Annotated in this window: 52 protein-coding genes (1 of these 52 only partly in view); 33 read left to right on the top strand and 19 right to left on the bottom strand. The window is 67.6% G+C overall.

Annotated elements, in window-relative coordinates; genetic code table 11:
- The 3 genes from ceoB to HWX07_RS26135 all read left to right on the top strand — a co-directional run.
- A protein-coding gene (ceoB, locus tag HWX07_RS26145) for a multidrug efflux RND transporter permease subunit CeoB (RefSeq protein ID WP_011546851.1) crosses the window boundary here: on the top strand, positions 1–2,702 show its 3' portion. Its footprint begins 484 nt before the window's first position; 2,702 of the gene's 3,186 nt are visible here — the last part of the coding sequence; the start codon falls outside the window, past its left edge; its stop codon occupies positions 2,700–2,702.
- Between the two features lie 10 nt (positions 2,703–2,712).
- Positions 2,713–4,254, top strand: coding sequence for a multidrug efflux transporter outer membrane subunit OpcM (gene opcM, locus HWX07_RS26140; RefSeq protein ID WP_175878206.1), 1,542 nt, complete (start codon positions 2,713–2,715; stop codon positions 4,252–4,254).
- A 384-nt stretch (positions 4,255–4,638) separates the two neighbouring features.
- A complete protein-coding gene (locus HWX07_RS26135; protein ID WP_175878205.1) occupies positions 4,639–5,052 on the top strand; it encodes a hypothetical protein in 414 nt (137 codons plus the stop codon).
- A 192-nt stretch (positions 5,053–5,244) separates the two neighbouring features.
- Here the strand turns inward: HWX07_RS26135 and HWX07_RS26130 are convergent, their stop codons facing one another.
- Positions 5,245–6,135 (bottom strand): LysR family transcriptional regulator, encoded by an 891-nt coding sequence (locus HWX07_RS26130; RefSeq protein WP_175878204.1) that lies wholly within the window; start codon positions 6,133–6,135, stop codon positions 5,245–5,247.
- 101 nt (positions 6,136–6,236) lie between these two features.
- Between HWX07_RS26130 and HWX07_RS26125 the strand changes: the two genes are divergently transcribed.
- Positions 6,237–6,677: a PACE efflux transporter gene (locus HWX07_RS26125; protein ID WP_175878203.1), complete on the top strand. Its 441-nt coding sequence runs from the start codon at positions 6,237–6,239 to the stop codon at positions 6,675–6,677.
- A gap of 93 nt (positions 6,678–6,770) precedes the next feature.
- On the opposite strand, the gene HWX07_RS26120 is transcribed toward HWX07_RS26125, so the two are convergent.
- The 5 genes from HWX07_RS26120 to HWX07_RS26100 form a co-directional block, all read right to left on the bottom strand.
- Positions 6,771–7,622 carry an alpha/beta hydrolase gene (locus tag HWX07_RS26120; protein ID WP_175878202.1) on the bottom strand — a complete coding sequence of 284 codons (852 nt, stop codon included), beginning with the start codon at positions 7,620–7,622 and terminating at the stop codon, positions 6,771–6,773.
- 237 nt (positions 7,623–7,859) lie between these two features.
- Complete coding sequence (locus HWX07_RS26115; protein WP_175878201.1) at positions 7,860–8,189, bottom strand: DUF3579 domain-containing protein; 330 nt, start codon at positions 8,187–8,189, stop codon at positions 7,860–7,862.
- Positions 8,190–8,214: 25 nt separating this feature from the next.
- Complete coding sequence (locus HWX07_RS26110; RefSeq protein WP_175878200.1) at positions 8,215–9,576, bottom strand: sigma-54 dependent transcriptional regulator; 1,362 nt, start codon at positions 9,574–9,576, stop codon at positions 8,215–8,217.
- Positions 9,566–11,452 (bottom strand): ATP-binding protein, encoded by a 1,887-nt coding sequence (locus HWX07_RS26105; protein WP_175878199.1) that lies wholly within the window; start codon positions 11,450–11,452, stop codon positions 9,566–9,568. Before HWX07_RS26105 ends, HWX07_RS26110 begins: the two co-directional genes overlap by 11 nt.
- A 206-nt stretch (positions 11,453–11,658) precedes the next feature.
- Positions 11,659–13,023 carry a 2-hydroxycarboxylate transporter family protein gene (locus HWX07_RS26100; RefSeq protein WP_175878198.1) on the bottom strand — a complete coding sequence of 455 codons (1,365 nt, stop codon included), beginning with the start codon at positions 13,021–13,023 and terminating at the stop codon, positions 11,659–11,661.
- 434 nt (positions 13,024–13,457) lie between these two features.
- Here HWX07_RS26100 and HWX07_RS26095 point away from each other — a divergent pair, with 434 nt between their 5' ends.
- The 7 genes from HWX07_RS26095 (at position 13,458) to zigA (ending at position 21,038) form a co-directional block, all read left to right on the top strand.
- Complete coding sequence (locus HWX07_RS26095; RefSeq protein ID WP_074805377.1) at positions 13,458–14,297, top strand: MetQ/NlpA family ABC transporter substrate-binding protein; 840 nt, start codon at positions 13,458–13,460, stop codon at positions 14,295–14,297.
- A 10-nt stretch (positions 14,298–14,307) separates the two neighbouring features.
- Positions 14,308–15,720, top strand: coding sequence for an LLM class flavin-dependent oxidoreductase (locus HWX07_RS26090; protein WP_175878197.1), 1,413 nt, complete (start codon positions 14,308–14,310; stop codon positions 15,718–15,720).
- Between the two features lie 18 nt (positions 15,721–15,738).
- Entirely contained in the window at positions 15,739–16,920 is a 1,182-nt protein-coding gene (locus HWX07_RS26085) for an ATP-binding cassette domain-containing protein (protein ID WP_175878196.1), read from the top strand.
- Complete coding sequence (locus HWX07_RS26080; protein WP_027781522.1) at positions 16,913–17,569, top strand: methionine ABC transporter permease; 657 nt, start codon at positions 16,913–16,915, stop codon at positions 17,567–17,569. Before HWX07_RS26085 ends, HWX07_RS26080 begins: the two co-directional genes overlap by 8 nt.
- A 51-nt stretch (positions 17,570–17,620) precedes the next feature.
- Positions 17,621–18,463 (top strand): hypothetical protein, encoded by an 843-nt coding sequence (locus HWX07_RS26075; protein ID WP_175878195.1) that lies wholly within the window; start codon positions 17,621–17,623, stop codon positions 18,461–18,463.
- Positions 18,460–19,671, top strand: coding sequence for an acyl-CoA dehydrogenase family protein (locus tag HWX07_RS26070; protein WP_175878194.1), 1,212 nt, complete (start codon positions 18,460–18,462; stop codon positions 19,669–19,671). The genes HWX07_RS26075 and HWX07_RS26070 overlap by 4 nt, the downstream gene beginning before the upstream one ends.
- 158 nt (positions 19,672–19,829) lie before the next feature.
- Complete coding sequence (gene zigA / locus HWX07_RS26065) at positions 19,830–21,038, top strand: zinc metallochaperone GTPase ZigA (RefSeq protein ID WP_175878193.1); 1,209 nt, start codon at positions 19,830–19,832, stop codon at positions 21,036–21,038.
- Between the two features lie 45 nt (positions 21,039–21,083).
- Here zigA and HWX07_RS26060 read toward each other — a convergent pair whose 3' ends face one another.
- The gene (locus tag HWX07_RS26060; RefSeq protein WP_006494255.1) at positions 21,084–21,548 is read right to left on the bottom strand and encodes an Lrp/AsnC family transcriptional regulator; all 465 of its coding nucleotides are present in this window, start codon (positions 21,546–21,548) and stop codon (positions 21,084–21,086) included.
- Positions 21,549–21,716: 168 nt separating this feature from the next.
- Between HWX07_RS26060 and HWX07_RS26055 the strand changes: the two genes are divergently transcribed.
- Positions 21,717–22,343 (top strand): LysE family translocator, encoded by a 627-nt coding sequence (locus HWX07_RS26055; protein WP_175878192.1) that lies wholly within the window; start codon positions 21,717–21,719, stop codon positions 22,341–22,343.
- A gap of 32 nt (positions 22,344–22,375) precedes the next feature.
- On the opposite strand, the gene HWX07_RS26050 is transcribed toward HWX07_RS26055, so the two are convergent.
- Positions 22,376–23,224, bottom strand: coding sequence for a helix-turn-helix transcriptional regulator (locus HWX07_RS26050; RefSeq protein WP_175878191.1), 849 nt, complete (start codon positions 23,222–23,224; stop codon positions 22,376–22,378).
- A gap of 195 nt (positions 23,225–23,419) precedes the next feature.
- On the opposite strand from HWX07_RS26050, the gene HWX07_RS26045 reads away from it, so the two are divergent.
- Positions 23,420–24,382: a DUF2167 domain-containing protein gene (locus HWX07_RS26045; RefSeq protein ID WP_175878190.1), complete on the top strand. Its 963-nt coding sequence runs from the start codon at positions 23,420–23,422 to the stop codon at positions 24,380–24,382.
- Complete coding sequence (locus HWX07_RS26040) at positions 24,379–25,104, top strand: site-2 protease family protein (RefSeq protein WP_175878189.1); 726 nt, start codon at positions 24,379–24,381, stop codon at positions 25,102–25,104. The genes HWX07_RS26045 and HWX07_RS26040 overlap by 4 nt, the downstream gene beginning before the upstream one ends.
- Positions 25,105–25,169: 65 nt before the next feature.
- Here HWX07_RS26040 and HWX07_RS26035 read toward each other — a convergent pair whose 3' ends face one another.
- The gene (locus HWX07_RS26035; protein ID WP_175878188.1) at positions 25,170–26,570 is read right to left on the bottom strand and encodes an MFS transporter; all 1,401 of its coding nucleotides are present in this window, start codon (positions 26,568–26,570) and stop codon (positions 25,170–25,172) included.
- Between the two features lie 248 nt (positions 26,571–26,818).
- On the opposite strand from HWX07_RS26035, the gene HWX07_RS26030 reads away from it, so the two are divergent.
- Positions 26,819–28,396 carry an aldehyde dehydrogenase (NADP(+)) gene (locus HWX07_RS26030; protein WP_175878187.1) on the top strand — a complete coding sequence of 526 codons (1,578 nt, stop codon included), beginning with the start codon at positions 26,819–26,821 and terminating at the stop codon, positions 28,394–28,396.
- A gap of 128 nt (positions 28,397–28,524) precedes the next feature.
- Here the strand turns inward: HWX07_RS26030 and HWX07_RS26025 are convergent, their stop codons facing one another.
- Entirely contained in the window at positions 28,525–28,896 is a 372-nt protein-coding gene (locus tag HWX07_RS26025; protein WP_175878186.1) for a PIN domain-containing protein, read from the bottom strand.
- On the bottom strand, positions 28,893–29,090 hold the full coding sequence (locus tag HWX07_RS26020) for a type II toxin-antitoxin system VapB family antitoxin (protein WP_006752328.1): 198 nt from the start codon (positions 29,088–29,090) through the stop codon (positions 28,893–28,895). Before HWX07_RS26020 ends, HWX07_RS26025 begins: the two co-directional genes overlap by 4 nt.
- A 184-nt stretch (positions 29,091–29,274) precedes the next feature.
- Between HWX07_RS26020 and HWX07_RS26015 the strand changes: the two genes are divergently transcribed.
- On the top strand, positions 29,275–29,829 hold the full coding sequence (locus tag HWX07_RS26015) for a hypothetical protein (RefSeq protein WP_175878185.1): 555 nt from the start codon (positions 29,275–29,277) through the stop codon (positions 29,827–29,829).
- A 113-nt stretch (positions 29,830–29,942) separates the two neighbouring features.
- Here HWX07_RS26015 and kdgD read toward each other — a convergent pair whose 3' ends face one another.
- Positions 29,943–30,857 carry a 5-dehydro-4-deoxyglucarate dehydratase gene (gene kdgD, locus HWX07_RS26010; RefSeq protein WP_011546881.1) on the bottom strand — a complete coding sequence of 305 codons (915 nt, stop codon included), beginning with the start codon at positions 30,855–30,857 and terminating at the stop codon, positions 29,943–29,945.
- Between the two features lie 229 nt (positions 30,858–31,086).
- Between kdgD and garD the strand changes: the two genes are divergently transcribed.
- Complete coding sequence (gene garD, locus HWX07_RS26005; protein ID WP_175878184.1) at positions 31,087–32,640, top strand: galactarate dehydratase; 1,554 nt, start codon at positions 31,087–31,089, stop codon at positions 32,638–32,640.
- Between the two features lie 85 nt (positions 32,641–32,725).
- Here the strand turns inward: garD and HWX07_RS26000 are convergent, their stop codons facing one another.
- Positions 32,726–33,208 (bottom strand): Lrp/AsnC family transcriptional regulator, encoded by a 483-nt coding sequence (locus HWX07_RS26000; RefSeq protein WP_011546883.1) that lies wholly within the window; start codon positions 33,206–33,208, stop codon positions 32,726–32,728.
- 9 nt (positions 33,209–33,217) lie between these two features.
- On the opposite strand from HWX07_RS26000, the gene HWX07_RS25995 reads away from it, so the two are divergent.
- The 5 genes from HWX07_RS25995 (at position 33,218) to HWX07_RS25975 (ending at position 37,637) form a co-directional block, all read left to right on the top strand.
- Positions 33,218–34,465 (top strand): branched-chain amino acid ABC transporter substrate-binding protein, encoded by a 1,248-nt coding sequence (locus HWX07_RS25995; RefSeq protein ID WP_244130035.1) that lies wholly within the window; start codon positions 33,218–33,220, stop codon positions 34,463–34,465.
- A complete protein-coding gene (locus tag HWX07_RS25990; protein ID WP_175878183.1) occupies positions 34,462–35,952 on the top strand; it encodes an aminotransferase class IV in 1,491 nt (496 codons plus the stop codon). The genes HWX07_RS25995 and HWX07_RS25990 overlap by 4 nt, the downstream gene beginning before the upstream one ends.
- A gap of 131 nt (positions 35,953–36,083) precedes the next feature.
- A complete protein-coding gene (locus HWX07_RS25985; RefSeq protein WP_175878182.1) occupies positions 36,084–36,476 on the top strand; it encodes a nuclear transport factor 2 family protein in 393 nt (130 codons plus the stop codon).
- Positions 36,477–36,555: 79 nt separating this feature from the next.
- The gene (locus HWX07_RS25980) at positions 36,556–37,011 is read left to right on the top strand and encodes an RbsD/FucU family protein (RefSeq protein ID WP_089470660.1); all 456 of its coding nucleotides are present in this window, start codon (positions 36,556–36,558) and stop codon (positions 37,009–37,011) included.
- Positions 37,012–37,199: 188 nt separating this feature from the next.
- Positions 37,200–37,637 (top strand): DoxX family protein, encoded by a 438-nt coding sequence (locus HWX07_RS25975; protein ID WP_011546888.1) that lies wholly within the window; start codon positions 37,200–37,202, stop codon positions 37,635–37,637.
- Positions 37,638–37,742: 105 nt separating this feature from the next.
- Here the strand turns inward: HWX07_RS25975 and HWX07_RS25970 are convergent, their stop codons facing one another.
- The gene (locus HWX07_RS25970) at positions 37,743–39,053 is read right to left on the bottom strand and encodes an MFS transporter (RefSeq protein WP_175878181.1); all 1,311 of its coding nucleotides are present in this window, start codon (positions 39,051–39,053) and stop codon (positions 37,743–37,745) included.
- A gap of 313 nt (positions 39,054–39,366) precedes the next feature.
- On the bottom strand, positions 39,367–40,503 hold the full coding sequence (locus tag HWX07_RS25965; protein WP_089502229.1) for a branched-chain amino acid ABC transporter substrate-binding protein: 1,137 nt from the start codon (positions 40,501–40,503) through the stop codon (positions 39,367–39,369).
- Between the two features lie 628 nt (positions 40,504–41,131).
- On the opposite strand from HWX07_RS25965, the gene HWX07_RS25960 reads away from it, so the two are divergent.
- Positions 41,132–41,926 (top strand): AraC family transcriptional regulator, encoded by a 795-nt coding sequence (locus HWX07_RS25960; RefSeq protein ID WP_175878180.1) that lies wholly within the window; start codon positions 41,132–41,134, stop codon positions 41,924–41,926.
- 88 nt (positions 41,927–42,014) lie between these two features.
- On the opposite strand, the gene HWX07_RS25955 is transcribed toward HWX07_RS25960, so the two are convergent.
- Together HWX07_RS25955 and HWX07_RS25950 are read right to left on the bottom strand one after the other, a co-directional pair.
- Positions 42,015–42,278, bottom strand: coding sequence for a hypothetical protein (locus HWX07_RS25955; RefSeq protein ID WP_089470656.1), 264 nt, complete (start codon positions 42,276–42,278; stop codon positions 42,015–42,017).
- Between the two features lie 278 nt (positions 42,279–42,556).
- Positions 42,557–44,449, bottom strand: a complete 1,893-nt coding sequence (locus tag HWX07_RS25950; protein ID WP_175878179.1) for a sugar phosphate isomerase/epimerase and 4-hydroxyphenylpyruvate domain-containing protein — start codon at positions 44,447–44,449, stop codon at positions 42,557–42,559.
- 256 nt (positions 44,450–44,705) lie between these two features.
- Between HWX07_RS25950 and aroQ the strand changes: the two genes are divergently transcribed.
- The 3 genes from aroQ to HWX07_RS25935 are packed head-to-tail and all read left to right on the top strand — an operon-like array spanning position 44,706 to position 47,393.
- Complete coding sequence (gene aroQ, locus HWX07_RS25945; protein ID WP_175878178.1) at positions 44,706–45,161, top strand: type II 3-dehydroquinate dehydratase; 456 nt, start codon at positions 44,706–44,708, stop codon at positions 45,159–45,161.
- Complete coding sequence (locus HWX07_RS25940) at positions 45,158–46,012, top strand: shikimate dehydrogenase (protein ID WP_175878177.1); 855 nt, start codon at positions 45,158–45,160, stop codon at positions 46,010–46,012. The genes aroQ and HWX07_RS25940 overlap by 4 nt, the downstream gene beginning before the upstream one ends.
- Positions 46,013–46,049: 37 nt before the next feature.
- Positions 46,050–47,393 carry an MFS transporter gene (locus HWX07_RS25935; protein ID WP_175878176.1) on the top strand — a complete coding sequence of 448 codons (1,344 nt, stop codon included), beginning with the start codon at positions 46,050–46,052 and terminating at the stop codon, positions 47,391–47,393.
- A 102-nt stretch (positions 47,394–47,495) separates the two neighbouring features.
- Here HWX07_RS25935 and HWX07_RS25930 read toward each other — a convergent pair whose 3' ends face one another.
- Positions 47,496–48,605: a 2-aminoethylphosphonate--pyruvate transaminase gene (locus tag HWX07_RS25930; protein ID WP_175878175.1), complete on the bottom strand. Its 1,110-nt coding sequence runs from the start codon at positions 48,603–48,605 to the stop codon at positions 47,496–47,498.
- 260 nt (positions 48,606–48,865) lie between these two features.
- Here HWX07_RS25930 and phnS point away from each other — a divergent pair, with 260 nt between their 5' ends.
- From phnS to HWX07_RS25895, 7 genes are read left to right on the top strand one after another with little or no spacing between them, the layout of a single operon-like run.
- Positions 48,866–49,957: a 2-aminoethylphosphonate ABC transporter substrate-binding protein gene (gene phnS / locus HWX07_RS25925; protein ID WP_175878174.1), complete on the top strand. Its 1,092-nt coding sequence runs from the start codon at positions 48,866–48,868 to the stop codon at positions 49,955–49,957.
- A 34-nt stretch (positions 49,958–49,991) separates the two neighbouring features.
- Positions 49,992–51,095: a 2-aminoethylphosphonate ABC transport system ATP-binding subunit PhnT gene (phnT, locus tag HWX07_RS25920; protein WP_175878173.1), complete on the top strand. Its 1,104-nt coding sequence runs from the start codon at positions 49,992–49,994 to the stop codon at positions 51,093–51,095.
- Positions 51,073–51,993 carry a 2-aminoethylphosphonate ABC transporter permease subunit gene (gene phnU, locus HWX07_RS25915; RefSeq protein WP_175878172.1) on the top strand — a complete coding sequence of 307 codons (921 nt, stop codon included), beginning with the start codon at positions 51,073–51,075 and terminating at the stop codon, positions 51,991–51,993. Before phnT ends, phnU begins: the two co-directional genes overlap by 23 nt.
- Complete coding sequence (gene phnV, locus HWX07_RS25910; RefSeq protein WP_175878171.1) at positions 51,983–52,843, top strand: 2-aminoethylphosphonate ABC transport system, membrane component PhnV; 861 nt, start codon at positions 51,983–51,985, stop codon at positions 52,841–52,843. The genes phnU and phnV overlap by 11 nt, the downstream gene beginning before the upstream one ends.
- Positions 52,840–54,150 (top strand): phosphonoacetate hydrolase, encoded by a 1,311-nt coding sequence (gene phnA, locus HWX07_RS25905; protein ID WP_175878170.1) that lies wholly within the window; start codon positions 52,840–52,842, stop codon positions 54,148–54,150. The genes phnV and phnA overlap by 4 nt, the downstream gene beginning before the upstream one ends.
- The gene (gene phnY / locus HWX07_RS25900) at positions 54,147–55,601 is read left to right on the top strand and encodes a phosphonoacetaldehyde dehydrogenase (protein WP_175878169.1); all 1,455 of its coding nucleotides are present in this window, start codon (positions 54,147–54,149) and stop codon (positions 55,599–55,601) included. Before phnA ends, phnY begins: the two co-directional genes overlap by 4 nt.
- Positions 55,602–55,605: 4 nt before the next feature.
- Positions 55,606–56,160 (top strand): phosphonate degradation HD-domain oxygenase, encoded by a 555-nt coding sequence (locus HWX07_RS25895; RefSeq protein WP_175878168.1) that lies wholly within the window; start codon positions 55,606–55,608, stop codon positions 56,158–56,160.
- Between the two features lie 99 nt (positions 56,161–56,259).
- Here the strand turns inward: HWX07_RS25895 and HWX07_RS25890 are convergent, their stop codons facing one another.
- Entirely contained in the window at positions 56,260–56,466 is a 207-nt protein-coding gene (locus HWX07_RS25890) for a hypothetical protein (RefSeq protein WP_175878167.1), read from the bottom strand.
- Between the last annotated feature and the right edge of the window lie 60 nt (positions 56,467–56,526).

Raw genomic sequence — 56,526 nt, 5'->3', positions numbered from 1 at the left:
TCAACGTGAAGGATCGCCTGTCGCGGATCCAGGGCGTCGGTCAGGTGCAGCTGTGGGGTTCGGGCGACTACGCGATGCGCGTGTGGCTCGATCCGCAAAAGGTCGCGCAGCGCGGGCTGTCGGCCGAGGACGTCGTGCAGTCGATCCGCGAGCAGAACGTGCAGGTCGCGGCCGGCGTGATCGGCGCATCGCCGTCGCTGCCCGGCACGCCGCTGCAGTTGTCGGTGAACGCACGCGGCCGTCTGCAGACGGAAGACGAATTCGGCGACATCGTCGTGAAGACGACGCCGGACGGCGGCGTCACGCACCTGCGCGACATCGCGCGGATCGAGCTCGACGCATCCGAATATGGCCTGCGCTCGCTGCTCGACAACAAGCCGGCCGTCGCGATGGCGATCAACCAGTCGCCGGGAGCGAACTCGCTGCAGATCTCGGACGAAGTGCGCAAGACGATGGCCGAGCTGAAGCAGGACATGCCGGCGGGCGTGGACTACAAGATCGTCTATGACCCGACGCAGTTCGTGCGCTCGTCGATCAAGGCCGTCGTGCACACGCTGCTCGAAGCGATCGCGCTGGTCGTGATCGTCGTGATCGTGTTCCTGCAGACCTGGCGCGCGTCGCTGATTCCGCTGATCGCGGTGCCGGTGTCGATCATCGGCACGTTCTCGCTGCTGCTGGCGTTCGGGTATTCGATCAACGCGCTGTCGCTGTTCGGGATGGTGCTCGCGATCGGGATCGTGGTCGACGATGCGATCGTCGTCGTCGAGAACGTCGAACGCAACATCGAGGGCGGGATGAACGCGCGGCAGGCGACCTACAAGGCGATGCAGGAAGTGAGCGGGCCGATCATCGCGATCGCGCTGACGCTCGTCGCCGTGTTCGTGCCGCTCGCGTTCATGTCGGGCCTGACCGGCCAGTTCTACAAGCAGTTCGCGATGACCATCGCGATCTCGACCGTGATCTCGGCGTTCAACTCGCTGACGCTGTCGCCGGCGCTGTCCGCCATCCTGCTGAAGGGGCACGGCGACAAGGAAGACTGGCTCACGCGCGTGATGAACCGCGTGCTCGGCGGCTTCTTCCGCGGCTTCAACAAGGTGTTCCATCGCGGCGCGGAGAACTACGGCCGCGGCGTGCGCGGCGTGCTGTCGCGCAAGACGCTGATGCTCGGCGTGTACCTCGTGCTGGTGGGCGCGACGGTGCTCGTGTCGAAGGTCGTGCCGGGCGGCTTCGTGCCCGCGCAGGACAAGGAATACCTGATCGCGTTCGCGCAACTGCCGAACGGCGCCTCGCTCGACCGCACCGAGAAGGTGATCCGCGACATGGGCTCGATCGCGCTGAAGCAGCCGGGCGTCGAGAGCGCGGTCGCGTTCCCGGGGCTGTCGGTGAACGGCTTCACCAACAGCTCGAGCGCGGGCATCGTGTTCGTCACGCTCAAGCCGTTCTCGGAACGGCACGGCAAGGCGCTGTCGGCCGGCGCGATCGCGGGTGCGCTGAACCAGAAGTACAGCGCGATGAAGGATTCGTTCGTCGCGGTGTTCCCGCCGCCGCCGGTGCTCGGCCTCGGTACACTCGGCGGGTTCAAGATGCAGATCGAGGATCGCGGCGCGGTCGGCTACGCGAAGCTGTCGGATGCGACCAACGACTTCATCAAGCGCGCGCAGCAGGCGCCTGAACTCGGTCCGCTGTTCACGAGCTACCAGATCAACGTGCCGCAGCTCAACGTCGATCTCGACCGCGTGAAGGCGAAGCAGCTCGGCGTGCCGGTGACCGACGTGTTCAACACGATGCAGGTGTATCTCGGTTCGCTGTACGTGAACGACTTCAACCGCTTCGGGCGCGTGTACCAGGTGCGCGTGCAGGCCGATGCGCCGTTCCGTCAGCGCGCGGACGACATCCTGCAGTTGAAGACCCGCAACGACAAGGGCGAGATGGTGCCGCTGTCGTCGCTGGTGACGGTGACGCCGACGTTCGGCCCGGAAATGGTCGTGCGCTACAACGGTTACACGGCGGCCGACATCAACGGCGGCCCGGCGCCCGGCTTCTCGTCGGGGCAGGCGCAGGCCGCGGTCGAGCGCATCGCGCACGAAACGTTGCCGCGCGGCGTGCGCTTCGAATGGACCGACCTCACGTACCAGCAGATCCTCGCGGGCGATTCGGCGATGTATGTGTTCCCGATCAGCGTGCTGCTCGTGTTCCTCGTGCTCGCCGCGCTGTATGAAAGCCTGACGCTGCCGCTCGCGGTGATCCTGATCGTGCCGATGAGCATTCTGTCGGCGCTGACGGGTGTGTGGCTCACGCAGGGCGACAACAACATCTTCACGCAGATCGGCCTGATGGTGCTGGTGGGGCTGTCGGCGAAGAACGCGATCCTGATCGTCGAATTCGCGCGCGAGCTCGAACACGACGGCAGGACGCCGCTCGAGGCCGCGATCGAGGCGAGCCGGCTGCGGCTGCGCCCGATCCTGATGACGTCGATCGCCTTCATCATGGGCGTGGTGCCGCTCGTCACGTCGACCGGCGCCGGTTCGGAAATGCGCCATGCGATGGGGGTCGCGGTGTTCTTCGGGATGCTTGGCGTGACGCTGTTCGGGCTGATGCTGACGCCGGTGTTCTATGTCGTGCTGCGGACGCTCGCGGGCGGCAAGATCCACGTCGCCGGCAAGGATTCGACGGGGTACGGTGTGCCGGCGCCCGATGCTTGAGGACCAGAAAATGAATAACTTGCACAACACGAACGGCCTGATGCGCTTCGCGAAGGTGGCGGCCGCGAGCACCCTGCTCGCGACGCTGCTCGCCGCGTGCGCGGTCGGCCCCGACTACAAGCGCCCCGATGCGGCGGCGCCCGCCGCGTTCAAGGAAGCGCCGACCCTCGCCGCCGGCGAGCAGGCCGGCACGTGGAAGACGGCCGAGCCGGCGGACGGCGAACATCGCGGCGAATGGTGGAAGGTGTTCGGCGACCCGGTGCTCGATTCGCTCGAGACGCAGGCGCTCGCCGCGAACCAGAACCTGAAGGCCGCGGCCGCGCGGGTCGAGGAAGCGCGTGCCGCGACCCGTTCGGCGCGCTCGCAATGGTTCCCGCAGGTCGGCGCCGGTTTCGGGCCGACGCGCGAGGGGCTGTCGTCGGCGTCGCAGTTCCAGCCGCAGGGCACCGGCCCGACCAACGCGACGCTGTGGCGTGCGCAGGGCACGGTATCGTACGAAGCCGACCTGTTCGGCCGCGTCGGCCGCAACGTCGAGGCGTCGCGCGCCGACCAGGCGCAGAGCGAAGCGCTGTTCCGCTCGGTGCAGCTCGCACTGCAGGCCGACGTCGCGCAGAACTACTTCGAACTGCGTCAGCTCGATTCGGATCAGGACCTGTACCGCCGCACGGTGGAGTTGCGCGAGCAGGCGCTGAAGCTCGTGCAGCGCCGCTTCAACGAAGGCGACATCAGCGAGCTCGACGTGTCGCGCGCGAAGAACGAACTGGCGAGCGCACAGGCGGATGCGGTCGGCGTCGCGCGCCGGCGCGCGGCGTCCGAGCATGCGCTGGCCATTCTGCTCGGCAAGGCGCCCGCGGATTTCGCGTTCAAGGAAACGCCGATCGTGCCGGTCGCGGTGAAGATTCCGCCGGGCCTGCCGTCCGCGCTGCTCGAACGCCGCCCGGACGTGTCGGCGGCCGAACGTGCTATGGCGGCCGCGAATGCACGGATCGGGCTCGCGAAGTCGGCGTACTTCCCGAAGCTCGATATCACCGGGTCGTTCGGGTATGAAGCGTCGACGCTCGGCAACCTGTTCCTGTGGTCGAGCCGCACGTTCCTGCTCGGGCCGTTCGCCGGCACCGCGCTGACGCTGCCGCTGTTCGACGGCGGGCGGCGGGCGGCCGGCGTGCAGCAGGCGCGCGCCCAGTACGACGAGCAGGTCGCGAACTACCGGCAGCAGGTGCTCGTCGCGTTCCGCGAGGTCGAGGACAATCTCGCCGATCTGCGCCTGCTCGACGACCAGATCCGTGCGCAGGATGCGGCCGTCAACGCGTCGCGCCGCGCGGCGACGCTGTCGCGCACGCAATATCAGGAAGGCGAGGTCGCGTATCTCGACGTGATCGACAGCGAACGCTCGGTGCTGCAGTCGCAATTGCAGGCGAACCAGTTGACGGGTGCGCAGGCGGTGTCGACCGTCAACCTGATCCGCGCGTTGGGTGGCGGGTGGGGGAATGCGCCGGCGCCGACGGCGGTGGGTGATGCGGCCTCCGTCAAGGCTGACGTAGCTGCGCGGTAAGCTCGAACGGCGGGCGATTCGTCGCTTGCCGACCGTGAAGCGAAGAACCCCGGCATGCAGGCTCAGGTCTGCATGCCGGGGTTTTTTATGGTTCATCGCGCTTCAGGGCGCCCGTCGTCGACTTCGCGTGCAAGGGCATCGTTCGATGCGCGTCGCGGACGGGGTCGCGCCGATAGAAGCAAGTGTCGAATTCCGGTCTCGGTCGACACAGCGGCCGTTTGATCGTGGAGTAGTATTTCCCCATGTCCAGGCGATTGCCGGGTCTCTTCGGCGGACAGCCGACCATCCCGTGACGACGGCGGCAGGCTCGTCAGCGTTGGGAAACTGCTTCAACAATACGTGTGGCGGCGCCGGCCGTGGCGACGGCATTGATGGGAACGCATCATGTCAACCGAGTGGAAGCACCGAGTCAGGCTGTTCGTCCAGCGTTTCTGGCAGCCAACCACTGCGTGCATGACCTGCATGCCGGGGAGCTGGGGAAACATCACGAGTTTCCCCCACTGGACCATCGCATTTCATACGGGTCTGCTGACCGGACTCCTTGCTGTACTCCTGACTTTCACGCCGGTGGGGAAACTCTACGCGCATCGATACGGCAATGCGCTGGTCGTTGGCGTCCTGACGACACTGGGCGATGCTTACTCGCACACGAGTCATTACCGTATTCCCTATGTCGAGCACATCGTGACCGGGGCAATTTCAGGTCTCTTGGCGCTTGCGGCTTCCTATCTCCTCGAAGACCGCGCGCGACGCCTTCGGACGGCGTGGGCGCGGGTTTCCGGACAGCTTATCCGCTGACTTGCCGGGCAACGAGTCGATAAGCAACCACTCCGGAACGGAAGGCGACGTCCACGGAAATCGATGAAGCACCTTCTTCATTGTTCCGTGTTTTGCAACTAACGGTCGGTTCCGCCCGGCGCCTTCCGACGGTGCGGCGGCGTCCCGCCGCGCGCACCGCTAGTTGACGCGTGCTGTCGTCAGTGGCTGCGCTCAGGCATCGGCGCGTTCAGCCCGCAGCGCCCGCACCAGCTCGCTCGCCGCCTTGCCGAGCCCCGTATGTTTCGGCCGCCGCAAATAGACGGGCAGCGGCAATCCGTTGCGAATGTTCGCGAACACGAGCGGCGCGAGTTCGCCGCAGTCGACATACCGGCCGATGACCGATTCCGGCAAATTCGCCCAGCCATGACCGGCCTTCACGAGCGCGATCGCGGTCGCCATGTCGGTGACCTTCCACGTGCGATTGCCGATCAGCGGCCGCACGTCGGTCAACGGCCGCTCCGGATCGGCGATCACGATCTGCCGAAACCCCGACAATCGCTCGATCACCTCCGGATGCGCGGCTTCGGCAATCGCCGGATGGCCGGGCGCGGCGACCGCGATCAACGTCTCGGTCCACAGCGCGTGAATCTGTTCCTGCGGATGAAGATCGAGCCCGCCGTACGCGACACAAAGATCGACGGCGCCGCGATGCAGCGCGTCGACGATCGCATCCTGCGGCGCCGTGACGAGACTGATCGCGAGCGCCGGATATTTCGTGGCGACGGCGGTCAGCGCGCGCGCAATCGGTGCGCCGTCGATTTCGGCCGCGAGCCCGAGCCGCAGCGTGTCCTCGACACCTTCCGACAAATGCTGCGCATGCGCACGCAGCGCATGCAGCCGTTCGGCGATCGCGCGGGCGTCGGGCAGCAGCGCGGCCATCGCGGCGGTCGGCGTCGGCTCGCGCGTGGCGCGATCGAACAGCACGAGGTCGAGCTCGGCCTCGAGGTTCGCGATCGCCATGCTGACCGCCGACGGCGTGCGGCCGAGCGCACGCGCGGCCGCCGAGAACGAGCCTTTGTCGATGACGGTCAGCAGCATGTCGATGTGATCGCTGGTCAGCATGGTCCGCCGCCTCCTGTCAGAAAAATTGAAAGGACCTGACTTTGGCGGACGCAGTGCCCGCTGTAGTCTCGCCACCTTGTTCGAAACGAAGGTGGTCGGTCATGCAAGGATGGAAGAGACGCATAGTCTACGTCGTGATGTTCGAGGTGCTCGGCATCCTCGTCGCATCGTCGGTGCTCGGGATGCTGAGCGGCGCGAGCGCGGCGACGAGCGGGCTGCTCGGCGTGATGATCTCGACGACGGGCGTCATCGTCAATTTTCTGTACAACCTCGGGTTCGAGGCGTGGGAGCGGCGGCGGGCGGAAACGACGCGCACCGTCGGGCGGCGCGTCGTGCATGCGATCGGGTTCCAGGTCGCGCTCGTGACGTTCCTGATTCCGCTGATCGCGTGGTGGCTCGACGTGTCGCTGCTGCAGGCGTTCCTGTACGACGCGGTGCTGATCGTGTTCTTCCCGATCTTCACGTTCACGTACAACTGGGCGTTCGACAGCGTGTTCGGGTTGCCGGATGCGGTGACGCGCAAGGCGGCGCCGGTGGTGTGACGCAGAGGGATGCGAAACGATGCGGACAGCTTCGCGCCGTTTCGCTTCTGCAAGAGAGAGGGGGCCGGAGCGGCGCGCCTGCCGCCCGCGACGTCAAGCGGCGACGAACTCGTGCACGTAACGATTGAATACCGCCGGGCTCGCCGCATTCATCCCGTGCGATGCGCCGGCGACGGTTTGCCGTTGCGCATCGCCGATCCACTGCGACAGCGTGTCGACGTTGTGGCGGAACATCTTCGGGCTGCGCTGGCCGTCGATCAGCAGCGTGCGGCATGCGATATCGCCGGCCGTGTGCTGCGAATACGCGGGCAGCGGGTCGCGCAGCTGCTTCGGCAGCGTGCTCGCGTTGTCGATCGCCATCGTGCGAAAGCGCGACGTGCTCTTCTTCCATGCGCCGGGCAGGCTCACGGAATCGACGAACATCTCGAGGCCGGCTTCGACGTCGCCTTGCTCGATCAGGTTCACGGCCTTCGTGCGCAGCGCGAGGGCGGCGGCCGACAGCGCGGCTTCGCGCACGCCCGGCTGCTGGAGCGGGCCGCCCGGATCGGCGAGCGTCAGCGATTCGACGAGGTGCGGATGCTGGCGCGCGACGTTGAACGCGACGCTGCCGCCGCGCGAATGGCCGATCAGGTGCACGGGGCCGAGATCGAGCGCGTCGATGAATTCGGCGAGCTCGTCGACGTGGTTCTGCCAGCTGAATTCGTCCTGGATGCCCGCTTCGACGGCCGGCCAGTAGTGGCTGAGGCTCGGCGCGATGCAGCGGTAGTGCGCCGACAGCGCCGCGAGTTGCGGATCCCAGTAGCGGTAGTCGCACAGCGAGCCGTGCACGAACACCATCGGCGCACCGCTGCCCCGCTCGACATACGGCAGGCTGATGCCTGACGAAAGCGTCGCAAATTGCAGGTCGGGGTTCGCGAGCACGGACGGCTCGATTCGCATGTTCATGACTGAAAGACTCAAAGGTGCGTCAACACGACGCAACTATGCATCACGGCGACCTGCAAGGAAAACGCATAATTTTCATCGTCACGATCAATTTTATTGATGGCTGCGCCGGAAACCCTTGTCGGAGCGTGGTCATGCGCCGAAGCCTTAAATCTTCTGACGATTCATTTCGCCGATGAAAGGGCGTGCGACAGCCTGCGCCACGCGCCTTTGCCTTGGGAAGGGAAGGGTTACACGTCACTGCACCGTCAATGCGGGCGCGGTCTGAAGCTCGACGGGCAGATCATTGTCGGTGGCGAACTGCATCGCGAAATCGAACGCGTCCGCGCACACGGCGCGCAATTCGTCGGACACGAACAGGCATTTGACGCCGCCGTCGACGACCGGCATCGCGAGCCGCGACAGCGCGCACGGATAGCCGGGCCGCCGTTCGCCGACGAACAGCGTGATGACGCCCGCGAGCCGCTCGGGCCAGTCGCTCGGGCGGAAGGTTTTCTGCGCGCGCGTGACGCCGCGGATCAGATGGCCGGTGATGCGGCCGTGGTGGGTGATGTCGATGCGATCCATGCTGGGGTTCGTGTCCTCGTGCGCGTCATTCGCCGCCGTCGGCCGCCGCGTCGCCGCGCGCGGGAATCCGCAGGTTGCGCAGCTTGTGATAGAGCGTTTTCTTCGGCATGCCGAGCGCCTCGCTCGCGTCCGCGACGTTGCCGTTGTGACGCCGCAGCATGTCCTCGATCAGCATCCGCTCGAAATACGCGAGCTGTTCCGCGAGCGTGCTGCCGGCCGTCGGCGTGCCGCCCGACGACAGCAGGCTGTCGCCGGTCAGCCCGAGCACGAAGCGGTCGGCCACGTTCTGCAGCTCGCGCACGTTGCCGGGCCACGCGTGCGTCATCAGTTCGGACACCTGCGCGGCGGTGACGACCGGCGCCGGCTGGCCGAAGCGTCGCGCGGCGGCGAGCACGAAATGCTCGAACAGCAGCGGCACGTCCTCGCGCCGTTCGCGCAGCGGCGGCAATTCGATCTGCGCGACGTTGAGGCGATACAGCAAGTCCGCACGAAAGCGCCCGTCGGCCGCGAGTTCGGCGAGATCGGCCTTCGACGCGGCCACCACGCGGCAGTCGACCGGAATCAGGTCGTTCGCGCCGAGCCGTTCGACCACGCGCTCCTGGAGCACGCGCAGCATCTTGATCTGCAGCGCGATCGGCATCGTCTCGATCTCGTCGAGGAACAGCGTGCCGCCGTCCGCCCATTCGATCTTGCCGATGCGCTTCTTGATCGCGCCGGTGAACGCGCCGGCCTCATGGCCGAACAACTCGCTCTCGAACACCTGCTCGGGCAGGCCGCCGCAGTTCAGCGCGACGAAATGCGCGTCGCGCCGGCCGCCGAAGTCGTGCAGGCTGCGCGCGATGAGCTCCTTGCCGGTGCCCGTCTCGCCGGTGATCAGCACCGACACCGACGTATCGGCGAGGCGCAGGATCTTCTTGCGCACGTCGGCCATCGCGGGCGACTTGCCGAGCACGAACGCCTCGATGCCCTGCCAGTTGTTCAGCGCCGCGCGCAAGCCCTGCACCTCGAGCGTCAGGCGGCGCTTCTCGACCGCACGCGCGACGCGGCCGGCGATCAGGTCCGACGAGAACGGCTTCTCGATGAAATCGTACGCGCCGACCTGCATCGCGCCGACGGCCGTCGAGATGTCCGCGTGGCCGCTGATCAGCACGACCGGGATCTGCGCATCGATGGCCATCACGCGGTCGAGCAACTGCAGCCCGTCGATGCCCGGCATCCGCACGTCCGACACGATCACCACCGGCGCGCCGGGCGCGACGTGCGCGAGCGCGTCGGCGGCAGACGCGAACGCGTCGACCGGGAACCCGGCGAGCGCGACGGCTTGCTCGACGCCGATCCGGACGTTCTCATCGTCCTCGACGACCAGCACCCGAATCTCATCTTCCATGCTCTGTCCTTTGTTGCGGCGTCGCCGCCGCGAATTCGATGGTGAACTGCGCGCCGCCTTCGTCGCGGTTCGTCGCGGTGATCCTCGCGCCGAACGCCTCGACGATGCGCGACGTGATCGCGAGCCCGAGCCCGAGGCCCTGGCCGCGCGGCTTGGTCGTCACGAACGGCTCGAACAGGTGCGGCAGCACGTCGGGCGCGATGCCGGCGCCGCTGTCGGCCACCGTGAAGCGCACGCGGCCGTCGTCGTCCGGGCCGGCCGCCTCGATGACGATGCGGCGCACCGGCGCGTCGTGCACCGCGTCGAGCGCGTTGCCGAGCAGGTTCACGATCACCTGCTGCAACTGGCTCGATTCGGCCGAGACCGTCGTGCCGGGCGCGATCTTGACGTCGAGCCGCACGCCTTCGTCGCGAATCCGCGCATCGTAGATCAGCCGCGCATGCGCGACGGCCTCGTTCAGCGACACCGCGACGCGCTCGACGTCGGGCTTGCGCGCGAAGGTCTTCAGTTCGCCGGTGAGCACGGCCATCCCGTCGACCAGCTTGCCGACCCGTTCGAGGTTCGCGAGCGCCGGCGCCGGCTGGCCGCGCTCGAAGAACGTGCGCGCGTTGTCGCACAGCGTGCGGATCGCGACGAGCGGCTGGTTCAGCTCGTGCGTGAGGCCGGCGGCCATCTGACCGAGCACCGCGAGCTTGCCCGCATGCACGACTTCCTGCTGCGACGCGCGCAGCCGCTGCTCGGTGCGTTCGCGCTCGTCGATCTCGCGCTGCATCCGCTCGTTCGCGGCCGTCAGCGCGGCCGTGCGCTGCGCGACGGTCAGTTCGAGCCGGTCGTTCGCACGGCGCAGCGCGTCCTGCGCGCCCAGCCGCGCGAGGATCGCCCGGCGGCGCTGGATCGCATAGCCGGCCAGCAGCGCGGCGATCAGGAACGCGCCGGTGACGAACACGAACGCCGTCTGCTGCTGGCGCCGGGCGCCCGCGATGTCGAGCAGCACCATCAGCGAATCGCCGGCCTGCGGCGCGGGGCGCGACATCACGAGATAGCGGGTGGTGCGGCCGGCGTGGCGCGGATCGGGGAAGGTGCCGAACCACGCGGCCGAGCTGCGGTCGCCGATGCGGCGATAGGGCAGCGCGTCGACGGTGCGGCCCGCGTACTGGCGCGACGCCTGGATGTCGCGCTGTTGCTGCGCGGTGATCGGGCGCAGCGACGTGAATTTCCACGCGGGTTCGGTCGAGATCACGACCACGCCGTTGCCGTCGACGACCAGCGCGGCGACGCCCGGCGCGCGCCATGCCGATTCGAGCGGGTCGACGCTGATCTTCACGGCGGCCACGCCGATCGGCACGCCGTCGCTGCGCACCGCGCTCGCGAAGTAGACGCCGGGCACGCCGGTGTTGGTACCGATGCCGAAGAAGCGGCCGCTGCCGCGCGCGAGCGCGTCCTTGAAGTACGGCCGGTACGACACGTTGGTGCCGACGAAGCTGATCGTCTCGTTCCAGTTGCTCGCGGCGATCACGTCGCCTTGCAGGTCGATCACGTCGACCGCGCCGCTGCCCGCGTCGCGGTTCACGGCTTCGAGGTAGGTGTTCACCGCATGCACGAGCTCGGGCGCATCGTTCGGCGCGGCTTTCAGCATCGCGCGCACGCCGTCCTGCCGCGCGACCAGGCCGGGCAGGATCTCGAAGCGGCCGAGCTCGCTTTTCAGGCTCGACGCATACAGGTCGAGCCGGTGCGCGCCGGCCTCCTCGAGCGCGTCGATCGCGCGTTCCCATGCGAAATCGACGGCCGCGCCGGCCACGCCGACATACAGCACCGCGGCCGAGGCCCAGCCCCACCACGGGATTCCCTTGAAGCTCTTCTGCACGTTCGCCCTCATCGAAGCCCGCAACGTCGGTCGTTCGCCCGCCGCCGGTCGCCGCCGGCCGGCTCCCGAAGCCGGTCGCCTGCCGCCGGTCGCCCGCAGCCGGTCGCCCGCAGCCGGTCGCCCGCAGCCGGTCGCCCGCAACGACGCGCGCCGCGCGCCGGCAGGGCCGGCGGCGGCGCGTCTGAAGCAGCCGGCGCGACGGTGCGCGCGGCCGCGCGTTATCCGAAGTGCGCGACCAGGATCAGCGTCACCGTGACGACGATCGCGCCGCCGATGCGGGTGGCGATCTGCGCGAACGGCATCAGCTGCATCCGGTTCGCGGCGGTCAGGATCGCGACGTCGCCGGTGCCGCCTTGCCCGCTGTGGCAGGCGTTCACGATTGCGGTGTCGATAGGGTACATCTTCAGCAGGCGGCCGACCACGAAACCGGTGCCCATCAGCGTCGCGACGGTCGACACGATCGTGACCACGTTGACGATCGTGAACGCGGCGGTCAGCTTGTCCCACGGCGTCATCGCGACGCCGATCGCGAACAGCAGCGGATACGTGACGGCGGTCGAGAAGAACTTGTAGACGACGAACGCGCCTTCCTGCAGCGGCGGCGACACCGCGCGCGCGAGCTTCACCAGCACCGCGAGGAACAGCATCGCGACCGGCGCGGGCAGGCCGAACAGCTTGTGCGCCATCAGGCCGACGAGGTACAGCGTGATCGCGGTGATGCCGGCGCCCGCGATGTGCGTGACGTCGACGTGGCCGCGGATCTCTTCGTTCTCCGGCGTCATGTCGCCGCTTTCGCCGACCTGCAGGCGGCCGTTGCCGGTCAGGTGCGGCAGGCGCTTGCCGAGCATGTCGAGCGCGCCCGACAGGATGATCGCGGTCAGGCTGCCGAGCATCACCGGCGGCAGCACCATCGCGAACATCTCGCCCTGCGGCAGGTGCATCAGTTCCGAATAGCCGATCGACAGCGGAATCGCGCCTTCGCCGACGCCGCCCGCCATGATCGGCACGACGATGTACAGCAGCGTGTGGCGCGCGCCGAGGCCGAGCGCGGTGCCGACCGCCGTGCCGACGATCGCCGCGGCGATCGAGCCGGCCGCGAGCGGGATGAAGATCTTCACGAAGCCCTGGATCAGCACGCGGCGATCCATGCTCAGGATGCTGCCGACGATGATCGACGCGATGAACAGGTACAGGAAGTTGGTCGATTTCGTGAATTCGACCGTCAGGTTCAGCACCGGCTTCGGCAGCACGTGGTAGTACGTGAGCGCCGACGGCACGAAGGTCGCGAAGATCGCCGCCGCGCCGATGTTGCGCAAGAGCGGCAGGCGCTTGCCGAGTTCCGCGCAGGTGAAGCCGAAGAACGCGAGCACGGCGATCGCCATCGAGATCTCGCCGGGCACCTTGCCCGTCACCGCGAAGCCGACGATCAGCCCGAACAGGATCACGTAGACCGGCAGCGGGATGATGCCGATGCGGATTTCCATCAGCTTCCACCAGCCTTCCGGCCAGAAGCGTTCGCGCGTGGCGGGGCCGGCTTCGGCAATCGGCTCGGGATGGGACGGGGTGTGGATAGAGGTCTGCAAGACGTGTCTCCTGATGTTTGGAATGCCTGCTTTGCTTCGCGGCATCGTGTGACGTCTATTACGCAACCCCCGTGCCAGAATCCCGGTCTGCCGGAATATTTTTAATCCATTGATTCATAAGGGATTTGTTTCGTCTGCGGAAAGGGTTTTTCACATGAAGTGGCCGAGATTTCGGAATCGGCGCGGCGGGCAGGCCGAGATTTCGGCCTGATGGCGGCCCGGGCGCCCGGTCGTGCCCGGCACCCGCCGTCCCGCCCGCCATATCGCCGCGCGCGATTTTCTTCGCACAATCGCTTCGTAGACCGCCTTCCCGCCGCTCTCTATCATCGGCTGATCTTTTTCCGATGAAACGACGACTGTCCGGAGAGCGCCCGCGCGTTCGCCGCGGCTTCGCTCAACCATCGATACCGTCTTTGGACAGGAGAGTGGTTCCCATGCTGCATCCCGTGTTTTCCGCCCGCTTTTCCGCCGGCCGAGTGGCCCGCCTCGCCCGCCTGCTGACGGCCGCGCTGCTCGGCGTCGTGCTGCTGAACGGCGCGCGCGCCGACACCGCGCCGCTGAAGGTCGGCATCTCGACCAGCCCGCAGATCGAGGCGCTGAAGATCGCCGCGAAGGAGGCCAAGGAGCAGGGCCTCGACGTGAAGATCGTCGAATTCACCGACTGGAATACGCCGAACGCGGCGCTCGCGAACAAGGACATCGACGTCAACTACTTCCAGCACATCCCGTTTCTCGAGAACGCGAAGAAGCAGGGCGGCTACAACTTCATCTCGATCGCGCCCGGCACGATCATGAAGATCGGCCTCTATTCGAAGAAGGTGAAAAGCTTCGCCGAGCTGAAGGACGGCGCGCGCGTCGCGATCGCGAACGATCCGGTCAACGGCGGGCGCGGGCTGTTGCTGCTGCAGCGCGCGGGGCTCATCACGCTGAAGCCGGGCGCCGACTACCGCGCGACCACGCACGACATCGTCGCCAACCCGAAGCACCTGAAGATCATCCCGCTCGAAGCGTCGCAGCTCGCGCGTTCGCTCGACGACGTCGATCTCGCGCAGGGCTACCCGAGCTTCATCAAGCTCGCCGGCACGACCGACCCGAACAGCGCGCTGCTGTTCGACGGCACCGAGAACAAGAACTTCGCGATCCAGTGGGTCGTGCGCCCCGAAAGCGCGAACGATCCGCGCATCCGCAAGTTCATCTCGATCTACCAGCATTCGCCGGCGGTGCGCCGTGCGCTCGACAATGCGTTCGGCTCGCTGTATGCGATCGCGTGGTGACGGAGGCGGCATGACGACGGCGAACCGCAAGAAGATCCTGCTCAACGCGTTCAACATGAACTGCGTCGGGCACATCAACCACGGGCTGTGGACGCATCCGCGCGACCGCTCCGCCCACTACACCGATCTCGACTACTGGGCCGATCTCGCGCGGACGCTCGAGCGCGGCAAGTTCGACGGGATCTTTCTCGCGGACATCGTCGGCGTGTACGACGTGTTCGGCGGCGGCCCGGACGCCGCGCTGCGCGAATCGGTGCAGGTGCCCGTCAACGATCCGCTGCTGCTCGTGCCGGCGATGGCGCAGGTCACGCGGCATCTCGGCTTCGGCGTGACCGCGAACCTGACCTACGAGCCGCCGTACCTGTTCGCGCGCCGCATGTCGACGCTCGATCATCTGACGAAAGGGCGCGTCGGCTGGAACATCGTGACCGGCTACCTCGACAGCGCCGCGCGCGGGATGGGCCTCGCGCAGCAGATCGGCCACGACGACCGCTACGAGCGCGCCGACGACTACATGGAAGTCGTCTACAAGCTGTGGGAGCAGAGCTGGGACGACGACGCGGTGATCCGCGACGCGCAGGCACGCGTGTTCGCGCAGCCGGGCAAGGTGCGGCGCGTGAAGCACGACGGGCCGTTCTATTCGATCGATGCGATTCATCTGAGCGAACCGTCGCTGCAACGCACCCCGGTGTTGTACCAGGCCGGCTCGTCCGCGCGCGGCGTGGAGTTCGCGGGCCGTCACGCGGAATGCGTGTTCGTGAACGGGCAAAGCAAGGCCGCGGCGCGCGCGGCGGCGCTCGACATCCGCGCGGCCGCCGCGCGGCAGGGGCGCGACCCGGCGTCGATCAGGATTTTTGCCGGCGTGAGCGTCGTCACGGCCGAGACCGAGTTGCTCGCCCGCGAGAAATTCGACGAATACCGGCGCTACGCGAGCCCGGAAGCCGGCCTCGCGCATTTCGCGAGCTCGACCGGCATCGACTTCGCGAAATACGGCCTCGACGAGCCGATCTCGTACGTGAAGACCGATTCGATCCAGTCGGCCGTCGACGCGATCTCGAAGAAGAGCACGACCGGCACATGGACCGTGCGCCGCATGCTCGAACAGATGTCGCTCGGCGGCCGCTATGCGCCGATCGTCGGTTCGCCGTCGCAGGTCGCGGACGAACTGCAGTCGTGGATCGACGAGACCGGCATCGACGGCTTCAACCTGACGCGCACCGTGATGCCCGAGTCGTTCGAGGATTTCGTCGACTGGGTCGTGCCCGAGCTGCAGAACCGCGGCGTCTACAAGGAAGACTACGATCCCGCGCCGACGCTGCGCGAGAAGCTGTTCGGCGCGGGCCCGCGCCTGCCCGCCTGGCACACCGGCGCGCAGCACCGGCCGGCCGCCGCAGCCGAACCCGCGCATCCCGCGCATGCCTGAACGTGACGGAGCGAAGCGATGACGCAATTGTTCGATACGCTGGGTTTCATCGAGGCATCGGCCGTGCGCGCCGGTGCCGGCGCCGATGCAGCGGCATATGAGGAAGCCGTGACGCCGGTCGGCGGCGCGGCCGTGTCGCTGGAGCAGGTCGGCAAGGTATTCGCGACACCGCGTGGCCAGGCCGCCGCGCTGCGCGACGTGACGCTCGACGTGCGGCGCGGCGAGGTGTTCGGGATCATCGGCCGCAGCGGCGCGGGCAAGTCGACGTTGCTGCGCCTCCTGAACGGCCTCGAACGGCCGAGCTCGGGCCGCGTGCGCGTGCAGGGTGTCGACGTCGGCGCGCTCGACGAGGACGGCCTCGTCGCGTTGCGGCGCCGCACCGGCATGGTGTTCCAGCATTTCAACCTGCTGTCCGCGAAGACGGTGTTCGAGAACGTCGCGCTGCCGCTGAAGATCGCCGGCGTGCCGAAGGCCGAGCGCGTGCGCAAGGTGGAGGCGCTGCTCGAGCTCGTCGGGCTCGCCGCGAAGCGCGATGCGTATCCGGCGAGCCTGTCGGGCGGGCAGAAGCAGCGCGTCGGCATCGCGCGGGCGCTCGTGCACGATCCCGAAGTGCTGCTGTGCGACGAAGCGACGTCGGCGCTCGATCCGGAAACCACGCAATCGATCCTCGCGCTGCTCGCCGACATCAACCGCCGTCTCGGGCTGACGATCGTGCTGATCACGCACGAGATGGAGGTGATCCGCGCGGTGTGCGACACGGTCGCGGTGATCGAACAGGGCGAAGTGGTCGAAACCGGCCCCGTGTGGCGCGTGTTCGGCGATCCGCGCCACGGCGCGACGCGCGCGCTGCTGAGCACGCTGCAGCACGACCTGCCGGCCGAGTTGGCCGCGCGGGTGCGGCCGCTGCCCGAGCAGGCCGCGCTGCCTGACGGCGCACAGATCGTGCTCGACGTCCGCTATACGGGCGAGAGCGGCGGCGAGCCGGACGTCGGCGCGCTCGCGGCGGCGCTCGGCGGCTCCGTGCGGTTCCTGCACGGCGGCATCGAAAGCATCCAGGGGCATGCGCAAGGGCGGCTCGTGATCGCCGCGACGCCGCGTGCGGATGATGGCCCGTCGGCGGCACGCGGCGGTGCGGTCGCCGCACTGCTCGAACGTGCGCGCCGCCATGCGAATCACGCGGAGGTGCTCGGCTATGTTTGAGCTCTGGTGGCCCGAACTGCTCGATGCGATCCGCGACACGCTGTCGATGGTCGCCGCGTCGGCCGCGATCGCCGCGCTGATCGGCATCCCGCTCGCGGTGATCCTCGTGACCACCGCGCCCGGCGGCATCTACGCGCGGCGCGGCGTGAACGCGGTGCTCGGCGCGCTCGTCAACGTGTTTCGCTCGACGCCGTTCATCATCCTGCTGGTCGCGCTGCTGCCGTTCACGCGCGTGCTGATCGGCACGACGATCGGCGTGTGGGCGGCCGTCGTGCCGCTGTCGATCGCCGCGATCCCGTTTTTCGCGCGGATCGCCGAAGTGAGCCTGCGCGAAGTCGATCGCGGGCTGATCGAGGCCGCGCTCGCGATGGGCGCGAAGCGCCGCCACATCGTGTGGCACGTGCTGCTGCCCGAAGCGCTGCCCGGCATGCTCGGCGGCTTCACGATCACTGTCGTCGCGCTGATCGGCTCGACCGCGATGGCGGGCGCCGTCGGCGCGGGCGGGCTCGGCGATCTCGCGATCCGCTACGGCTATCAACGTTTCGACACCACCGTCATGGCGACCGTGATCGTGATCCTGATCGCGCTCGTCTCGGCCGTGCAAATCACGGGCGACCGCCTGGTCCGACGCGTGACCCGGCGTACCTGAGCGACGCCACAAGCGTCCGCTCGTTTCATTCCTGATCTTGAGAGAACGACCATGACCTTGCCCATCGGCGCGCCGCGCGAATGGAACGGACAATTCGAGGAAGCGCTGTTTCTGGAGGTGGCGCGACGCCATCGTCCGGACTTCCCGGCCAAGCTGGAGACACCGCCGCGCGAGCCGCGCCACGGCGACGAGCTGGCTGCCGTCGCCGACTACTACACGAAGATGGCGTCGCACGACCTGTTCATCGTGCAGGTCGTCGCGAAGGCGATCGACACGCTGTTCCGCGACGATCCGCATTTCCAGCTGATTTTGTCGCGCCAGCTCGGCGACGACGGCGCGCACGCGGTGATCGGCCGTGAGCGCGTGACCGAACTCACGGGGCGCGATCCGCTGCCGGAAGTCGACCGGCTCGTCGCCGCGCACTGGGCGCGCATCGGCGACATCGCGGTGCGCGACGTCGCGGGCTTTCTCGCGTTCGAATGGCACTACGAGCTGCACATCCTCGCGAAGCTGTGGATTCAGCGCAAGACCGGCCGTATCGGCGACAGCGCGATGCGCGAGCACGGCGAGAACCGGATTCGCCCGGACGAGGAATGGCATCGCGTGCAGATCGTCCAGTGGTGGTTCGACATGCTGCAGGCGCTGCCGGCCGCCGAGCGCGATGCGCTGATCGATCGCGTGATCGCGGCCGACGAGGAAACCCAGGCGCGGCTCGACGGCTATCTGCACGACGAGTACGCGCATACCGCACTGGTGTTCGGCGCGGATATCGCCGAATATCGTGCGATCTACGACGACTGGCGGCGCGAGATCCTGTCGCGGCTGACCGGCCGTCAGCTGGGCGCGCTCGTACCGCTGTCGGGCGAAACCGTTGAACAGGAAGCTGTCGCATGAACGATCCCCGCGGCCCGGCGACGCTGGCGCCGGATACCGAGACACCGGCCGTCGACCGCGCCGCGCTGGCACGCGCGATCGATGCGCTGCGTGTGAGCGCCGCCGAGCGCGACCGCGCGGGCGGTCATGCCGCGCAGGAGAAGCAGTGGCTCGCCGATGCGGGTTTGCTGACGCTCGCGGTGCCGCGCGCGTTCGGCGGCCAGGAAGCGGCGTGGCCCGAGATTTACGACGCGATCCGGCAGGTCGCGCGAGTCGACAGCGCGCTCGCGCATCTGGTCGGCTTCCAGTGCCTGCAGGTGGTGAGCGTCGACGTGTGGGGCAACGCCGCGCAGCGCGAGCGCTACCTGCGCGGCACGGTCGACGGGCGCTGGTGGTGGGGCAACGCGGTCAATCCGCTCGACACGCGGCTCGTCGCCACGGCGACGCCCGACGGCGGCTACCGGCTCGACGGCGTGAAGGGCTTCTGTTCCGGCACGCGCGGCTCGCAGCGGATGACGGTATCCGCGCACGATCCGGCCATCGGCCGCACCGTGTTCGGCGTGGTGCCGACCGACCGGGCCGGGATCACCGTCAACGACGACTGGGACCCGGTCGGCCAGCGCCAGACCGACAGCGGCAGCGTGCGCTTCGACGGCGTGACGCTTGCGCCGGACGAGGTGCTGCACCGGTCGGAAGCGCCGCCGACGCCGCGCGCGACGCTGCGCACGCTGGTGTCGCAACTCGTGCTGACGAACCTGTTCGTCGGCCTGGCGGAAGGCGCGCTGGCCGAGGCGCGCGACTACGTGCGGCAGCACGGCCGCCCGTGGATTCATTCGGACGTCGAGCGGGCCGAGGACGATCCGTACACGTTGCAGCGCTTCGGCGACATGCGCGTGCGCGCGGTGGCCGCGGCGGCGCTGGCCGATCGCGCGGCCGGCGCGTTGCAGCACGCGTGGGCGCGGCAGGATGCGCTGACGGCCGACGAACGCGCCAAAGCCGCACTCGCGGTATCGGAAGCGAAGATCGTCGCGCAGCGCGCGGCGCTGGATAACGGCGAAGCGCTGTTCGATGCATGCGGCGCGCGCGCGACGGCCGCGTCGCTCGGCCTCGACCGTTTCTGGCGGAACGCGCGCACGCATACGCTGCACGATCCGCTCGACTACCGGCTGCGCGACGTGGGCCGGTATGCGCTGACGGACGAGTTGCCGCCAGCGTCGCTCTATACGTAATACGCAGCGGGGCGGTACCGGCGCGGCGCCGCGTACTGCCTTCGCTGTCGGCGGGAGCACATCGATGAGCGGGCCTGCTGGACGTTTGAAATGATATGTTATATCGTAGCGATACAATATATCATTTGATCCTCAACGCCCTTTTCCGGAATCGCCCGATGAGCCCCGCCCTTGATCCGTCCACGCGGCTTCCCGTGACCGTCCTGTCCGGCTTTCTCGGCGCCGGCAAGACGACGCTGCTCAACCACATCCTCAACAATCGCGAGGGCCGGCGCGTCGCGGTGATCGTCAACGACATGTCCGAGGTCAACATCGACGCCGCGCTCGTGCGAGACGGCGGCGCGGGGCTGTCGCGCACCGACGAGAAGCTGGTCGAAATGAGCAACGGCTGCATCTGCTGCACGCTGCGCGAGGATCTGCTGATCGAGGTCGACCGGCTCGCGCGCGAAGGACGCTTCGATCAGCTCGTGATCGAATCGACCGGCATCTCGGAGCCGCTGCCGGTGGCCGAGACGTTCACGTTCGAAGGCGAGGACGGCCGCAGCCTCGGCGAAGTCGCGCGGCTCGACACGATGGTGACGGTGGTCGACGCGTTCAATTTCCTGCGCGACTACGCGTCGCGCGACAGCCTGCAAGCCCGCGGTGAATCGATGGGCGACGAGGACGCCCGCACGGTCGTCGATCTGCTGATCGACCAGATCGAGTTCTGCGACGTGCTCGTGATCAACAAGATCGACCTGATCGACGCCAGCGCGCGCGAGCGGCTGATCGCGCTGCTGCGCGGGCTGAACCCGCGCGCGCGGATCGAGATCGCCGAATTCGGCAAGGTGCCGCTGGAACGTGTGCTCGACACGGGCCTGTTCGATTTCGATGAGGCGTCGCGCGCGCCGGGCTGGTTGCAGGAACTGCGCGGCACGCACACGCCGGAGACCGACGAATACGGAATCCGCAGCTTCGTCTATCGCGCGCGGCGGCCCTTTCATCCGCAGCGCTTCTTCGATCTGGTGGAGAGCGAATGGCCGGGCGTCGTCCGCTCGAAGGGGTTTTTCTGGCTGGCCACGCATCCGACCGTCGCCGGCTCGTGGTCGCAGGCCGGCGCGGTCGCGCGGCACGGGCCGGCCGGCCACTGGTGGGCGGCCGTGCCGCCCGAGCGCTGGCCGCGTGACGCCGAAGCCGTCGCGCAGATCCGCGCGCGCTGGGACGAGCACGTTGGCGACGCCCGGCAGGAGCTCGTGCTGATCGGCATGGACATGGACGAGCCCGCGCTGCGCGCGCGCTTCGACGCGTGTCTGCTGACCGACGCCGAGATGGCCACTGGCCCCGAACACTGGATCACGTGGGGCAACCCGTTTCGCGACTGGTCCTGACCTGAACGCGCTGCCTGCATCGATCCGGATGGCGTTTCTCGACCCCTAGATCGGCAGCCGCACCGTCTGCTTGATGCGCTTCAGCGGAATCTCGGTTTCGACGTTGCGCACGCCTTCGATCTGTGTGAGCGTTTCCATCTGAAAGCGCTGATAGTCGTCGAGATCCTTCGCGATCACGCGCAGCAGATAGTCGTAGCTGCCGGCCATCAGATGGCATTCGAGCACTTCGGGCGCTTGCTCCATTTCGCGCGCGAAGCGTTCGACCGTCGTCTTGTCCTGGCGCTCCAGCGTGACGCGCACGAATGCCGTGAAGCGCAGCTCGACGGCTGCCGGGTTCAGCAACGCGACGTACGCGTCGATCACGCCCTGTTCCTCGAGCAGGTGAACGCGGCGCAGGCACGGCGTTGGCGACAGTCCGGCCTGTTGCGCGATGTCGGCGTTCGTCTGGTTCGAATTCTGCTGCAACGCACGCAGAATGCGTCGATCAATCGCATCCAGTTTGATTGGCATTTTTGGCTATCAATGAAGTTGATGTTGGAGAATAACTCCAAATCTGACTTCAGAAATAGCTAGGTTTGCATCCAATCTCCACGGAAAGTTGCCGATAATCTGACGACTGCCCGGCCCCGAAGCGCGCGATCCCCGCTCGCCGCGGCGCCGTTTTTCAGGAGCTTCCCGATGTCGCACGTCGCCTGGTTGCCGTTCATGGCCACCTCCCTTCTGATCATTCTGACGCCCGGCCAGGACATGGTCCTCGTGATGTCGCGCACGCTGTCCGGCGGCACGCGCGCGGGCCTCGTGACCGCCGCGGGTGTCAGCGTCGGGCTGCTCGTGCATACGATGCTCGCGACGCTCGGGCTGGGCGCGCTGCTTCAGGCTTCCGAATGGCTGTTCACGGCGCTGAAGGTGGTGGGCGCGCTGTACCTGCTGTACCTCGGCATCACGCTGTTGCGCTCGACGGGCGAATTGACGCTCGCGGGCAACGGCAATGCGCCGGCATCGCGGCTGCGGACGTTCGCGCAAGGCGCGCTGTCCAATGTATCCAATCCGAAGGTCGCGCTTTTCTATCTGGCGTTTCTGCCGCAATTCGTTCCGGCCGGCGCCCCGCACCCGATGCGGTCGCTGTTCGTGCTGGGCGCGACGTTCGCCGGGCTGACGTTTCTCGTCAAGGGGCCGGTCGCGTTGTTCGCGGGCCTGCTGTCGGCATCGATCCGCCGCAACCCGCGCATCCTGACGCGCATGCATCGCGTCAGCGGGGTGGTCTTGCTCGCGCTGGGCGTGAAGCTGGCGCTCGAACGCCGCTGAGTGCGGCCACGGCCCCGCCACGCCTGCCGGCGTTACTCCACCGGCAACGCGTCCGCCAGCACCCGCATCGCCTCCACCGTTTCCGGGTTCGCCGGAAAGAACGCCTCGATCGCGAGTTCCGACAGCGTCACGTCGACCGGCGTGCCGAACACCGTCGTCGTACTGAAGAACGTCAGCTCGCCGCTCGCCGTGCGCAGCCGCAGCGGCACGGCGATGTCCGCGAAATCGGTGCGCGCGTGCGAATCGTCGGGCTGCCCGGCCGGCGCCGGATACGCGGCGAGCTCGTCGCGCAGCGCATGCAGCGTCCGATCACCGCTCGCATCGATCTGCCGTTGCAGCCGATGCAGGATGTGCGCGCGCCACTCGTGCCAGTTGACGATCTGCGACGCGAGTCCGTCGGGATGCAGGCTCAGCCGCAGCACGTTGACCGGCGGCTGCAGGAGCGCCGGATCGGCCTGCGCGACCAGCGCGCCGAGCATCCGGTTCGCCGCGAGCAGTGTCCAGTGGCGGTCCACCGCGAGCGCCGGATAAGGCTCGTGCCCGCGCAACACGGCTTCGACCGCATGACGCGCGGCGTCCAGTTGCGGGTCCGAGAACGGCCGTTCGCGAAACAGCGGCGCGAAGCCGGCCGCGACGAGCAGCGCATTGCGTTCGCGCAGCGGCACGTCGAGGCGTTCGGCGAGATGCAGCACCATCTCGCGGCTCGGTTGCGCGCGGCCCGATTCGACGAAGCTCAGGTGGCGCGCGGAGACTTCCGCGTCGAGCGCGAGCGCCATCTGGCTCAGGCGCCGGCGTTGCCGCCACGTGCGCAGCAGCGGGCCGATGCCGGACGCGCGGCCGGCGGACGGGGAGGGCGAATGGAGGGGGGCGGTCGGGTTCATGGCGCAGATGATAGGCAATCCCGCGTCGCTTCGGTATTACCTGCGAGGTAAGCGCCGCGCACCGCCCGGGCGTGCGCAGCCGCTGCGTTACCATAGCCCCCGTGCCACCTGAGAGGCGGCGCCGGACCCGCGGCCACGATGCCGGGGCCGGACGCCGCGCACATCGACAACAAGGCATTCCAGGGGAATCCAACAATGAAAAAACTTGCCGTCCGGCTCGCCTGCGTGGCGACGCTCGCACTCGCCGCGACCAGCGGCCACGCGCAGACCGAAGCTGCGCAGGTCGAAATGAGGGCCGCTGCCGCGGCCGCCAACGAAGCGGTCGTGAAGGGGCCGACCGACATCGACGTGAAACACGAAGCCGTGCTGAAGCTGAAGGCCGGCGAGTCGTTCGTGCCGGCGCCCGAAGCCGGCCGCTACCTGCGCTCGATGGGCAACTCGATCGACGAATCGAAGCTGGTCGGCCTCGTGCTGCCCGACGATCCCGACGCCGACTGGATCTCGGTCGTGTCGTTCGAGCCGAGCGGCTACATCCGCGACGACGACGCGAAGGACTGGAAGCCCGACGAACTGCTGAAAAGCCTGCAGGCCGGCACCGAGGAAAACAACCCGGCACGCAAGGAGCGCGGCCTGCCCGAAACCGAGGTGGTCGGCTGGGCCAAGGCGCCCGCCTACGACGCGGCCACGCACCGGCTCGTGTGGTCGGCGATCATCCGCGACAAGGGCGCGGCGCCGAATGCCGCGAACGACGGCGTGAACTACCGGACGCTCGTGCTCGGCCGCGACGGCTACCTGTCGCTGACGATGGCGTCGACGCTCGCCGATTTGCCGAAGTACCAGCCATCGGCCGACGCGCTGCTGTCGAACATCCGCTTCAACGACGGCAAGCGCTATGCCGACTTCAACCAGTCGACCGACCACGTCGCCGAGTATGGGCTCGCGGCGCTGATCGTCGGCGTCGGCGCGAAAAAGCTCGGCCTGCTCGCGCTGATCGGCGCGTTCGCGGTGAAGTTCTTCAAGATCGGCGCGGTCGCGCTGCTGGCCGGCGGCGCGGCGCTCAAGCGTTTCTTCGGGCGCAAGCCAAAGGCGGCCGCGGCGCCGGCCGTCGCCGATGCAACCGCTGCATCCGACGCAGCCGCCACGGAGCGCAAGGAATGACGAAGCTGTTGCTGCTGATCTTCGGCGGCCTGAAGCTCGGCAAGGTGCTCGTCTCGGCCGGCACGATGCTCGCGTCGATCGCGGTCTACGCGCTGTTCTATGGCTGGCGCTTCGCGGCCGGTTTCGTCGCGCTGCTGCTGGTGCACGAAGCCGGCCACTACGTCGCCGCGCGGCGGCGCGGGCTCGACGTCGGGCTGCCGACCTTCATCCCGTTCGTCGGCGCGTGGATCCAGTTGAAGGAGATGCCGCACGACGCGGAAACGGAGGCCTACGTCGGCCTTGCCGGGCCGTTCGTCGGCACGCTCGGCGCGCTGGCCTGCTACGCGGCCGCGCGCCACACCGACAGCAACCTGCTGCTCGCGCTGTCGTACACGGGCTTCTTCCTGAATCTCTTCAACATGATTCCGCTGTCGCCGTTCGACGGCGGGCGGATCACCGCGGTGCTGTCGCCGCGCATCTGGCTCGCGGGCGTGCCGGTGCTGATCGCGCTGTTCGTGTATCGGCCGAGCCCGCTGCTGATCGTGATGGCGATCCTCGCGCTGCCGCAGCTGAAGCGCGCGTGGCGCTACGACCCCGACGCGCCGGAGAACCGCGTGTACTACGCGACGTCGATCGAGACGAAGACGACCTACGCGCTTTGCTACGTCGGTCTGCTCGCGTTCCTCGCGCTGATGACGTCCGGCGTGCACGACATGCTGCGCGCCGTGCACGCGTCGACCTGACGCCGCTCCGATGTAAAAAACGGCGGCCGCGCATGAAGCGGCCGCCGTTTTTCAAAGGTCGAACGTCACGCGTCGCGATGACGCAGCTCGACGCGCTTGATGTCCTTCACGATCACGAGATAGCTGAACACGGTGACGAGCGCGTTCAGCCCGACGAACACCAGCGCGCCGTTGAACGAGCCGCTTGCGCCGACGAGGTAGCCGATCGCGATCGGCGCGACGATGCCCGCCGTGTTGCCGAACATGTTGAACAGGCTGCCCGACAGGCCAATCGCTTCCTTCGGCGCGGTATCCGCGACGACGGCCCAGCCGAGCGAGCCGATCCCCTTGCCGAAGAACGACACGGCCATCAGCATGATGACCAGCGCTTCGCTGTCGACGTAGTTGCAGCCGATGATGACCATCGACAGCAGCATCCCGCCGACGATCGGAATCTTGCGCGCGAGCGTCAGCGAGACGCCGCGGCGGATCAGCGCGTCCGACAGCATCCCGCCGAGCACGCCGCCGAGGAACCCGCAGATCGCCGGCAGCGACGTCATGAAGCCGGCCTTCAGCAGCGACATGCCGCGCGCCTGCACCAGGTAGATCGGGAACCACGTGAGAAAGAAATACGTGAGCACGTTCACGCAGTACTGGCCGACGTACACGCCGATCAGCATGCGGTTCGACAGCAGCTGGCGCACGTAGTACCAGCCCGCCACGCGGCTGCCTGCCGAAGCGCTGCCGCTGCCGCTGCTGCCGCGCGCCCTGGCCGCCGCGCCCGTCGACCGCACGAGGCCGCCGCCCTGCTCGATATGGTCGAGTTCCGCGCGATTGACGGCCGGATGGTCGGCCGGGTCCTTCACGACGCGCAGCCACAGGAACGCGAGCGCGATGCCGGCCACGCCGAGCCACAGGTACACGTGGTGCCAGCCGTACGCGTGCGTGAGCCAGGCCATCAGCGGCGAGAACACCACGGCCGCGAAGTACTGCGCGGCGTTGAAGATCGCCGACGCGGTGCCGCGTTCGGCGGTCGGGAACCAGCTCGCGACGACCTTCGCGTTCGCCGGAAACGCCGGCGCCTCCGCGATGCCGACCGCGAAGCGCATCGCGAACAGCGCGGCGACCGCGAACGCGGCGCTGCCGCCGAGGCCGATCGTGCTCTGCAGTAGCGTGAACGCCGACCACAGGAAGATGCTCGCCGCATACACGCGCCGCGCGCCGAAGCGGTCGAGCAGCCAGCCGCTCGGCAGTTGCGCGAGCACGTACGCCCAGCTGAACGCCGAGAAGATGTAACCCATCGTCACCGGGTCGATGCCGAACGCCTTGCGGATCGGCGTGCCGGTGATCGACAGCGTGGCGCGGTCCGCATAGTTGAGCGTCGTGACGACGAACAGCATCGCCAGGATCCAGTAGCGCACGGCGGTTCGGCGCGCGGTGCGCGCGAGGTCGAGCGGAAGATCGCGAGGGGAGGACTGATTGCTCACTTTAAATGTACGTCGTCGTATGACATGAAAGAAAGTTTATTGAGAATGTCCGAATTCAGAAACCTCGGGTTTTCCCTTTGAAGATTGTCGTCACAGTGTGGGAAGGGCGCGATTTACTGGCCGGGTAAGGCTTTCGGCGGTATCGTCGGCGCCTTCGCAGGCGGCGAGAATACGATGACGGTGTCGGCAGACATCGTATCTGTTGAGCTACAATGAGCAGTCCATTCCCGAACCACGGAGCACACCCCATGCAACTGACAGGAGAGATGCTGATCGGCGCCGAAGCGGTGGCCGGCTCGGCCGGAACCTTGCACGCGTTCGACCCGACGAAGGGCGCGCCGATCGAGGCGCCGGCGTTCGGCGTCGCGACCCAGGCCGACGTCGACCGCGCGTGCGAACTCGCACGCGACGCGTTCGATGCGTACCGCACGCAGCCGCTGGCGGCCCGTGCGGCGTTTCTCGAAGCGATCGCCGATGAAATCGTCGCGCTCGGCGATGCGCTGATCGAACGCGCGCATGCCGAAACGGGCTTGCCGGTCGCACGGCTGCAAGGCGAGCGCGGCCGCACCGTCGGCCAGCTTCGGCTGTTCGCACGCGTCGTTCGCGACGGGCGCTTCCTCGCCGCGTCGATCGATCCCGCGCAGCCGGCACGCACGCCGCTGCCGCGCTCGGATCTGCGGCTGCAGAAAATCGCGCTCGGGCCCGTCGCCGTGTTCGGCGCGAGCAATTTCCCGCTCGCGTTCTCGGTGGCCGGCGGCGATACCGCGTCGGCGCTCGCGGCCGGCTGCCCGGTGATCGTGAAGGCACACGAGGCGCATCTCGGCACGTCCGAGCTGGTCGGCCGCGCGATCCGCGCCGCGGTCGAGAAAACCGGCATGCCGGCCGGCGTGTTCTCGCTGCTGATCGGCCCCGGCCGCGTGATCGGCGCGGCGCTGGTCGGCCATCCGGCGATCCAGGCCGTCGGTTTCACCGGGTCGCGGCAGGGCGGGATGGCGCTCGTGCAGATCGCGAACGCGCGCCCGCAGCCGATTCCCGTCTATGCGGAAATGAGCAGCATCAATCCGGTCGTGCTGTTCCCGGCCGCACTCGCCGCGCGCGGCGACGCGATCGCGACGGGTTTCGTCGATTCGCTGACGCTCGGCGTCGGCCAGTTCTGTACCAATCCGGGCCTCGTGCTCGCGATCGACGGCCCCGATCTCGACCGTTTCGAGACGGTCGCCGCGCAGGCGCTCGCGAAGAAGCCGGCCGGCGTGATGCTCACGCGCGGCATCGCCGATGCGTACCGTAACGGCCGCGGCAAGCTGGCCGAGTTGCCGGGCGTACGCGAAATCGGCGCGGGCGAGGCGGCACAGACCGACTGCCAGGCGGGCGGCGCACTATACGAAGTGGGCGCGCAGGCGTTCCTGGGCGAGCCGGCGTTCAGCCACGAAGTGTTCGGGCCGGCGTCGCTGATCGTGCGCTGCCGCGATCTCGACGAAGTCGCGCGCGTGCTCGACGCGCTCGAAGGCCAGTTGACGGCCACGCTGCAGATGGATGCCGACGACAAGCCGCTCGCGCGGCGGTTGCTGCCGATCCTCGAGCGCAAGGCCGGGCGCCTGCTGGTCAACGGTTACCCGACCGGCGTCGAGGTGTGCGATGCGATGGTGCACGGCGGGCCGTTCCCCGCGACGTCGAACCCGGCCGTCACGTCGGTCGGTGCAACCGCGATCGAGCGTTTCCTGCGGCCGGTGTGCTATCAGGACTTCCCGGACGACCTGTTGCCCGAAGGGCTGCGAGAAGGCAATCCGCTCGCGATTCCGCGGCTGCGCGACGGCAAGGCGGAGTGACGTGGCGTAACGGGTAAACGCAGCGTCCCGGGAGGGATGCGTCCCCGGCACGTTGGAACATGGCGGCGGGGCCTACGGGCCTCGCCGCCTTTTTATTCAGCGCTGGCTTTCGTGCCGATGGCGCTCAGTCAGTGAGCGGGGTGTGCAACGAGTTGCAGGCGCTCCGCTGCCGCCAGCAGGCGCCGGTCGCGCGTCCATAGCCTGCTGTCGCTGGTCAGTCTGGCCGACGCAAGCAGGTGGGCATCGACGTAACCGATACTCAGCCCGTGAAGCGGTACGGCATCGATCATGCGCTGGACTTCGTCGTCGGTGGCAAGGGTTGCAGCTGGAAGGTCGCGCAGCGCGTCCAGCACGGTCTCGCGATTGCGCATGCTGCCGAGCGCGAGCTCGCCGACGATGAACGGATGGATCAATACGCGCTCCGCTTCCAGCAAGGCGGTGAGCGTCGCGTCGCCGCCTCGCAAGTGATCGATCCAGACGGACGTGTCGACAAGGATCATGCGGGCTCCGACGGGCGGCGTGGAACCGATTCGAGGTCCGGCTCGGTGCCGCCGAGGCGGGCGAGTCGTCGCGCACTTTCGCGGGCGATCAATGCGCGCAGCGCTTCCCTCACGAGCGCCGATTTTTCGGTGACGCCGGTCAATTGCTGCGCTTTGGCGAGCAGTGCGTCGTCGAGGGACAAGGTGGTGCGCATGGGCGGCTCCCGGGAAAATCGATACATCAATTATCGCATCAAACGGTGCTCATTTTGATGCGATGCCGTGATGGGGTCACCTTGCCTTTCCTGTTGCCCGCGTTTCTCCTACAGTAGCGAAGCCTCGGGCCGTCCGGCCCGCAGGCGAGCCTGAGAGATCACAAGACCAACAAGGAACCATCCGATGAATATCAGCAAGCGTGGCGACCACCTGTTCGCGGCCGGGTTGTGGAAGGCGATCGGCGATGTCGCGAAATCGGTCCGTACCCAGATCGGCGAAACCAGCGAAGGGCGCGTGCTGGCCGACGCGCTGTTCGCGCTGCAGCGCGAGCTGGGCGGCAGCGAATTCGACGTGACGATCAACCAGGGGCGGCCCGTCGTGGGCCCCGATCCGCATTCGGTGATCTTCGGCAGGGCCGTCGAGCGCTTCAAGCAAGACATGGAGGCGGTGGTGTTCGCGCTGAAGCACCGCCGCAGCATCGACGGGCCGAACGGCGCGGAGCGCGCCGACGCGCTCACGCAGGCCAATACGCATCTCGCGACGGCGAAGCAGTACGCGATGTTCACGGTCGGGCGCTTCTTCGATGCGGTCGTCGACCGCGACGTGCTGGAGCAGATCGTGGGCGCCGAGTCGCCGACGCGCGGCCGGCCGCTCGCGGCACGCAAGGGGATCGACGAGACGCAGCGCACGCTCACCGGCGTGCGTCAGCGGATCATCGGCGCGATCGCGCAGATGTAATGCGATGGCCGCGCCGGCTCGTCGAGCCGCGCGGCCATCGCGTGATACGGATACGGAGGAATGGGGAGCCGGCGCGCCGTGCCGATGAAGGCTCGCGCCGCCGGCGAACCGGCTTACTGCGGGCCCATCTTCTTGATCAGCACGTCGAGCTCGGCCGCTTCTTCGTCGGTCAGGTCGACGAGCGGTGCGCGCACCGGGCCCGCGTCGTGGCCGACGAGCTTCGCGCCCGCCTTCACGATGCTGACCGCGTAGCCCGCGCGGCGATTGCGGATCTTCAGGTACGGCAGGAAGAACTCGTCGATCAGGCGGCCGACGGTTGCGTGGTCGTCCTTCGCGATCGCTTCGTAGAATGCCATTGCCGTCTTCGGGATGAAGTTGAACACGGCCGACGAGTACACCGGCACGCCGAGCGCCTTGTACGCGGCCGCATAGACTTCGGCCGTCGGCAGGCCGCCGAGGTACGCGAAGCGATCGCCGAGGCGGCGGCGGATCGTGACCATGCTCTCGATTTCACCGACGCCGTCCTTGAAGCCGATCAGGTTCGGGCAGCGGTCGGCAAGGCGCTCGAGCATGTCCGCATTCAGCTTCGAATTCGCGCGGTTATACACGACAACGCCGATCTTCAGCGCGCGGCACACCTGCTCGACGTGGTCGGCGATCCCTTCCTGGCTCGCTTCGGTCAGGTAGTGCGGCATCAGCAGCACGCCGCTTGCGCCGAGGCGCTCGGCTTCCTGCGCATATTCGATTGCGACGCGCGTCGCGCCGCCCGCGCCGGCGAGGATCGGCACCTTGCCCTTGCAGGTTTCCGTCGCGACGCGGATCACGTCCGAGTACTCGCGCTGCGTGAGCGAGAAGAATTCGCCGGTGCCGCCGGCCGCGAACAGCGCGCTCGCGCCATACGGCGCCAGCCATTCCAGACGCTCGGCATAGGTGCTCGGGCGGAAGCTGCCGTCGGCGTCGAAATCCGTCAGCGGAAACGACAGCAGGCCGTGGGAGATGATCTGTTTGAGTTCTTGCGGTGAAGTCATGGTTGGGGTCGTCCGTCTAGCGCGAGTGCTGGTTCGTCGGGAACGGCATACGAGCCGAATTGGCGATGTCGTTGTATGTCATCGTACAACGCAAGAAAGAGCGGCGCAAGCGGTTTGCTGGCGGGTCAAGGGTAGGGTCTTTCCGGATAAGGGTTTACGCAGCATCATCAACTGAGGTTGAATGTCGTATGATGACTAACGATATCGCAGACAGCTTCCAGGAATTCCAATGACTGCTTCCCCTCTCTACATCCGCGTGCACCCGGACGACAACGTCGCGATCGTCGTCAACGACGGCGGCTTGCCCGCGGGCGCGACGTTCGCCGACGGGCTGACGCTGTGCGAAGGCGTGCCTCAGGGGCACAAGGTCGCGCTCGTCGACCTCGCGGCGGGCGACCCGGTCATTCGCTACAACGTGGTGATCGGCTATGCGCTCACCGACCTGCGGCGCGGCAGCTGGGTCAACGAGCGCACGATGCGCATGCCCGAGCCGCCGGGCCTCGACGACCTGCCGCTCGCCACGCGTGCCGCGCCGCCGCTCGAGCCGCTCGAAGGCTATACGTTCGAGGGTTTTCGCAATGCCGACGGCTCGGTCGGCACGCGCAACATCCTCGCGATCACGACCACCGTGCAGTGCGTGTCGGGCGTCGTCGAGCACGCGGTGAAGCGGATCAAGGACGAACTGCTGCCGCGCTACCCGAACGTCGACGACGTGGTCGGGCTCGAACATACGTACGGCTGCGGCGTCGCGATCGATGCGCCCGACGCCGACATCCCGATCCGCACGCTGCGCAACATCAGCCTGAACCCGAACTTCGGCGGCGAGGTGATGACCGTGAGCCTCGGCTGCGAGAAGCTGCAGCCCGAGCGCCTGCTGCCGCCGGGCGCGATTCCGGTGAGCGCCGACGGCGCGACCGGCAACGGTGGCGTCGTCTGCCTGCAGGACGCCGCGCACGTCGGCTTCAACTCGATGATCGACTCGATCATGACGATGGCCGAATCGCATCTCGAACGGCTGAACCGCCGCCGCCGCGAAACCTGCCCCGCGTCGGATCTCGTCGTCGGCGTGCAGTGCGGCGGCAGCGACGCGTTCTCGGGGCTCACCGCGAACCCGGCCGTCGGCTTCGCGGCCGACCTGCTCGTGCGGGCGGGCGCGACGATCATGTTCTCCGAAGTGACCGAAGTGCGCGACGGCGTCGCGCAGCTCACGTCGCGCGCGGCGAACGAAGAAGTGGCCCGCGAGATCATCCGCGAGATGGACTGGTACGACCGCTACCTCGAGCGCGGCCGCGTCGACCGCAGCGCGAACACGACGCCGGGCAACAAGAAGGGCGGCCTGTCGAACATCGTCGAGAAGGCGATGGGGTCGATCGTGAAGTCGGGCAGCGCACCGATCGCCGGTGTCGTGCGCCCCGGCGATCGGGCGCGACAGAAGGGGCTGCTGTACGCGGCGACGCCCGCGAGCGATTTCATCTGCGGCACGCTGCAGCTCGCGGCGGGGATGAACCTGCACATTTTCACGACCGGCCGCGGCACGCCGTACGGCCTCGCGCAGGTGCCGGTCATCAAGGTCGCGACGCGCAGCGATCTCGCGCGCCGCTGGCACGACCTGATGGATCTCGACGCGGGGCAGATCGCGACCGGCGCGGCGACGATCGAGGACACGGGCTGGGCGCTGTTCCGGCTGATGCTCGACGTCGCGAGCGGCAAGCGCCGCACGTGGGCCGAGCAATGGAAGCTCGCGAACGCGTTGACGCTGTTCAATCCGGCGCCGGTGACCTGACGCGCAAGGTGGTGACGGCAAGACGATGCGGGCGCCTTCGGGCGCCCGTTTTCGTTGCGGAGCGCGTGCCGGCAACAGGCGACCGTCACTCGATGCCGATCGGCAGCGACAGCCCCACCTTCACGCGCGACATCACGACCATCGTTTCGAAGTGGCGGATGTTGTGGTGCTGGCGGAATACGCGCGTGGAAAATTCCTCGTAGTGATCGATGTCGCGCATCGCGATCATCAGCACGAAATCGGCGCGGCCCGTTACTACGTAGCACTGCATGACTTCCGGCAGCGATTTCAGGAACCGCTTGAATTCGTCGAGCAGGTCGACCCGTTCGCGCTCGACCTGCACGAGCACGAGCATCGTCAACGGGAGGCCGACCTTGTTCGGATCGACGACGGCGACATCCTGCTGGATATAGCGCTCGTCGCGCAGCCGCTTGACGCGGCGCAGGCACGCGGGCGGGCTCAGGCCGATCTCGGCGGCGAGCGCCTGGTTGGTGATCTGGTTGTCGTGCTGGAGACGGGCGAGGATTCGCAGATCGAAGTCGTCGAGCGGTGCGGCGATGGAATTCATCGGATTTCCTTGTGGAGGAAAAAACGAAACAAATTCACGAATCGGGCGGCGCGATGTTTATCGGATTTCGCGACGGCTGCCGATAATCGTAGCATCCGTCAACCACGAAGCTGCGAGGAAATCATCATGCGTTCCCGACATCTGCTGCTGGCGCTTGCGCCGCTCGTGCTGGCCGTTTCCGCGTTCGGCGCGGACACGGTCGTCGTAGGTTTTGCCGGCGCGCTCACCGGCGCGCAGGCCCATTTCGGCGAGGACAGCGCGCGCGGCATCCGGCTCGCGATCGACGAAATCAATGCCGGCCATCCGAGCGTCGCCGGGCATCCGGTCACGTTCGCGCTCGACGCACAGGATGACCAGGCCGACCCGAAGGTCGCGACGACGGTCGCTCAGCGCTTCGTCGATACGCATGTCAGCGCCGTCATCGGTCACCAGAATTCGGGAACGTCGATCGCCGTCGCGCGGCTCTACGCGACGGCCAACATCGCGGAGCTGACACCGTCGGCGACCAATCCCGAGTTCACGCGCCTGGGCTATCGCACCACGTTCCGGTTGCTCGCGAATGACGACTTCCTTGGTCAGACCGTCGCCCGCTATGCGGTCGAGCAGCTGCACGCGCGCCGTATCGGCGTCGTCGACGATCGTACGGCGTACGGGCAGGGCATCGCGGACGTGTTCGTCGGCGGGCTCGGGGCGTCGGGCGCGACCGTCGTCGCACGCGAATACACGACGGACAAAGCCTTCGACTTCGGCGCACCGCTGACGTTGCTCAAGGGCAAGGCGCCCGATGCGATCTTCTTCGGCGGCATGGACACGCAGGGCGGCCCGATGCTCAAGCAGATGAGGAAGTTGCGGATCGCCGCGCCGCTGCTGGGTGGTGACGGCCTGTGCACGCACGAAATCCTGAAGCTGGCCGGCGACGCGCTCGACGGCAATCTCGTGTGCGCGGACGGCGGCAGGAGCCTGGCGAAGATGCCGGGCGGTCCGGCGTTCGCTGCACGCTTCACGCAGAAATACGGTGCACCCGTGCAGCTCTACGCGCCGTATGCGTACGACGCGATGATGGCCGTCTACCACGCGGTGATGCTCGCGCAGTCCACCGATCCCGCGAAGATTGTCGATGCGCTGCATCGCGTCGACTTCCAGGGCGTGACCGGCCGGATCGCATTCGATGCACGCGGCGAACTGCGCAATCCGGCGGCAACGATTTCGACGTTCAAAGGAGGCAACAAGGTGACTTTGTCGGAGGTGGTCAAATGAATACGCGGATTCTTCCCGTGGGCACGGCGTCGCTGCGCGACGTCGCTCGGCCGGTCGACGACGTGGGCACGCCCGCGGTACGCGAAGCGGCCAGCGCACTGCGCGCCGCGCTGCGCGCGTTTCGCGATGAACACGGCTTTGGACGCGCGGTCGCCGCACCGCAGATCGGCATCGGGCAGCGGATGATCGCGCTCGCGCTGGACGGCTGGCCCGACGTGATCGTGAATCCCGCGATCGTGTGGCGCAGCGACGCGCGGATGACGCTGTGGGACGACTGCATGTGCTTTCCGGACCTGTTCGTGCGCGTCGAGCGCCATGCGTCGGTGAGCGTGCGCTACACGACGCTCGACGGCGAGCCGCATCAGCGCGACGCGCTGTCGCCCGACGTGTCGGAGCTGATGCAGCACGAGATCGATCACCTCGACGGCAAGCTGTCGTTCGATCGCGCGGCGGGGCCGAACGCGGTCGTGCATCGCAGCGTGTTCGACGCCGACCGTGCGTCGTTCGCGGCGCAGGTCGACTACACGCCGAACGTGCCGCGGGAGACACGCATGGCCCATCGTGGCATTCCATCTGTCGAAGCGCCCGCGTTTCCGCAGGGCGCCGCCTACATGAACGGCCGCTTCATTCCGATCGCCGACGCGCGCGTATCGGTGCTCGACTGGGGCTTTCTGCACTCCGACGTCACGTACGACACCGTGCATGTTTGGAACGGCCGCTTCTTCCGCCTCGACAAGCATATCGAGCGATTCAGGCGCTCGCTTGCGCGGTTGCGGCTGAACGTGTCGTTGACCGACGATGCGCTGCGCGACATCCTCGTCGAATGCGTGCGCCGCTCGGGGCTGCGCCACGCCTACGTCGAGATGCTGTGCACGCGCGGCGTGTCGTCGACCTTCAGCCGCGACCCGCGCGATGCGGTGAACCAGTTCATCGCGTTCGCGGTGCCGTACGGATCGGTCGCGAACGAGCGGCAGTTGCGCGAAGGGCTGCACCTCCACGTGATCGACGACGTGCGGCGCATTCCGCCCGAATCGGTCGATCCGCAGATCAAGAACTATCACTGGCTGGACCTCGTCGCCGGGCTGCTGAAGGGCTATGACGCGGGCGCGGAGTCGGTCCTGCTGAAGTGCACGGACGGCAGCATCGCCGAAGGGCCCGGGTTCAACGTGTTCGTCGTGCGCGACGGCCGGCTGCGGACGCCCGAGCGCGGCGTGCTGCACGGCATCACGCGGCAGACCGTGTTCGAGCTGGCGACGGCGATGGGCATCGACGCCCAGGCTGTGCGCATCGACGATGCGCAGTTGCGCGACGCGGACGAAGTGTTCATCACGTCGACGGCCGGCGGCATCATGCCGGTCACGCGGCTGAACGACGCGACGATCGGCGACGGCCGTCCGGGGCCGGTGACGCGCCGGCTGTTCGACGCGTACTGGGCGAAGCACGGCGATCCGGCGTGGAGTCTGGCGGTCGACTACGCGGACGGCTGAGCACGGCCGGCGGCGGAGGCGCGATTTCCTTACCTCCCGCGTAATCGACCGCCCGCGCAGGCCCGGCGACGATAGCGGCACGCGGACCCGAAACGTCCGCGACATCGTCCACCGACACAAGGAGCCTCGCCATGAACACCGCTCAATCCGCTTCGTCCGTTCACGCCGACCTGATCGACCGCTACTTCGACGCCTGGAACGAACCCGATGCCGCCCGCCGCCGCGAACTGATCGATGCGACCTACGCGAGCGACGCAGCCTATCGCGATCCGCTGATGGCCGGCGACGGCCGCGCCGGCATCGATACGATGATCGCCGCCGTGCAGCAGCGTTTCCCCGCCTACCGCTTTCGCCGCACGACCGACGTCGACGCGTTCGGCCAGCACCTGCGGTTCTCGTGGGCGCTCGTGTCGCCCGACGGCGCGGCGATCGTGAAGGGCTCGGACTTCGGCACCGTCGACGCGTCGGGCCGCCTCGCGTCGGTCACGGGTTTCATCGACGAAATGCCGGCCGCCGCGGCGTGACGCGAACGATGCATGCACCACGGCCGCCGGGATCGGGTAACGTTATGCGATTCGTTACCCACCCCGGAGACCAACCCACATGCTGAAGAATCTCGACCCGCTGCTGCACGCCGACATCCTGCACACGCTGCGCGCGATGGGCCACGGTGACGAAATCGCGATCTGCGACGCGAATTTCCCGGCGGAATCCGTCGCCGAGCACACGGTGGTCGGCCGCGCGCTGCGCGTAGACGGCGCCGATTCGGCGCGCGTCGTGCGCGCGGTGCTGTCGGTGCTGCCGCTCGACACGTATGTCGACACGCCCGCGTGGCGGATGGAAGTCGTCGGCGACGCAGCCGCGGTGCCGCCCGTGCAGCGCGAAGTGCAGGCCGAGATCGACCGCGCGGAAGGGCGTGCGGTGCCGCTGACCGGCGTCGAACGTTTCGCGTTCTACGAGCGCGCGCAGCAGGCGTATGCGGTGATCGTCACCGGCGAAACGCGCGGCTACGGCTGCTTCATCTTCAAGAAAGGCGTGCTGTTGAGCGACGCGGGCTAAACGCGTTTTTCATCGCGCCGGGCTGCCGGCGCGGCCGCCGCGTTGTAAAGATTTGCTACAAGCCCTTGGACACCGCGGAAAGACCCTCTATGCTGGCCCATTTGCCGCGCGCCCTCCGGGGCCGCGCGGCGCCGAACCGCCCGGGTGCGCCCGGCGCGGGCGGCCGAATTGCATACGAGGAGAGAGGCATGACGCGTACCGTCGATTCCGGCGTCATTTTTTTCGCACGCCTGGCGCTGGCGGCGTTGTTCTTGTGGGGCGGCATCATGAAGCTGCTCGGCTACAGCGACTTCATCGCGTATCTGCACGGGATGAACGTGCCCTATCAACAGGTCGTCGGGCCGATCGTCGTCGCGATTGAGGGGCTGGGCGGCCTGCTGCTGATCGTCGGCTATAAGGTCCGGCCGCTCGCGTTGCTGATGGCGGTCTACACGATCGCGACCGCGATGGTCGGGCACAATTTCTGGGACGCGACGAACGCCGCCGTCCAGCACGACATGGTGATTCACTTCTGGAAGAACGTCGCGATCGCCGGCGGATTCCTGCTGCTGTTCGTCACGGGCGCCGGCGGCGCGAGCATCGACGCGCTGCGCCGGCCGAGTTCGTCGTACGGCGTGCTGCGCTGAACCGGGCAGATTCACGCAGCCGCCGCCAGGTCGACGCAAGACAAAAGGGCCGAATCCCGCACGCCGCGGGATTCGGCCCTTCGTTCATGAAGCGGGCGCCGACGTTCAGTGCGTGCCCTTCACATCCTTCGCATCCTTCGAGAACTGCACGGCGATCGCGCCGAGCACGCAGATCGCCGCGACGTACACGACCGGCGCGAGCGGATTCGACTTCATCATCAGCGACACGATCACCGGCGTGAGCCCGCCGAAGATCGCATACGCGACGTTGTACGAGAACGAGATGCCCGAGAAGCGCACGACGGCCGGGAAGCTCTTGACCATCACGAACGGCACCGCGCCGATCGTGCCGACCATGAAGCCCGCGATCCCGTAGTAGAGCGGCAGCGTCGACGCATCGGCCGCGACCTGCGCGAACAACAGGTAGTAGCACGCGGCCAGCCCGATGCCGCCGATGGCGAGCACGCGCTTCGCGCCGATCCAGCCCGCGAGTGAACCTGCGGTGATGCAGCCGGCCGTCAGGCACAGCGTCGCGACGCTGTTCGCGAACAGCGTCGTCGCCGGTGTCAGGTGGAACTGCTTTTGCAGCAGCGCGGGCGTCATCAGGATCACGACGACGATCGCGGCCGACAGCATCCACGTGAGCAGCATCGACACGATCACCGCGCGGCCATGGTCGCGCAGCACGGCCTTCAGCGGAATCTCCGCCGCGAGCGCCTTCTTCGCCTTCATCTCGGCGAACACCGGCGTTTCGTGCAGCCAGCGACGCAGGTACACGGAGAACAGCCCGAACACGCCGCCGAGCAGGAACGGAATGCGCCATGCGAATGCGCCGACTTCGGCCGCCGAGTAGCGGCTGTTGATGCCGGCCGCGACGAGCGAGCCGAGCAGGATGCCGGCCGTGAGGCCCGCGGTCAGCGTGCCGCACGCATAGCCGATATGGCGCGACGGCACGTGCTCGGACACGAACACCCACGCGCCCGGCACTTCGCCGCCGACCGCCGCGCCCTGCAGCACGCGGAACAGCAGCAGCAACACCGGCGCGAGGATGCCGATCGTGTCGTAGGTGGGCAGCAGGCCCATCAGCAGCGTCGGCACCGACATCATCAGCACGCTCAGCGTGAACATCCGCTTGCGGCCGAACAGGTCGCCGAAGTGCGCCATGATCACGCCGCCGAGCGGGCGCGCGAGATAGCCGGCCGCGAAGATGCCGAACGTCTGCAACTGGCGCAGCCAGTCGGGAATGTCGTGCGGGAAGAACAGCTGCCCTATCGCCGGCGCGAAGAACACGAAGATGATGAAGTCGTAGAACTCGAGGGCGCCGCCGAGTGCGGCGAGGCCGAGGGTCTTGTAGTCGCTGCGCGTGAGCGCGCGTTCGGCGGCGCGAGGCACGCCGCTCAATTCGGAAGCTTGCATGGTCAGGACGATCGGTTTTCGAATGTAGTTGTCGGTGCTGCGTCTCCAGGGCCCGCTTTTCGGCATGGACTGACAAGGCGCGGCTTGCGTCGTCGAAGCGCGCCGCGTGCCGGGTGCGGCACGCAACACGCGCCGCCGCACCGGGATGGGGCACGGCGGAGACGAAGCGTCAAAGCGGGTGGGGGGATTCTACAGGAGCGCGAAATGCCTGCACGCGGGCGCGCGCCGAGGACGGTTCGGACCATGCGGCCGAAGCGCGCGGCGCGGGCGGCCGGTGAGCCGCTGGCGCGCCGCGCGGGGCAGCGTGCGCGTATCAGTTGCCGGCGATCGTATCGACCGGCTTGAACGCGCCGCGCTCGACCTTGTAGATCGTCACCGGTGCGTCCTTCAGGTCGCCCTTCGGGTCGTACGCGATGCTGGGCGCCGACACGCCCTTGATCGACACCTTGCCGAGATACGGCGTGTACACCTTCGGATCGGTCGAGTTCGCGTCCTTCATCGCGGTGAGCAGCGCGATCGTGCCGTCGTACGAATACGGCGAGTACGTGATCACGTCTTCGTTGAAGCGCGCCTTGTAGCGTGCCGCGTAGCCGGAGAAGCCCGGCATCTTCTCCTTCGGCAGCCCGCCCATGTAGACGATCGCGCCTTCGGCCGCGTCGCCGCCGACCTTCAGGAACGTCGGCGAGCGCGACATCTCGCCCGTCACGAACGCCGACTTCATCCCGAGCTGGCGCATCTTGCGGATCATCGGCGACGATTGCGCGTCGCCGCCGCCGTAGAAGACCGCGTCCGGATTCACGCCCTTCAGGTTGGTCAGGATCGCCGAGAAATCGAGCGCCTTGTCGTTCGTGAAGTCGCGCTTGACGATCGTGCCGCCGGCCGCTTCAACGGCCTTCGCGAATTCGTCGGCGATGCCCTGGCCGTAGGCCGTGCGGTCGTCGATGATCGCGATGCGCTTGAAGTGCAGCGTCTTGACCGCATACGTGCCGACGATGCGGCCGGCCTGCGCGTCGCTCGTCAGCAGCCGGTAGGTCGTCTTGTAGCCGCGCGCGGTGTATTGCGGCGACGTCGCCATCGAGATCTGCGGCAGCCCCGCGCGATCGTACAGATCGGACGCCGGAATGCTGGTGCCCGAGTTGAAGTGGCCGATGATCCCGCGGACGTTGTCGTCGATCAGGCGCTGTGCGACGGTCGTACCGGTGCGCGGGTCGGCCTGGTCGTCCTGCGAGTCGAGCTGGAACGTGACGGGCTTGCCGCCGATCGTCGGATGCGTCGCGTTGAAATCGGCGATCGCGAGTTGCACGCCCTTCTGCATGTCCGTGCCGTAATTCGACTGCGGGCCGGTCAGCGGTGCGGCGAAACCGATCTTGACGACGTCGGCGGCGACGGCGTGCGCGCCCGACAGTGCGCAGGCGGCGGCCAGCGCGACGTGCGATACCTTCAGCTTCACTTTCACTTCCCCTTGATGGCGTGGTTGGGCCGCCGCCGGCATGCGGGCCGGCGCCGGTAAACCGGGCGAGACGGTTCGATCGGCAGGCCGATGTGCTGGCCATGCAAGTACGCCGTCGGCCGTGCGCGCTGTGCCGGAATCGGCGTGCGCGATGGCGGATGCGGCGGCCCGTGCATGCCGATTGCGGCAGCGGCGGGAGGTCGTCTCGCGACCGTGAAGCGAAGTCTAGGTTGTGAAAATGCGGGCGTCTTGCGCGTTCGATGCGTGGCCGGCGACGATATCGGCATATCGTCGATTACCCTGATATATGCCGAAATCGTCATGGCAAATGCGCAAACCCGCCAAGACGCGGGGCGCCGGCATTTTTAGGATGGCGAGTCCGGGTGCGTGGTGCCGGTGTGCCGATGCGCTGCGCCGGCCATGGCGGCAGCGGAACGGCCGCCGGCCGCGCAGGTGCTGCGAAGCGGTTGCGTGCACAACCTCTGCTGCTCACCGATGTAACCGACGGGACGCACGATGCAACCGGCTGTCGCCTTGCCCGCCCCCCCGCCCCCGCGCTCGGCGCGACGCGATCGAAGGGGCGCTCCTATAATCGACGCCATCTGCCACTCGCTTCGCGGTTGCCGGGATGACGACCTTGCTTGCCGTACCGCCCATGAGCCTGTCCGACACGTTGCGCGCCCCCTCCGACAACGCCGATTTCGGCGCGATGCTCGCGCATTTCCGCCTGCTCGAACCGGTGTTCGATGCGTTGCCGGACGTCGCGTTCTTCGTGAAGGATGCGAGCGGCCGCTATGCGCTCGTCAATCGCACGCTGGCGATGCGCTGCGGCTACAAGGACAAGCGCGACCTGCTGGGCAAGACCGCCGACGAGGTGTTTCCGCGGCGCTTCGGCCGCAGCTATTTCGAGCAGGACATGGCGACGATCAACGCCGGCCAGCAGCTGATGGACCAACTCGAACTGCACCTGTATCCGGGTCGCCAGCCGGGCTGGTGCCTGACCTGCAAGGAGCCGCTGCGCGACGCCGCGGGCGGGGTGGTCGGCCTCGCGGGCATCTCGCGCGACCTGAAGGCGCACGAGGGCTCGCACCCGGCGTACAGCCGGCTCGCCGACGTGGTCCAGCACATCCAGGATCATTACGTGCAGCCGCTGAACCTGAAGCAACTCGCGCAGATGGCCGGCATGTCGGTCGCGCAGCTCGAACGCTACTTCCACAAGGTGTTCCACCTGACGCCGCGCCAGGTGCTGCTGAAGACGCGGCTCGACGCGGCCACCGCGCTGCTCGTCACGCACGACAAGGTGACCGACGTCGCCGCGCTATGCGGCTACACGGATCACAGCGCGTTCACGCGCCAGTTCAAGGCGACGGTCGGCGTGACGCCGACGGAATACCGGTTGATGCTGCAGGAGCGGGCGGGGTGACGCGACTCGCCGGCGTGGCGGGCGTGTCGCGGGGATCGGGGTAAGGCGGGGAAACGGGTGAGGAAGCGGAAAACGGTGAAACGGCGGCTCAGCGGTAGCCGAGCCCTTTCAGGATGGCCGTGCCGTCTTCGGTCAGCCGGAAGCTCGGGGCCGTATCGGGGTCGAGCTTGACCATTTCGACGAGGCCGGCTTCCTGCAGCGCGGGCAATTCGGGTTTGGCGTTCGCGCCGATCGGGGCATGCAGCAGCACGAGCAGCGTCGCGATTTCGTGATGACTGAGCAGGCGGCGCAGCATCGTCTTCTTTGCAGGGGGCGCGGCCGGGCGGCCCGCGGGTGCTTCTACGGCGCTCATCGCTTTCCTCCTTTTCGAGATAACCATCGGGGTACTGGTTGCGGATGGTGCCGTCGAAGACTTAAGCGATTCTTAAAACGGGGGCGGGCGACGCAATGCTGCACTGCGGTATGAGTTACGGCATGTAACGTCAGGCGACGCGCGGCTTCCGACACGACCGTGACGGGCCGCGCGGGCCCGGCGGCGCGATATACCCCGATGGCGCGGGAGGGAGGGGGCTCATCCCGTTGATCGCCCAATCGCGAGCACGGTCCGGCCCCAAACTCCGCGTCCTGTCCTTATTTTCGCCGCTGCGCCTGCGCGGCGAGCCGCACGGCCGCATTCGCCGCGCCGTAGCCGTCGTACCCGCCGCGCCGCTCGACGATCTCGAGCGAGAAGCGGTTGTCGACCAGTTCCGTATACGCATGCAGGAATTCGCCGCCGTCCTCGTCGCGGTCGTACAGCAGGTGATGCGCGCTCAGCGTGTCGATCAGCTCGTCCGGCAGCGCGTAGCGCGCGGCGAGGTCGTCGTAGTAATTGGCCGGAATGCGCAGGAACGGCACGCCGTCGGCCGCGAACGCGGCGACCGTCTTCACGATGTCGTCGGTGCGGAACGCGACGTGGTTCAACCCGGTGCCGTGGTAGCGGTCGAGCGATTCGGCGACGGCCGTATGACGGTCGACCGACGCGTTCAGCGCGATCCGCACCGAGCCGTCGGCGCTGCGCACCGCGCGGCTGCGCATCAGCCCGTACGGGTCGGGCACGAGCCAGCTGCGCTCGGCCTCGAAGCCGAACGCCGTCTTGAAGAACAGGATCCACGTGTCGAGCGCGTCGGCCGGCAGCGCGAGGCACACGTGGTCGATGCCCGTCAGCGGGCCGACCTCGGTCGGGCCGTCGATGTCGGTCAGCACGAAGTCCGATTCATACAGCGTCGGCGTATCCGGCGCTTCGTCGACGAAATACTCGAGGCTGCCGTCCGGCGCCTTCACGCTCGGCAGCACGCGTTCGTTCGGCCCGACCCGGCCGGAGAACGGCGCGTAGCCGAAGCCGGCCGCGCGTTCGAACGCCACTTTCGCGTCGTCGACGCGAAACGCGGACGCGCACAGCGACAGTCCGTGCTGCTGGAAGAACGCATCGGCGAACGAGTCGCGCTCGGCGTTCAGCACGATCGACGCGGCGCCGTGCTGGAACAGCGTCACGTCCTTCGAGCGATGCCGGCCGGCGAGCCGGAAGCGCATCCGGCCGAGCCATTCGCCGACGGTCGCCGCCGCCTGCGCGTCGACCGCGAATTCGATGAACTGGAACCCGACGTGCGCGGGTGGCGCGGGCGGCGCGAACAGCGGCTGGCTGGCGGCCGGCGCGATCCCCTCCTGGGCGAGCCGCGCGCGCGTCAGGTCTTCCAGATAGAGCAGCGAGCGATGGCCGTCGGCGGCCGTGAGCGCGGTCGGCGCCGCGCGGAAGCCGTCGTTGAAGATCTCGAGCGACAGCGGCCCCGTATAACCCGACTCGATCACGCGCGCGGTGAAGCGCGCCAGGTCGAAGTCGCCCTGGCCCGGGAACGAGCGGTAGTGGCGGCTCCATTCGAGCACGTCCATCACGAGCTTCGGCGCGTCGGCGATCTGCACGAACGCGATTCGGTCGCCGGGGATGTCGGCGATCCCGTCCGGCGAATCGTCGAGCGACAGCGTGTGGAAGCTGTCGAGCGCGAGGCCGAGGTGCGGGCTGTTCACGGCGTTCACGAGCTTCCACGCGTGGCCGTACCGCTTCACGACGCGGCCCCACGCCAGCGCTTCGTACGCGGCCACCACGCCGGCCTGCCGGGCGGCCTCGGCGAGCACGCCGAGCTGGTCGACGAGCAATCCGTCGTCGGCGATCGTATCGGCCGCCACACTGCTGCAGACGAGGATGCGGTCGGTACCGAGCGCATGCATCACGTCGAACTTGCGCTTGATCCGGTCGAGATTGCGCGCGAGCTGGGCCGCGCTCACGCCCTCGAAGTCGCGAAACGGCTGGAACAGCACGATGTCGAGGCCGAGATCGGCGGCCATGCGCCGGACGTCGGCCGGCGATCCGTCGAAGTAGACGAGGTCGTTTTCGAAGATTTCGACGCCGTCGAAGCCCGCGGCCTGGACGGCGGCGAGCTTCTCGGCGAGCGTGCCGGACAGGGAGACGGTGGCGATCGAGCGCTGCATGGGCGATTCCTGCGGATGAGCGGGGCACGACGCCCGCTGAACCGACCCTGAATGAACCAGTCGTTGAGTTCGGCGCGGGCGCCATATCCCGAATTTACTGGGCTAGTGATCCGTATTGTACAAACTAACTAGATGGTACAAATTAGCGAAAACCCGGAAAGACATTGAGCTTGCGCAAGCGCACACTAGCGCCAAATCTTGACGTCAGGGGGCGGAGTCGGCTAACGGTTCGCCCCCGTTTCTGGAGCAACATCACATGAGCAAGCACAAGGTGCTGGTGCTGAACGGCCCGAACCTCAATCTGCTGGGCACGCGCGAGCCCCATATCTACGGCGCGGAAACCCTCGCCGATCTCGAGCAGCGCTGCCGCACGGCGGCGGAAGGGCTCGGACTGGAAATCGAGTTCCGTCAGTCGAACGCCGAGCATCAGCTGATCGACTGGCTGCATGCCGCGCGTCACGACACGCACGGCATCGTGATCAACCCGGCCGCCTATACGCATACGTCGGTGGCGCTGGCCGACGCGCTTTCCGCGATCGCGAAGCCGGTGATCGAAGTGCATATCTCGAACGTCCATCGCCGCGAGGCGTTTCGCCACCATTCGTATATCTCGGCGATCGCCGAAGCCGTGATCTGCGGCTGCGGCACCGAAGGCTACGTGTTCGCGCTGCAGCGCCTGGCGACGGTGTTCGCGCAGGGAGCCGCACGATGAGTCGCCCGTCGTTTCTGATCGGCCTGATCGGCCAGGGCATCGGCGGTTCGCTGTCGCCCGCGATGCACGAGGAAGAAGGGTTCCGCCAGGGCTTCGGCTACGTGTACCGGCGCATCGATCTCGATGTGCTCGGCGTGACCGCCGACGCGCTGCCGCAGCTGCTCGACGCCGCGCAGCGGATGGGCTACAACGGGCTGAACATCACGCACCCGTGCAAGCAGCGCGTGATCGAGCACCTCGACGCGCTGTCGGACGACGCGCGCGCGCTCGGCGCGGTGAACACCGTGCTGTTCAAGGACGGCAAGCGGATCGGCCACAACACCGACTGGTCGGGCTTCGCGAAATCGTTCAGCCGCGGGCTGCCCGGCGCGTCGCTCGAACGCGTCGTCCAGCTCGGCGCGGGCGGCGCGGGTGCGGCCGTCGCGCACGCGGCGCTGCAGATGGGCGCGGCCGAACTGACGATTTTCGACGTCGACGGCACGCGCGCCACTGGGCTGGCGGGCGAATTGCAGCAGCGCTTTCCCGCCGCTCGCGTCACGCCGGGCAGCGATCTCGCGGCCGCGATGCGCGCCGCGACCGGCCTGATCCACTGCACGCCGACCGGCATGGCCAAGCATCCGGGCCTGCCGCTGCCGGCCGACCTGCTCCACGCGGGCATGTGGGTGGCCGACATCGTGTATTTCCCGCTCGAAACCGAACTGATCCACGCCGCGCGCGCGGCCGGCTGCGCGACGCTGCCGGGCGGCGGGATGGCCGTGTACCAGGCCGTCGACGCGTTCGAGCTCTTCACCGGGCGCACGCCCGACGCCGAGCGAATGTTCGGTCATTTTCAGTCGCTCGTCGCGCGCTGACCCCCTTACAGACACAGAAAGAGACCAGGAGACGACCATGCAGCACACCACCCACACGAGCGCCGCGCCGGCGCAGGCGGCCGGCACGGTCCGGCGCACATCGGCGCGCTACAAGATCCTCGCGCTGCTCGCGATCGGCACGATGATCAACTATCTCGACCGCACCGTGCTGGGCGTGGCTGCACCGCAGCTCACCAAGGAACTCGGCATCAACGCGGCCGTGATGGGCATCATGTTCTCCGCGTTTTCGTGGACGTACGTGGCGATGCAGGTGCCAGGCGGCCTGTTCCTCGACCGCTTCGGCAGCAAGGTCACCTATTACTGGTCGATGACGCTGTGGTCGCTGTGCACGTTCCTGCAAGGCTTCGTGCCGGGCATCGCGACGTTGCTCGCATGCCGGCTGGGCCTCGGGGTGACGGAAGCGCCATGCTTCCCGACCAACAGCCGCGTCGTCGCGACGTGGTTCCCGCAGAACGAACGCGCGATGGCGACCGGTACCTATACCGTCGGCGAATACATCGGCCTCGCGTTCTTCAGCCCCGTGCTGTTCGCGCTGATGGGCGCATTCGGCTGGCGCTCGCTGTTCTGGGTCGTGGGCGCGGTCGGCATTGCGTTCGGCCTCGTCTGGTGGAAGTTCTACCACGAGCCGCGCAACCATCCGGGCGCGAACTCGGAGGAACTCGCGTACATCGAAGCTGGTGGCGGTCTCGTGCACGGTGCGCGCAAGACCGGCGACAAGGGCGACAAGCCGGCGCAGCCGAAATTCAGCTGGTCGATGGTCGGCAAGCTGGTGAAGAAGCGTCAGCTCGCGGGCATCTGCCTCGGCCAGTTCGCCGGCAACTCGACGCTCGTGTTCTTCCTGACCTGGTTCCCGACCTATCTGGCAACCGAACGCCACATGGGCTGGCTGAAGATCGGTTTCTTCGCGGTGATGCCGTTCATCGCCGCGTCGGTCGGCGTGATGTTCGGCGGGATCTTCTCCGACTGGCTGCTGCGCCGCGGCAAATCCGCGAACCTCGCACGCAAGCTGCCGATCATCGCGGGCCTGCTGCTCGCGTCGACGATCATTCTCGCGAACTACGTGCAGAGCAACGAAGCCGTGATCGCGATCATGTCGGTCGCATTCTTCGCGCAGGGGATGGCCGCGCTCGGCTGGACGCTCGTGTCGGACATCGCGCCGGACGGACTGCTCGGCGTGACGGGCGGCATCTTCAACTTCGCGGCGAACCTCGCCGGCATCATCACGCCGCTCGTCGTCGGCTTCATCGTCGCGTCGACCGGCTCGTTCGTCGGCGCGCTCGTGTTCATCGGCGTGATCGCGCTGGTCGGTGCGCTGTCGTACATCTTCGTCGTCGGCGATATCAAGCGGATCGAGCTGTAGGCACTGGTTCCCCGCACACAGGGTGCGTTCGCCCGGCGGCCAATCGGCCGCCGGGCTTTTTTATTTGCGCGCGCCGGTGGGCGGGCCGGCATGTGCGCCACTTCATGCTTGCTGCATCGCGATGCCGAGCGATTCGGCCGCGGCCGCGATGGCGGCGACCGCACGCCGGATATCGCCCGCATCGATCGCGCCGATGCAGCCGACGCGGAACGTCTCGAGCCGCGTGAGCTTGCCCGGATACAGGATGAAGCCCGCGCCGCGCACCGCGTCGTAGAAGCGGCGGAAATCGTAGGCCGGATGGTCGGGCGCGTGAAACGTGACGATCACCGGCGCCTGCACGCTCGCGTCGAGGAACGGCACGAAGCCGAGCGCGCCCATCGATTCGACCAGCGTCCGGCAGTTGTCCGCATAGCGCGCCCCACGCGCCGGCTGGCCGCCTTCGGCGAGGTACTGGTCGAGCGCGGCGCGCAGCGCGGCAATCACGTGCGTCGGCGGCGTGAAGCGCCATTGTCCCGTCTTGCGCAGGTACGCGTACTGATCGTGGAGATCGAGCGCGAGCGACGGCGAGTTGCCTTCGCTCGCGTCGAGCGCGTCGCGCCGCACGATCGCGAATCCCATTCCCGGCACGCCTTCCAGGCATTTGCCGCTGGCCGAGATCAGCGCGTCGATGCCGCTGTCCGCCAGCGCGATCGGCAACGCGCCGAACGAACTCATCGCGTCGACGATCAGCCGCTTGCCGTGCCGCCGGCATGCGGCCGCGATCGCGTCGAGCGGATTCAGGATTCCGGCGCTCGTTTCCAGATGCACGAGCGCGACGTGCGTGATGCGCGGCTCGCGCACGAACGCGGCTTCGACGGCCGCCGCGTCGACGGCCGCGTCCTCGCCGAACGGCAACGCGATCGCGTCGATGCCGAGCCGGCCGAGAATCTTCAGGATGCGTGCGCAATACGCGCCGTTGTCGGGCACCAGCACGACGCCGTCGCGCGGCACCAGCGTGCCGAGCGCGGCTTCGACCGAGAACGTGCCGCTGCCCTGCATCGGCACGCACACGTACTCGTCTCCGCCATGCGCGATGGCGACGAGATCCGCGCAGACGCTGGCCGTCATCTGATTGAAAGCAGCATCCCACGACCCCCAGTCATGTTGCATTGCGTGGCGTGTTGTGGCGGACGTGGTGAGCGGGCCGGGCGTGAGCAGGATCGGGTCGGGCATGGCTTTTATCTCCAGCGAAGGGCGGACGAAACGCCGGGCGGCATTTCTGGATGACTTGCATGATAGTGGCAAAATGTGTCATTTTTTGGAGATTGTGGCATTCGTCACGGCTTTGTCATCGAACGCTGTGATCCTTCGGTTGCCGCGCGACACCAGCCTGAGCGCGGCAGTGCGGCGGGCCGTCCAGCGGCCTGCCCGGAGATAACAGGAGAGCCGGATCGTGCCCCGGCCGTTTGGTGTTCCGCCTACGGAGAAGTGAGATGACACTGCAGAAACCCTCGCGCGCCGCTGCCGGCGCGTTCCGCAAGCTCGCGCTGGCCGCCTGTGCCGCCGGCCTGCTGCAAGGCGTCGCGATGCCGGCGCACGCGGCGAACGCGGTCGTGCTGTACACGGCGGACGGCCTCGAGAACCTCTATCGCGATGTGCTGCCGGCTTTCGAGAAGAAGGAAGGCGTCAAGGTCAACATCGTGACGGCAGGCAGCGGCGAGGTGGTGAACCGCGCGAACATCGAGAAGAATTCCCCGAAGGCCGACGTGATCGTCACGTTGCCGCCGTTCATCCAGCAAGCCGGCCAGATGGGCCTGCTGCAGCCGTACCAGAGCGTGAACTACAAGAACGTGCCGGCCATCGCGAAGGCCGAGGACGGCACGTGGGCGACGTTCGTGAACAACTACTTCTCGTTCGCGATCAACCCGGACGTCGTGAAGAACCAGCCGAAGACGTTCGCCGACCTGCTGTCGCCCAGCTATGCCGGCAAGGTCGCATACTCGAACCCGGCCACGGCCGGCGACGGGATGGCCGTGCTGATCCTGACGACGTCGCTGATGGGCGAGGACAAGGCGTTCGACTACCTCGCGAAGCTGTCGCAGAGCGTGAAGTTCCACACGAAGGGCACGGGCTACCTGAACGTGCTGCTGTCGCGTAACGAGATCAGCGTCGCGAACGGCGACCTGCAGATGGACCTCGACGACGCCGAGCACGGCGCGCTGTCCGTCAAGCCGATCTTCCTGGCCGCGAAGGCCGGCGACCAGCCGACCACGTTCCAGCTGCCGTACGGCATCGGCCTGATCAAGAGCGGCCCGAACCAGGATGCCGGCAGGAAGCTGATCGACTACCTGATGTCGACGGAAGTGCAGTCGAAGGTGCCGGACATGTACGGCATCCCGGGCCGCACCGACGTGCCGCTGGCCGGCAAGAACGGCGAGGCGGTCAAGAAGGCGATCGCGGGCGTGAAGCTGATTCCGGTCGACTGGACCCAGGTGATGGCGAAGAAGCCGGAATGGATCGAGCGCTGGAAGAAGGACGTGATCGGCAGCTCGGGCAAGCAGCTCGACGTCGTCAAGCCGAAGTGACCGGCACACGCCGCCTGTATCAGCGAGCAAGAGGATGAACCCGGTGGACACCACCCTGACCCATCCCGGCGCATTCGGCGCCGCCGAACCGCATGCGACGCTGCGGTCCGGCGCGCCGGGCGGCGTGCAGATCGAGCATCTGAGCGTGCGCTACGGCGCACGCACGGTGCTGGAAGATCTGTCGCTGTCGATCGGCGCCGGTGAATTTCTGACCGTGCTCGGCAAGAGCGGCTGCGGCAAGACCACGTTGCTGCGCTTCATCGCCGGGTTCGTGAAGGCCGACGGCCTGACCGGCACGCTGACCGTGGCCGGACGCGACCTGACCTATGCGCCGCCGCACAAGCGCAATCTCGGTCTGCTGTTCCAGAATTACGCGCTGTTCCCGCACCTGTCGGTGTTCGAGAACGTCGCATTCGGGCTGCGCGCACGCGGCATGGCGTCGTCGGAAGTGACGCGCCGCGTCGCCGATGCGCTCAAGCTCGTGCAGCTCGGCGATGCCGGTCATCATCTGCCGGCGCAACTGTCGGGCGGGATGCAGCAACGCGTCGCGCTGGCCCGCGCGCTCGTGATCGAGCCCGACGTGCTGCTGCTCGACGAGCCGCTGTCGGCGCTCGACGCCAACCTGCGCGCGTCGGTGCGCAGCGAACTGAAGGCGTTGCACGAGCGCCTGCCGAACCTGACCGTCGTCTGCGTGACGCACGACCGCGACGATGCGCTCGTGCTGTCCGATCGCGCGCTGCTGATGCGCGACGGTCACATCGCGCAGCTCGGCACGCCGCAACAGTTGTACGACGCGCCGCGGGACGGCTACGTCGCGCGCTATCTCGGCCCGGCGAACCTGCTGCCGCCGCACGTGATCTTTCCGCTCGGCGATCCGCGCCACGAGGTGCGCGGCAAGGTCGCCTGCGTGCGCCCCGAGCGCCTGACCGTGATGCCGCCCGCGGCCGGCGGCTTGCACGGCACCGTTTCGTCCGTCGAATGGCAGGGCGCGGACCTGTCGATTGCGGTCGTGATCGACGCGGCGCCCGACGAGCCCGTACGCGTCACGATGCAACGCGGCCGCGGCGCGGCTCCCGAGCGCGGTGCGCGCGTGTCCCTGCATTACGAGGCAGACGATGTCGTCCTTATCGAGCCCTGAAGCCAGCCTGCCGCCGCGCGTGCTCGCGTCGGCCGCCGCGCATGCCGCCGCCGCGCGGCGCCGCAGGCGCATCGGCGACCTGCACCTGGCTGCGCTCGCGATCGTCGTGCTCGGCCCGCTCGTCGTCTATCCGCTGGTGCGCCTCGTGCTGCTGAGCGTGTCCGGCGATCACGGGCTGAGCTTCGCCGCGTACCGGACTTTCTTCGGCAACCCCGACACGCGCAACGTGCTGCTGACGACGCTCGGCGTGCTGTTCGCGAGCGCCGGCACCGCGTCGGTGCTCGGCGTGCTGCTGGCCGCGCTGCTGTTCTTCAGGCCGTTCCCGGGCGCGTCGCTCGTCACGCGCTTCCTGGAGCTGTACGTCGCGTTTCCGTCGTTCCTCGTCGCGTTCACGCTGATCTTCCTGTACGGCTCGCAGGGCTCCATCAGCATCGCGCTGCAGCACCTCTTCCATCTCGAGAACCCGCCGCTCGATTTCCTGTTCGGCATCGGCGGCGTGATCCTCGCGCAGACCGTGTTCTACACGCCGTTCGTCGTGCGGCCGACGCTCGCGTCGTTCGCGACGCTCGACCTGCGGCTGATCGAAGCCGCGCGCAGCTTGGGCGCCCCGGGCTGGATGCTCGCGCGCCGCGTCGTGCTGCCGATCGCATGGCCGGGCATCGCCGCCGGCACCGTGCTGTGCTTTCTGCTGACGCTGAACGAGTTCGGCATCCTGCTCGTGCTCGGCAGTGCGCGGCTCGTCACGCTGCCGGTCGCGATCTACAGCAGCGCGACCGTCGATCTCGACCTGCCGACCGCGTCGGCCGGCGCGGTCGTGATGTTGTCGCTGTCGCTGGCGCTGTATGCGGTTTATCGCCGGGTGAACCGGCGTGCGACGGGAGGGAACGATGTCCGCTGAATTCCGTATCGGGCAGGCCGTGCCGCGTCACCAGATCGGCTGGACCGACGCGCTGCTCAAGCATGCGTCGCGGGCCGCGCTCGCGCTGGCCGCATTCGCGTGCTTCTGGCTGTTCGTGCTGCCGGTCGTCGTCGTCGCGCTGTCGAGCGTGTCGACGCAATGGTCGGGCACGATTCTGCCGGCCGGCTACAGCCTGCGCTGGTTCCAGCGGCTCGGCTCGCCGGAATACGACGCACTGCTGACCAGCCTCGAAATCGGTTTCGGCGTATCGGCGCTCGGCACGATCCTCGGGCTGTGGCTGGCGCTCGCGCTCGAAGGGCGCGACCGGCGCGGCCTCGGCGCGCTCGTCGACGCGCTCGTGATGGTGCCGAACGGCGTGCCGAGCGTCGTGCTCGGGCTCGCGGTGCTGATCGCGTATCACCAGAAGCCGCTCGACCTGTCGAGCTCGGCGGCGATCGTCGTGCTGGTGCAGCTCGCGCTGATTCTGCCGTTCTGCTATCGCTGCGCGGCCGCCGCGCTGCGCCCGGAACTGACCGTGCTGCGCGAAGCCGCGGCGAGCCTCGGTGCGCCGCCGGCGATGGTGCTGCGCCGCGTGCTGCTGCCGCAGCTCGTGCCGGCGCTGCGTGCGAGCCTAGCGCTCGGCTTCGCGCTATCGCTCGGCGAGCTTGGCGCAACGCTGACGGTGTATCCGCCCGGTTTCGCGACCGTGCCGATCGTCGTGATCGGTCAGGTGGAGCGCGGTTACTACCTGCCCGCCTCGGCGCTGTCGCTGCTGATGCTTGGCGCGTCGCTCGCGGCGCTGCTGCTGATCGCCGCGCGCGTGCCGCGCGGCAAGCGGGCGGCATCATGAACGCCGCGTTCGCATTGCGGCTCCCCGGCGAGCAACCGGCCGTCGGCAAGGGTTCGACGGATCTCGCGGGACGCTCGATCGACGTCAACGGCCGGCGTTACCGGCTGCCGGTCGAGCCGACCGTCGTCGTCTGTGTCGACGGCTGCGAGTACGACTATCTCGAATGCGCGGTGGAAGCCGGCGTCGCGCCGTTCATCGGCAGGATGATCGAGCAAGGCACCGCGTTGCGTGCGGATTGCGTCGTGCCGACCTTCACCAACCCGAACAACCTGTCGATCGTCTGCGGCGTGCCGCCGTCGGTCCACGGCATTTGCGGCAACTATTTCTGGGACCCGGCCGCCGATGGCGGGCGCGGCGCCGAAGTCATGATGAACGACCCGGCCTACCTGCGGGCCGGCACGTTGCTCGCGGCGGCGTCCGACGCCGGCGCGCGGGTGGCCGTCGTGACCGCGAAGGACAAGCTGCGCCGGCTGCTCGGCTGGCAATTGAACGGCGTCTGCTTTTCGGCCGAGAAGGCGGCGCAGGCCAATCTCGCGGAAAACGGCATCGTCGACGTGCTCGACTGGGTCGGCCTGCCGTCGCCGGACGTCTATAGCGCGGCGTTGTCCGAATTCGTGTTCGCGGCCGGCGTCCGGCTCGCGCAGACGCGGCAGGTCGACCTGATGTACCTGTCGACCACCGACTACGTGCAGCACAAGTGCGAGCCGGGCAGTGCCGGCGCGAACGCGTTCTACGCGATGATGGACGGTTACCTCGCGCAGCTCGACGCGCTTGGCTGGGCGATCGGCGTCACGGCCGACCACGGGATGAACGCGAAGCACGATCCGGCGACGGGCCGGCCGAACGTGATCTATCTGCAGGATGCCTTCGACGGCTGGTACGGCACGCAGGCTGCGCGGGTGATCCTGCCGATTACCGATCCGTACGTCGTGCACCACGGTGCGCTCGGTTCGTTCGCGACGATCTACCTGGCGCCGGGCGTCGACCGGGCCGAGGCGATGTGGCGCGTCGGCGGACTCGACGGCGTCGAGCTCGTACTCGACAACGCGGAAGCCGCCGCTCGTTTCGAACTGCCGGCCGACCGGATCGGCGATCTCGTCGTGATCGGCCGCCGCGACATGACGCTCGGCACGCGCGAGCGCGAACACGATCTGTCGGGTCTGACGGTGCCGCTGCGTTCGCACGGCGGCGTATCCGAGCAGGAAGTGCCGCTGCTGTTCAATCGCCGTATCGAGCGGGACGATCCCGCACGTCGCCCGCGCAACTTCGACGTGTTCGATTTCGTGTTGAACCGGATCGCGACATGATGGCTCATCCGCGGCAGGATCATCCGTCGTTTCGCGCCGAGGCGTTGCGCTGGTGCGGCACGCATGCGATGCGCGAGCGCACGCTCGACGTCACGGACCCGTACACGGGCACGCGCGTCGGCACCGCGCCGCTCGCCAGAGTCGACGACGTGCGCGCGGCGTTCGATTACGCGATGGCCTACCGGCCGACGCTCACGCGCTACGAGCGGTCGCAGATTCTCGAACGGGCGGCGGCGCTGCTGCGCGAGCGCACCGAGGAAGCGTCCGACCTGATCACGCTCGAGTCGGGGCTGTCGAAACAGGACTCGCGCTACGAGATCGGCCGCGTGGCCGACGTGCTGAAGTTCGCGGCGGTCGAGGCGCTGCGCGACGACGCGCAGAGTTTCTCGTGCGACCTGACTCCCCACGGCAAGGCGCGGCGCGTGTTCTCTCAGCGCCAGCCGCTCGACGGTGTGATCGTCGCGATCACGCCGTTCAATCATCCGATGAACCAGGTCGCGCACAAGATCGCGCCGGCGATCGCGACCAACAACCGCGTGATCGTGAAACCGTCGGAGAAGGTGCCGCTGTCGGCGTTCTATCTGGCCGACCTGCTGTATGAAGCCGGGCTGCCGGAACCGATGCTGCAGGTGCTGACCGGCAACCCGGCCGAGATCGCGGACGAACTCGTCACGCATCCGCATGCGTCGCTGATTACGTTCACGGGCGGCGTTGCGATCGGCAAGGCGATTGCCGCACGGGCCGGCTACCGGCGCATCGTGCTGGAGCTGGGCGGCAACGATCCGCTGATCGTTCTCGCCGATGCCGATCTCGACCGCGCGGCATCGCTGGCGGTGCTCGGCTCGTACCGGAATTCGGGCCAGCGCTGTACGGCCGTCAAGCGGATGCTGGTGCAGCGCTCGATCGCGCCCGCGTTCACCGAATTGCTCGTCGAGAAGACGCGCGCATGGAAATACGGCGATCCGTTAGATCCCGCGAACGAAATGGGCACGGTGATCGACGAGGCGGCGGCGCGGCTGTTCGAGGCACGGGTGAACGAGGCGGTCGCGCAGGGCGCGCGCCTGCTGACCGGCAACGTGCGGCGCGGTGCGCTGTATGCGCCGACCGTACTCGACAACGTCGATCCGTCGATGACGATCGTGCGCGAGGAGACCTTCGGCCCCGTGTCGCCCGTCATCGCTTTCGATACGATCGACGACGCGATCCGGATCAGCAACGGCACGGCATTCGGGCTGTCGTCGGGCGTCTGTACGGACAGTACGGCGGCGGTCGTGCGGTTCGTGAACGAGCTGAAGGTCGGCACGGTGAACGTGTGGGAAGTGCCGGGATACCGGATCGAACTATCGCCGTTCGGCGGGATCAAGGATTCGGGGCTCGGTTACAAGGAAGGCGTCCAGGAAGCGATGAAGAGCTTCACGAACCTGAAGACGTTTTCGCTGCCTTGGGAGTGAGTAGATGGCGCTGACGGTGGAAGAGATCCACGGACTGTATCGCGAGCATGGCCACGTGGCCTATAGCGGCGAACCGGTCACGCAGCTGGAGCATGCTTTGCAGAGCGGATTGCTGGCGGAGGAGTCCGGGGCGGACGAAGCGTTGATCGCGGCGGCGTTCCTGCATGACCTCGGCCATCTGCTGAACCGCCAGGGCGAGACGCCGAGCGCGCGCGGGATCGACGATCTGCATCAGTATTACGTGCTGCCGTTCCTGCGGCCGCTGTTCGGCGATGCGGTGCTGGAGCCGATCCGGCTGCATGTCGACGCGAAGCGCTGCCTGTGCCGCACGAATGCCGGCTACTTCGAGAGCCTGTCGCCGGACTCGGTGCGCAGTCTGGCGTTGCAGGGCGGCATCTTCAGCGAAGAGGAGGCGGCGGCGTTCCTGCGGCGCCCGTTCGCGGAGGACGCGCTGCGCCTGCGCCGCTGGGACGATACGGCGAAGGAGGAAGGCAAGGCGACGCCGGATCTCGATCACTATATGGAGATCGTCGTGCGCCAGTTGCGTGCGGCTTCCTGACGGTTCGGCTGCTTCCATATAAGGTGCCGCGCGCGGCAGCGTGCGGCACCTTATATTTTTTGCGAAACCCCTTGCGTGATTGCCAGTGGGTGCTTAGAATCACGCCTCTTTCGCGCTAACGGAAACGCAGCGCGGGAGGAAGGGAAGCAGTGCTGTTGGGGTTCGGAAGTAGCGAGCCTTGGCGGTACGGAAGTTGAGCCCCGCAGTCGCAACGAAGTTGTTCAGAAAGTTGTTGACGAGCTGCAAAACACGGTTCATAATCTCGTTTCTCTGCTGCTGAAAACGCAGCGCTGCTGAGGGGTTCAAGATTCCTCGCAGAAATGCTCTTTAAAAATTAACAGCCGATAAGTGTGGGCGCTTGATGGC

Origin of the sequence: Burkholderia sp. BCC0097 (assembly GCF_902832985.1) — a bacterium.
GTDB classification, from domain to species: Bacteria; Pseudomonadota; Gammaproteobacteria; order Burkholderiales; family Burkholderiaceae; genus Burkholderia; species Burkholderia orbicola.
This window is presented reverse-complemented; position numbering and strand designations above follow the sequence as displayed.

Coding starts and splice junctions, on each gene's coding strand:
- opcM (WP_175878206.1), top strand. CDS start 2,713: ATGAATAACTTGCACAACACGAACGGCCTGATGCGCTTCGCGAAGGTG.
- HWX07_RS26135 (WP_175878205.1), top strand. CDS start 4,639: ATGTCAACCGAGTGGAAGCACCGAGTCAGGCTGTTCGTCCAGCGTTTC.
- HWX07_RS26130 (WP_175878204.1), bottom strand. CDS start 6,135: ATGCTGACCAGCGATCACATCGACATGCTGCTGACCGTCATCGACAAA.
- HWX07_RS26125 (WP_175878203.1), top strand. CDS start 6,237: ATGCAAGGATGGAAGAGACGCATAGTCTACGTCGTGATGTTCGAGGTG.
- HWX07_RS26120 (WP_175878202.1), bottom strand. CDS start 7,622: ATGAACATGCGAATCGAGCCGTCCGTGCTCGCGAACCCCGACCTGCAA.
- HWX07_RS26115 (WP_175878201.1), bottom strand. CDS start 8,189: ATGGATCGCATCGACATCACCCACCACGGCCGCATCACCGGCCATCTG.
- HWX07_RS26110 (WP_175878200.1), bottom strand. CDS start 9,576: ATGGAAGATGAGATTCGGGTGCTGGTCGTCGAGGACGATGAGAACGTC.
- HWX07_RS26105 (WP_175878199.1), bottom strand. CDS start 11,452: ATGAGGGCGAACGTGCAGAAGAGCTTCAAGGGAATCCCGTGGTGGGGC.
- HWX07_RS26095 (WP_074805377.1), top strand. CDS start 13,458: ATGCTGCATCCCGTGTTTTCCGCCCGCTTTTCCGCCGGCCGAGTGGCC.
- HWX07_RS26090 (WP_175878197.1), top strand. CDS start 14,308: ATGACGACGGCGAACCGCAAGAAGATCCTGCTCAACGCGTTCAACATG.
- HWX07_RS26085 (WP_175878196.1), top strand. CDS start 15,739: ATGACGCAATTGTTCGATACGCTGGGTTTCATCGAGGCATCGGCCGTG.
- HWX07_RS26080 (WP_027781522.1), top strand. CDS start 16,913: ATGTTTGAGCTCTGGTGGCCCGAACTGCTCGATGCGATCCGCGACACG.
- HWX07_RS26075 (WP_175878195.1), top strand. CDS start 17,621: ATGACCTTGCCCATCGGCGCGCCGCGCGAATGGAACGGACAATTCGAG.
- HWX07_RS26070 (WP_175878194.1), top strand. CDS start 18,460: ATGAACGATCCCCGCGGCCCGGCGACGCTGGCGCCGGATACCGAGACA.
- zigA (WP_175878193.1), top strand. CDS start 19,830: ATGAGCCCCGCCCTTGATCCGTCCACGCGGCTTCCCGTGACCGTCCTG.
- HWX07_RS26060 (WP_006494255.1), bottom strand. CDS start 21,548: ATGCCAATCAAACTGGATGCGATTGATCGACGCATTCTGCGTGCGTTG.
- HWX07_RS26055 (WP_175878192.1), top strand. CDS start 21,717: ATGTCGCACGTCGCCTGGTTGCCGTTCATGGCCACCTCCCTTCTGATC.
- HWX07_RS26050 (WP_175878191.1), bottom strand. CDS start 23,224: ATGAACCCGACCGCCCCCCTCCATTCGCCCTCCCCGTCCGCCGGCCGC.
- HWX07_RS26045 (WP_175878190.1), top strand. CDS start 23,420: ATGAAAAAACTTGCCGTCCGGCTCGCCTGCGTGGCGACGCTCGCACTC.
- HWX07_RS26040 (WP_175878189.1), top strand. CDS start 24,379: ATGACGAAGCTGTTGCTGCTGATCTTCGGCGGCCTGAAGCTCGGCAAG.
- HWX07_RS26030 (WP_175878187.1), top strand. CDS start 26,819: ATGCAACTGACAGGAGAGATGCTGATCGGCGCCGAAGCGGTGGCCGGC.
- HWX07_RS26025 (WP_175878186.1), bottom strand. CDS start 28,896: ATGATCCTTGTCGACACGTCCGTCTGGATCGATCACTTGCGAGGCGGC.
- HWX07_RS26020 (WP_006752328.1), bottom strand. CDS start 29,090: ATGCGCACCACCTTGTCCCTCGACGACGCACTGCTCGCCAAAGCGCAG.
- HWX07_RS26015 (WP_175878185.1), top strand. CDS start 29,275: ATGAATATCAGCAAGCGTGGCGACCACCTGTTCGCGGCCGGGTTGTGG.
- kdgD (WP_011546881.1), bottom strand. CDS start 30,857: ATGACTTCACCGCAAGAACTCAAACAGATCATCTCCCACGGCCTGCTG.
- garD (WP_175878184.1), top strand. CDS start 31,087: ATGACTGCTTCCCCTCTCTACATCCGCGTGCACCCGGACGACAACGTC.
- HWX07_RS26000 (WP_011546883.1), bottom strand. CDS start 33,208: ATGAATTCCATCGCCGCACCGCTCGACGACTTCGATCTGCGAATCCTC.
- HWX07_RS25990 (WP_175878183.1), top strand. CDS start 34,462: ATGAATACGCGGATTCTTCCCGTGGGCACGGCGTCGCTGCGCGACGTC.
- HWX07_RS25985 (WP_175878182.1), top strand. CDS start 36,084: ATGAACACCGCTCAATCCGCTTCGTCCGTTCACGCCGACCTGATCGAC.
- HWX07_RS25980 (WP_089470660.1), top strand. CDS start 36,556: ATGCTGAAGAATCTCGACCCGCTGCTGCACGCCGACATCCTGCACACG.
- HWX07_RS25975 (WP_011546888.1), top strand. CDS start 37,200: ATGACGCGTACCGTCGATTCCGGCGTCATTTTTTTCGCACGCCTGGCG.
- HWX07_RS25970 (WP_175878181.1), bottom strand. CDS start 39,053: ATGCAAGCTTCCGAATTGAGCGGCGTGCCTCGCGCCGCCGAACGCGCG.
- HWX07_RS25960 (WP_175878180.1), top strand. CDS start 41,132: ATGACGACCTTGCTTGCCGTACCGCCCATGAGCCTGTCCGACACGTTG.
- HWX07_RS25955 (WP_089470656.1), bottom strand. CDS start 42,278: ATGAGCGCCGTAGAAGCACCCGCGGGCCGCCCGGCCGCGCCCCCTGCA.
- HWX07_RS25950 (WP_175878179.1), bottom strand. CDS start 44,449: ATGCAGCGCTCGATCGCCACCGTCTCCCTGTCCGGCACGCTCGCCGAG.
- aroQ (WP_175878178.1), top strand. CDS start 44,706: ATGAGCAAGCACAAGGTGCTGGTGCTGAACGGCCCGAACCTCAATCTG.
- HWX07_RS25940 (WP_175878177.1), top strand. CDS start 45,158: ATGAGTCGCCCGTCGTTTCTGATCGGCCTGATCGGCCAGGGCATCGGC.
- HWX07_RS25935 (WP_175878176.1), top strand. CDS start 46,050: ATGCAGCACACCACCCACACGAGCGCCGCGCCGGCGCAGGCGGCCGGC.
- HWX07_RS25930 (WP_175878175.1), bottom strand. CDS start 48,605: ATGCCCGACCCGATCCTGCTCACGCCCGGCCCGCTCACCACGTCCGCC.
- phnS (WP_175878174.1), top strand. CDS start 48,866: ATGACACTGCAGAAACCCTCGCGCGCCGCTGCCGGCGCGTTCCGCAAG.
- phnT (WP_175878173.1), top strand. CDS start 49,992: ATGAACCCGGTGGACACCACCCTGACCCATCCCGGCGCATTCGGCGCC.
- phnU (WP_175878172.1), top strand. CDS start 51,073: ATGTCGTCCTTATCGAGCCCTGAAGCCAGCCTGCCGCCGCGCGTGCTC.
- phnV (WP_175878171.1), top strand. CDS start 51,983: ATGTCCGCTGAATTCCGTATCGGGCAGGCCGTGCCGCGTCACCAGATC.
- phnA (WP_175878170.1), top strand. CDS start 52,840: ATGAACGCCGCGTTCGCATTGCGGCTCCCCGGCGAGCAACCGGCCGTC.
- phnY (WP_175878169.1), top strand. CDS start 54,147: ATGATGGCTCATCCGCGGCAGGATCATCCGTCGTTTCGCGCCGAGGCG.
- HWX07_RS25895 (WP_175878168.1), top strand. CDS start 55,606: ATGGCGCTGACGGTGGAAGAGATCCACGGACTGTATCGCGAGCATGGC.